We start from the raw sequence: 57,414 nt of genomic DNA on the forward strand, positions 1-57,414 counted from the left end.
CTTGCGCGACTTTCGACATTAACGGTCATGACATGTCGAGATCACCACCGAATCATGAAAGTCATGACCGTTTCCCTCTTCCCCCTGCCCCTTCTCCCGCAAGGGAGAAGGGAGGTTCGTGAGTCGCTTGCGCGACTTTCACATTAAGCCGCCAGTTCGAGAATCGTATCGAACAGGGAAGCGCCAATCTGAAATGCCTTGGCCGATGCCTGGTAGGCCTGCTGATAGCGAATGAGGTTCGCTGCCTCCTCGTCGAGGTTGACCGCCGAAAGCGAGTCGCGACTGGCTTGTGCCTGCGCCAACAAGTTCTGTTGCGCATCGGAGCTGACCTGTAACTGGCGTGTCTTGTTGCCGGTTTCGCTCACCAGGCGCGCGTAAGCGTCCTGATAGGAAGCCGTCTGCCCGGACATCGTGTGCTGCGTTTGCAGCTGCGCAAGGGTCAGCGCGTTGCGCCCATCGGCCGTGGCCCCGCTGTTGATCTCGACCGTGAAGCGGTCGCCATTATTGGGCAAACCGGTTATCACGAAGCTGAAGCCGGTGGGCGGACTGACGCTGGCCGAGCCCACCAGGGTGACCGTTGCACCGCTGCTGTAAGCAATGCCCTGGTCGCTGGCGGTGATGTCCACCGGCGCGGCACCATCGATCGACACCCGCGCACCGACCGGAAAGTTGCGCAGTTCGCCCGCATTGTATTCCAGACTGATCGGCAATCCGGCAACGGCGTCCTGATAGCCGGGGCCGGCCTGGCCCGATGAAATGGTGGCCGTACCGGTATTGGCCGTGCCGACGGCGGCCCGCAGCGGCCCGGCAGCGGCGATCAGACGCGAGTCGGCGATCAACGCTGGATTCACGGCGATGCCGCGAGCCGCTCCCCGCGTCGGCTGAATCAGATAGCTGGAACCCGCCACCAGGGCCCCCGGTGAAGCCAGCTCAAAACCCTGTGGATCGCTGCTCAGCTGTGCATTCACCGCCGCCAGGTCGACCCCCGACCATTGCTTGTTGTCCGTCAGGCGAGTCAGGGTGAGGCCAGCGCCGTCGGCATTGAGTCGGTAGTCACTGTTACCCAGATCGGCGTAGAAATTGCCATTGAACGGCTGCGGACTGACGAAAGCAGCGCTGACCAGGGGGCTATCCGGCGGATTCCGGGTGTTGCCGATCACCACTGGCGGAGAAACCGAAAAGAACTGCGGCGTAAAGCTGGTCGGCGGCGACGAGGCGAGCTGCGACTGACCGAAGAAATCCTGACCGAGCGCGTGTTGCGCATTGAAGGTCAAGGCCAGCGAAGCCGCGTTGCTGCCCAGATCGTTGCTCGCCCTATCCAGCGACTCGCTGCGAAAAGCCAGCAAGCCGCTCAGACTGCCGCCGCTGATCAAGGACGCCGGCATCTCCTGGACCCCGGCCGCGGTTCGCAAACCGACCACCAGCCGGGAGGAATCGGCGCTCGACGCCATGGTCGCCATACCGATCAGCTGTGAGCCGACAACCAGTTGCTGGCCGCTGCCGACGAAGACGTTGTAGCTGCCATCGGTATTGGTCGTCGTTCGCGTACGGATCAATTGGTTCAGTTCGAGCACCATCTGGTCGCGCGTATCGAGCAAGTCGTTCGGCGGCTGGCCGGTCGAAGCTTCGGCAACCGCAATGCGGCCGTTCAGTGAAGCGATCTGTTCGCCGTAGGAATTGACGCTGGCGACGGCAGCCGTGATTCCACTGTTGATGCCATCGTACATCGCGGCCAGTTGATCGCTCAAGGACTGGTAGCGGGCGCTCAGGGACTGCGCCGCCGAGACCATCGCCTGGCGGTTCGGCAACAGCGAAGGATTGGCGGCAAGGTCCTGAACGCTGGCGAAGAACGCCTGCAGCGCTGGCGACAGACCAGTGCCCGGATCGGCGAGCAAATCATCGATCTGGCTGATTTGGGCGTAGTAGGTCTCGAGTTCACTAGCGCTGCTCTGCGAACGCTCCACCTGCTCGGTCAGAAAACGACTGTACATGCGCTCGACCGTTGCCACGTTCGCACCCTGCCCAACATAGCCGGCGCCGGTCAGCAAGCCGGCATTGCTCTCCTGGATGCTCCTCTGCCGCGAGAAGCCAGGGGTATTGACGTTGGCGATATTGTGTTCGGTGGTCAGTAGCCCATACTGAGCCACGTGCAGACCGGTCACTGCGGTATTGATGATTCCTGAGCCCATGCGGTGAACTCCTTTTGATTATTCTGTTAACGGCAGGAGAGCGCGAATGTTTAGGCGATCGTCGACGCGCGCCATCGAGCGCCTAGCCGGACAAGGCCTGGCGCAGGGTGTTGCCGGCAATGATGCGCGCCAGCTTGTCGGCGTACATCGGGTCCGTCGCGTAGCCTGCCTCCTGCAATGAACGCGCGAACTGTACGCCATCCTGCTGGCCAAGCACGCCCGCATAGCGTGGCTTGCTCGAGAGCAGCTCGGCGTAGTCGCGAAACGCCTCGGCGTAGGAGGCATAGGCGCGAAACGTCGCCCGTTCGGACTGCGCCACGCCATTGACAAACTCCGTCGTGTCGACCTCAACCGTCGCCCCCGACCAGTTGCGCCCGGCCTTGATCCCGAAGACGTTGAAACTCGGCGAACCATCGGCACGGCTGATCTCGCGCCGTCCCCAGCCACTCTCCAGCGCCGAGTGGGCGACCAGGAAACGTGCAGGGACACCGGTGGCTGCGGCCGCTGCCTGGGCGTGTGGCCAGACACGATCGACAAAGTCACGTGGCGCCGAAGGCGATTCCGCGGCCAGCGCTGCTGCGCGACTGCTGCCCGCCGCGCTCGCCAGCAACCCCGTCCGGTGGCGAGCGCCACCGAGATAGCCCGCCGCAGTTGCCGGCGAAAGGGCGCTCAAGGACTGCTGCAAGGCGTCGAGAGTTGCGCTGGTTGAATGCGTGGCCTCGGCTTCGCCGCCCTTGGCCGCTCGCCCCGACTGCTGTTGTTCGATCAATTCTGCCAGCCCCATGGGCATTTGGGTGGCCAGGTTCAGGGCCATTTGCTGATCGCCAAGGGCGGTAAAGAAGCTGCCTTGTTGGCTGTCCAGCATGCCGCCACTGGTCGTCGCATCACGCATGCTTTTTAGCAATAACTGCAGGAGCATGCCCTCGAACTGCCGTGCCACCTGCTTCATGCCGCCTTGCGAATCCTGAGCGAGCCGGGCGCGCAGATCGGCGGCCGCTGCGGGGTCGATGGCCAGGCGAGTGTTGGCAGTATCGCTGGCAAGGGTGATTGATTTCATGGGCGGATGGGATGGTGGGATGGGCGTCTTGAAAGAGGACTCAGATGATCTCGAGCTCGGCACGCAAGGCGCCGGCCGCTTTCATGGACTGCAGGATGGAAAGCAGATCCTGTGGTCCGGCACCGAGTGCATTGATCGCCTTGACGACATCAGCGAGATTCACACCCGCCTTCAGCGACATCAAGGATCCGCCCCCCTGCTTGATCTCGATCTCGCTCTGCGTAGTGGTGACCGTCTGCCCCGTCGCCAGCGCATTCGGCTGACTGACTTGCTGTTCGGTATTGATAACCACCGAAAGGTTGCCGTGCGCGACCGCGCAGGATTCGATGGTCACCATCTGGTTCATCACCACCGAGCCGGTGCGCGGGTTGATGATCACCTTGGCGATTCCTTTGCTCGGCCGTACTTCGAGACTCTCCAGGTGCCCCAGGAAAGCCACCCGACTGTTCGCGTCTTCAGGGGCGATCACCTGCACCCGCCGACCATCGAGCGCCTGCGCGGTGCCGGGACCGATGGCGCGGTTGATCACCTCGACCACGCGCTGCGTCGTCCCGAAGTCGGTCGTCCGCATCTCGTAGTGAACGAAGGGGCCCTGCCCCAGGGCCGTCGGCACTTCGCGCTCGACGGTTGCGCCGCCGACGATACGGCCGGCAAGCAGGTGATTGATCGTCACCCGACTGCCCGCGGAGCCCGCGCCAACCCCAGGGACCAGTACATTGCCCTGCGCTTGCGCGTAGATCTGACCATCGGCGCCTTTCAGCGGCGTCATCACCAGCGTCCCACCACGCAAGCTCTTGGCGTTGCCCATCGACGATACGGTAATGTCGATGACCTGCCCGATCCTGGCAAACGATGGTAGATTCGCGGTCACCATGACCGCAGCAACGTTCTTCAGTTGCAGGGATTGCGTCGTCGGCAGGGTGGTGCCCAGCTGCGCCAGCATGTTGATGATGCTCTGGGTGGTAAACGGCGTTTGCGTGGTCTGGTCACCGCTTCCGTCCAGGCCGACGACCAGCCCGTAGCCGACCAACTGGTTGCTACGCACGCCCTGTACCGAGGCCAGATCCTTGATCCGTTCGGCCGCTACCGGAAAACTCAGCAAGGCCAGGGCGAGCAAACCGGCGAGCGCGGCAAAAACGGCCGGACGGCGCTGCATTTTGCCGGTGTGCCTGGCGAAAGTCGGGGCCACTGTGTTCTCCTTAGAATGGCAAGACGGTAAGGAAGAATCGTGCCAGCCAGCCCATCACCTGCGCTTCGCTGATCGCACCGCTCTCCTTGTATTCGATGCGTGCATCGGCAATCTGTGACGAGGGGATGGTATTGGCGGCGTTGACGAAATACGGATTGACGATACCCGAAAGCCGGATGTATTCCTGCCCCTGACCAATCGCCACCTGCTTCTCGCCGGAAACCAGCAGATTGCCGTTCGGCAAGACCTCGATGACGGTCACCGTAATGGTGCCGGTGAACACGTTGTTGGCCGCCGAATCGCCTTTGCCGGCGGCGACATTGCTGCTGCTGGCGTTCAGCTCCCCGGGCCGGAACCAGTTGGCCGGCGAACCGGCGAACGGGCCGGCGGTGGCACTGATGCTACCGGTCTTGCTGACGTTGGTATTCGATTTGGTCGCCGCGTTGTTGTTCTCGCTGATGGTCACCGTGATCGTGTCGCCGACATAACGCGCGCGGCGATCTTCGAACAGGGTTCTCGAGGCCCCCGCCTGATAAATGCTGCCGGTCGCTGCCAGATTGGCCGCCAGCGCATCACTGCGGTACTGCGGGCGCGCAGTCATCGGCTGGTGGATATTGGTGGGCGGCACGGTGGTGCACGCGGCCATCAGCAGTACCACGGGGAGCAGCAACAGCGCTGTCTTGTTCACCCGGCCAGTGCTCATCATCAGGCCCTTACAGCTGCGTCAGACGCGCCAGCATCTGATCGGAGACCGCCACCACTTTCGAATTCAGTTCGTACGCCCTTTGGGTCTGGATCATCAGTACCAACTCCTGCGCGGCATTGACGTTGGAGGCTTCGACGTAGTTCTGTACCACCACCCCCGAGCCATTGTTGCCCGGGGTATTCGGCGTCGGCGTGCCACTCGACGCAGTCTCCAGATAGAGATTGTCGCCAACGCTCTGCAGGCCACCATTGTTGATGAAGGTGGCTACCTGGACGATGCCGATCTGCACCGTGGCTGGAGTCCCCGGCTGGGTGATGCTGACCACGCCATCGGTACCGACGGTCACCGTCAAGGCATTCTCGGGAATGGTGATCGCCGGTTGCAGCGGATTGCCGCTGGTGGTCACGATCTGCCCCTGATTGTCCTTCTGAAACGAACCATCACGCGTGTAGGCGGTGGTCCCGTCGGGCAGCAGGACCTGAAAGAAGCCCGCCCCGTCGATGGCCATGTCGAGACTGTTACCGGTTTGCTGAAGAGCACCCTGGGTGAAAATTCGCCCCGTGGAAACGGGATTTACGCCCAGACCGATCTGCAGCCCGTCCGGAATCTGCGTCGTCTGCGAGGACTGGGCACCTGGCTGACGCAGGGTCTGATAAAGCAGATCGGCAAAAATCCCGCGTGCCTGCTTGAAACCATTGGTGCTGACGTTGGCCAGGTTGTTGGCAATGACGTCAATCTGCACCTGTTGGGCAGTAAGGCCGGTACTGGCGGTCCACAGTGAGCGGATCATGCTTGTCCTGTCCTATCAGCGGTTCATGGAGAGAATCTGGCTGGCCGCCTGCGCATTGCTGTCGGCCGTCTGCAACATCTTGATCTGCATCTCGAACTGGCGAGCGAGGCTGATCATTCTGACCATCGCTTCAACCGAGTTGACGTTGCTCCCCTCGAGCGCCTCGGGCACCAGCTTGACGTCCTCGTCGGCAGGAGCGCCGACGCCGTTGCGCGTCCGGAAGAGGCCGTCATCGCCGCGCACGAGATCGTTTTCCGGTGGATTGACCAGCTTGATCCGGCCCACCACGTTGACACTGTTGACGGCTCCGGCACCCAGGCGCGGAATGCTCGACACCGTTCCGTCAGTAGCGATGACAATATTGTTGTCGGGCGGCAGCGAGATCGGTCCACCTTCACCGACGACATTCAAGCCGGTGCTGGTCTGCAGCATGCCATTGGCGTCGGTCTTGAGATTGCCGGCACGGGTGTAGGCCTCACGACCGTCCGCAGCCTGCACGGCAATCCAGCCATTGCCATCTACCGCCACGTCGAGCGGCCGACCGGTGACCGCGATCGGCCCCTCTTCGAAAACGTCAGCCACCGCGGCGTCGGCGACGAATGCCCGGGTCGGCGCACCTTCGCCCAGCACCGGCACGGCGCGGAAGCGATGCTCCATCGCCCGATAGCCGGTGCTCGTGGCATTGGCGAGATTCTGGGCGACGCCAGCCTGCTGCAGAACGACCTGCTTGGCACCACTCATCGCCGTGTAGATCAGGCGGTCCATGGCTACTCCCCAGTCCTTCGCTCGAGCTCAACAGCCATCAGCGCAGATTGACCAGCGTCTGCATGATCTGATCCTGGGTCTTGATGGTCTGTGCATTGGCCTGGTAGTTGCGCTGAGCGGTGATCATGTCCACCAGTTGCTTGGTCAGATCGACGTTCGAATCTTCGACTGCCGCCGACTGAATCACCCCGCGACTGCCCGAGGCCGGCGCACCAATCAGCTCCGGCCCGGACAGCGAGGTCAGGCTCCACTGGTTGTTGCCCAGGCTCAAGAGCCCGTTCGGATCGGCAAACGAGGCCAGCACCACCTGCCCCATGTTGCGCGTCTGGCCATTGCTGTAACGCCCCTGGACGGTGCCATCGGCGTTCACACCCACCCCGACCAGGCTGCCCGAAGTGAAACCTCCCTGCGTCAGGCGATCGACGTTCGAACCGCTGCCGTACTGGGTGGTACCGGTGAAATCCATTTTCCCCGGCGACCACGGCGATACGGCACCGGTGGTCAGACTCCAGGACGGCAGATCCCGCAACGCCGAGGCCGGGTCGAGCGCACCCGAAGTGTTGAAGATCAGATTCCCGCCCTCCACGACTTTCGGATCCGCGCCATCGAGGGTGGCATGCACGGTCCACTGGCCAGGTGCCGTCGGGCCATTGAGAACGTAGAACGTCGTCATGTTGTGCACCACGCCGAGGGTGTCGAAAACCGTCAATGCGGTGGAAAAATTGTAGGTTTCCGGATCGCTATAGTCGAATGGAGAGATGGCCGGAGCCGAGTCGCGCGAGTCGAGATTGAGCACCGCCCGCAGTTCTCCGGCGAGCGGGTCGCTGCTCGCACGCGGGGCGATCTGGCCTGCCGAAATCTGCAGCTCGATCGGGTTGGAAGGGGTGATTGCACCGTTGGCGGCGACCGGGTAACCGGTCAGGCGAGCGCGCTGGTCGTTGATCACATAACCGTCATTGTCGATGTGAAACTGACCGTTGCGGGTGTAGCTGATGGCACCTTCGTCGCTCAGGCGAAAGAAGCCGCCACCATTGAGCGCCAGATCGAGCGGGTTGTTGGTGGTCGTCAGATTGCCCTGCGTAAACTGCTGCTGAACTGCCCCGATGCCGACGCCGATACCGATCTTGGCACCGGAGACGATGCCCAGCGACGCAGCGTAGATGTCCGAGAAATTCGCGCTGCCGCTCTTGAAACCAACCGTGCTGGAGTTGGAAATATTGTTGCCGATCACGTCCAGCGACGAAGACGCCGCGTTCAGACCGCTCAAACCCTGCTGAAAACTCATCCTTTTCTCCTACGCCTAGAGAATCTGTTGAACCTTGTCGAAAGCGACCCGGCCCAGCCCACCCAGGTCGAGCTGATAGCTGCCTTTTTCTCTAACCAAAGCATTTACCGTGCCAATCTGCAGAGCCTCAGCGGCCACCGTTTCACTACCGCGCACCGCGTTCACCGTGAAACGATAAGCGCCATCTGGCGCTGGGATGCCCTGCGCAGTCATCCCATCCCAGGTGAACGCAAAGCTACCGGCGTCACGGGCGCCGAGGCGCTCGCTCTGAATGACGTTGTCGCCAGCCCCGAAAATCGTCAGCGTCACGTTGTCGGCAGGCGCGGCAAGATTGACCCCGCCATTGGCCTGACCATTGACCAGAGCCAGCCCGGACCCGCCGACCAGGACGTTCTTGCCGATCAGCCCGGCGGCCTGCATGGCCTGTCCCTCGTTGAAGGTACTGAGCAAAGTCTCGAGCGTCGTATTCAGCCGCTCGATGCCGGTCACGGTATTGATCTGCGAAATCTGGGAGGTGACCGCCGCGTTGTCGAGCGGGTTGAGCGGATCCTGGTTCTTCAACTGCGTTACCAGTAGTTTGAGAAAGCGATTCTGGACCTCCTCGGTCGTCGACAGCAGCTGATTGTTGCCGGACTTGGTCTGAGCGTTGAGCGACGCCAGGATGTCACTGCTTGAAGTGCCCGATTGCACGCTTTCCATTGTTTCTTTCTCCAGGGTGTCGTCGTGACTACTGGCCAAGCGCCAGCGTCTTGAGCAGCAATTGTTTGGCGGTATTCATGACTTCGGCGTTGGTCTGGTAGGCGCGCGACGCCGAGATCATGTTGGTCATCTCGTCGACCACGCTCACATTGGGCATGGTCACGTAGCCGCTTTCGTCGGCCGCCGGATTACGCGGGTCATAGAGCAGGCGTCCAGGGCTGCTGTCCTCGACGACCTGCGTCACCCGGACGCCCTGCGCCGCCCCGCTGCCCATCGGCGTCGCCGCGAACACCACCTGCTTGGCGCGATACGGTTTGCCGTCGGAACTGATCACGCTATCCGCATTGGCCAGGTTGCTGGCCACCACGTTGAGGCGCAGCGCCTGCGCGGTCATGGCGCTACCGGCCACTTTGAAGGTGTTGAAAACACTCATCGCTTATTGCCCCTGGATCGCCGTGCGCAAGGTATTGATGCGCCCGGAAAGAAAAGTCAGGCCCGCTTCGTAGAAGAAGGAATTCTCGGCAAACTGCGCCCGCTCGACATCCATGTCCACCGTGTTGCCATCGGCACTGGCCTGCGTCGGCTGCCGATAGAGCAGCTGCAGGGGATCGGCTGCCGCCCTGCCCGGCGAATGCTGCGGGGAAGTGGTGGCCAAGCCCAGGGTCGCCAGACGCAGACCCGCCTGCTCACGACCACTGACCGCCTGCTGCAGGGTGCTTGCGAAATCAAAGTCGCGTGCCTGGTAATGCGGCGTATCGGCGTTGGCAATATTACCGGCCAGCACCTGCTGCCGCTCGGCGCGCAGGGTCAATGCCTGCAGCTGGAAGGAAAGCGAATCCTGGATTTTGCCGACCATCAGCGTGCCCTCCGTGTCCTGTTCTCGTGAACAGTCAACAAGCAATAGCCGTGCCACCTCCTTTGGTGGCGAGCCGGCAAGCATTTGCCAGCGCTCTGCCGCAGCCGCCGACCGGCATTTGCCGGCCCCACGGCAAATTTTGCCGCCTTCCACGCCAGGCATTCATCTTCGGGCCGCTTCGCGGGGCCGCCGGAATCAGGCAGAATGACGCGATGCCTATCTCGAAGCTCGTCACCCATCGCGCCACCCGCCTTGCCAGATCGCTGCTCGTTCTTCTTCTCGCCGCCGCGAGCAGCGGGGTCGGCGCGCAGGAGTCACTGAGTGCCGCTCTCGACAACTATCTGCGCCTTCAGACCCAGGGCTTGCCGGGCAAGGCAAGCTATAGCATCGGTCGTCTCGACCAGCACGCGCAGGAGGCGCCATGTAGCGCTTACGAGCCCTTCCTGCCGCAGGGTAGTCGGCTCTGGGGAAGAACCACCATCGGCGTACGTTGCCTGGCACCCGAGGCATGGACGATCTATGTGCCGGTGCAGATCAGAATCTCCGGAAGCTACCTGGTCACGGCGCGGCAGCTCAATCGTGGCCAGGTAATCAGCGCCGCCGACGTCTTTGCGCAACAGGGCGATCTCGGCAGTCTGCCGGCCAGCATCGTGACCGACCCGGCGCAGGCCATCGGCAAAACGGTCAAGAACGGCGTCGCGGCCGGCCAACCCCTGCGCAACGACCTGCTCACCGCGCCCTTGGCAGTGCAGCAGGGACAAAGCGTAAAGCTGCAGTCGAAAGGCGCGGGTTTCTCGGTCAGCAACGAGGGCAAGGCTCTCAACAACGCCAGCGACGGTGAGATCGTCCGGGTAAGCACCGCTTCCGGGCAGGTCGTCAGCGGAGTCGCACGTCCCGGCGGCATCGTTGAAGTGAGCTATTGAGCTAGCTGCAGGATGTTGCTGAAAATAATGTTAAAGTTTTGCCGTTCTGCGCCGATAGATGAATTGAGAACAACCGCTCAAGGGGCAACACCGTGAAGATCGACAGCACCAGCACGACGGCCAGCGCCACCGTCAGCAGTGACACCCGCACGCGCGGCAACATCAGCAAACCGACCAGCAACGCGGCTGCCGAAGTGCATCTCAGTGAATTGGCAACCCATCTGCATTCGTCGGGGGAGGCCCCGGCCTATGATGCCACCCGCGTTGCCGAGATCAAACAGGCTATCGCCGAGGGTCGCTTCACGATCAACGCCGAAGCCATTGCCGACCGCCTGATCGAGTCGGCCAGCGAACTGATCGGTTCGCAACGGCAGACCTGACGGCCGCCAAGCCAATGGCCGCGAAACCAGAGGGAAGCGAGGTCGGCGAGCGCAGCGCAAGTGCCGACTTCGCGCAGACCGTCGACAGCGAGATCGCCGCAGCGCAGAGCTTTGTCGCCCTGCTCGAGCGCGAACAGCAAATGCTGGTCAAAGGCGAAGTGGACGACCTTCTCGGTCTCGTCCGCCAAAAGAACAATGTCGCCGCCGAACTGGCAAGGCTCGCCGCCCAACGCAAACGCTTGCTGGCCGCCAGCGGCCTGCCCAATGATCGCGCGGGAATAGCCGCCTGGTTTGCTGCGCACCCCGTAGAAAAAAGCGTTCACAGCGCCTGGTCGGTCTTGTTGGCCGTCGCCGCCCAGGCGCGCGAACTGAATCGCGCCAATGGCGAACTGATCCAGGAACGCATGCAGAACAATACGCAGGCGCTCGAAGTGCTCCTGGGAAGCAACGCGGCCAGCAATCTGTATGGCCCGGACGGACAAAGCGCGCCCCCCAGCGGCCGCCGCATCAGCGATAGTGCCTAACGTGCTGGCAGCTGCCGCGGAGCTGCAGTACTTGCCGGTGGTGCCGGCGGTGCCGGTGGCACTGGTGCTTCCGCTGGCGCCGGATCGACGGCCACCGCGGCGCTCTCGCCCTGCCCCTGCAGATCGACCTCGGTGCCTTTTTCCGGGATCGCCGAGTCGATCAGAATCGAGACCCGACGATTGCGCGCTCGCCCGTCCGCCAGTGCATTCGGCTCGACCGGGCGCGTATCGGCATAGCCAATCGCGGTCAGCCGGGGCGCCGCGATACCGGCTGCCGCGAAGAGGCGCAGAACGGTCGTAGCGCGCACCGCCGAGAGCTCCCAGTTGGAAGGGAACTGTGTATTGCTGATCGGCACGTCGTCGGTGTGCCCTTCGATGGTAATCGGGAAATCGGTCCCCACCAGCACCTCGGCCACCGCCTCCATGGCCCGTGCCAGCGGCGGCTGAATCAAGGCCTGCCCTGGCGAGAACAGAATGCTGTCGTTGATTTCTATGGTCACTCCGCGACTGGTTTCAAGGACTCGCACCTTCCCCTGCGCAACCAGAGGCGCCATCACCTCAAGAATGTCCTTGGCAATACTGCGCATACTCTCGCGCTGTTTCTGTTTGACGGCCTCCTGCGTCTTGCTGGTCAGGCTGGGCTTCGTCACCGGCGCCGGTGTCGGCACGATCAGCGCCAGCTGGCCGGCGCTGTTGACCGGAACATTGCGAAAAGCGCTGACCATCGAATCGCTCAGGATTCGGTACTTGCCCTCATTGACTGAGGAAAGGGCGTACATCACAACAAAGAAAGCGAACAGCAGGGTAATGAAGTCCGCGTACGAAACCAGCCAGCGCTCGTGGTTTTCGTGCCCTTCCTCGGCGCGTTTTCGACGTGCCACAGTCTAGAAGATATAGCCGCGCAGGCGGCTTTCAATGATGCGTGGATTATCACCATTGGCGATACCGACCAGTCCGTCGACGATCATTTCGCGCTGTGTGATCATGCGATTGATGTGCGCCTTCAACTTGCCGGCCATCGGTAGATAGACCAGGTTGGCCAGGCCGACGCCGTAGATCGTGGCCACGAAAGCCACGGCGATGCCGGCGCCAAGCTTGGACGGATCGGACAGGTTCTCCATCACGTGAATCAGACCCATCACCGCGCCGAGGATGCCGATCGTCGGCGAGTAACCGCCAGCCGCCTCCCAGATTCTGGCCGAGAGTTTCATTTCCTGGTCGAAGGTGTTTATTTCGACCTCCAGAACCTCACGCAGGCGCTCCGGTTCGGCGCCGTCGACAAGCAGCTGCAATCCCTTGCGGGTGAACTCGTCCGACAGCTCATTGACCAGCGCATCGAGTGCCAGCAAGCCCTCACGCCGCGACACCTGGCTCCAGTTGGCAATTTGCTGGATAAGTTGCTGCGGATCCGAAACTGGCGGGCGAAAAACCCACTTCGCCATGCGGATGCCGCGCACGAAGGTCGCATACGGACTCTGCAACATGACCGCCCCCAGGGTGCCGCCAACGACGATCAGCAGCGCTGTCGGCTGCGACAAGGAGCCAACGTGGCCACCTTCGAGGATTTGCCCGCCGACGATCGCCAGCACGCCGATCAGCAGGCCGAGAACACTGGTCCTATCCATTCTTGTCGATTTTCTTTCGCTTCTTGTCCACGGCGCCAGCCAGGCGCGTACGCAATCGCATCACGGCCTGACTGTGCAGCTGACAAACGCGTGATTCGCTGACGCCCATCACTTCCCCGATTTCACGCAGATTGAGATCCTGCTCATAGTAGAGCGCCATCATCAGCTTTTCCCGCTCGGGCAGATCGGCAATCGCCTTGACCAGCGCCTGACGGGTACTCTCGTCCTCGAAGAGCTGCGCCGGATCGCTATTCTCCTCAACCTGATGACGCTCCAGAAAATCCTCACCCTCTTCGCTGATCAGGTCTTCGAGATAAACCAACTGGTGCCCGCGAGCGCTCTGCAGCATCTTCTGATAGTCGGCCAGCGTCATGTCGAGAGCGTCGGCGAGCTCTTTTTCGGTCGGCGCGCGCCCCGTTTGCTGTTGCAGCTGCGTGATGGTCGCCTCGATGAGGCGACAGCTGCGTCGCAAACTGCGTGGCAACCAATCGTTCTCGCGCAGGCTGTCGAGCATCGCGCCACGAACCCGCTGCACCGCGTAGGCTTCGAACTGTGCTCCCACACCGACCTCGAAACGGCCAATCGCGTCGAGCAGGCCGAGCATCCCGTTCTGCACCAGGTCGTCGAGCAGAACGCTGGCCGGCAGACGCGCCATCAGATGGCAAGCGATGCGCTTGACCATTGGCGCGAAGCGCTCGACCAGCTGCTCCCTGTTGATCTGACCAACGGCGTTATACATGCAGCTACCGTGAAAGTCGCGTCCGCGACTCACGAATCGCCGTTCTCCGTCGTGCGCGAAAAGGAGCGGAGCGTGAGATGAGTGAGATGAGTGAGATGAGGAATTCGAGGAACAGGTTTCCTGCCCGTCGGGCGATTCCGGCGGGCAAGCCGGAGTGCACACTGCAAGTGAGGGAAGTGGTCATGACATTCATCATCAAGGGGAGCTACAAGGCATGACCGTTTGGCAGAGAGCGATCAGGCGTAGATAGCTGTGGGGTCGATACGTTGGCTCAAGTGTAGCAGTTGTTGCACGAAATGTTCCAGGCCGCGGGCATCGGCGTCACCGCCGGGCCAGTTGAGCAGTTCGCTGGCCACATTTTGATAGGCCATTGCTGACGGCGCCTCCGGAAACAGCGCGGCGACCGGTTGGCAGAGCCGGGACGCCTGCCGCAGGGACTCGTCGAGCGGTACGTAACCGGCATAATCAAGACGGGCGAGCTGGCGACTGTGCGCCACCGCGGCAATGTTGTCATGGACCGCCTGCGCATCGCTCGCGTTGCGCGCCTTGTTCACCAGAATGCGAAAGTGCTTGCGCGCATAGCCCAGGCTGACTTTCTTGATCAGCGCGTAGGCGTCGGTAATCGACGCCCCGTTCGGCGAGACGACAATGACCGTATCGTGCGCCGCCAGGCCGAGTGGCGAAAAGCCGAGCGGATGATCAAGCGAGGTATCGACGAGAACGATGTCGGCCGGTCGGTCAATCTGACCAAAACTATCGAGCAGGATGCGCTGCTCGGCAGCACTCAGAGTCGCGAGCCGTTGGACCACCTTCGCCGCCGGCAGAACGCGGACCCCTGGCGCCACCGAAAGAATCACCTCGGACAATGGCTTCTCGCAACGCACCACCTGCTGCAGATCGTGGCGCACGAGGACGCCGTAGTAGGCGGCAACACTGTCGTCGCTGTTCTCGTCGACGACCAGCACTTCCTTGCCCTGACGGGCCAGGCAAGCCGCCAGGTTGGCCACCGAAACGCTCTTGCCAACACCGACGCTGCCGGCGGCGAAACTGACGATACGCAGCCGCGGGCGGCCGAAGAGACGCCTCAGCCCAGCCGCCTGATCGCCGCGCAGATTAAGCACGCTGACCTCCTCCGGCAGAAACGACCTTGGTCGTGTGGGCCGCGTTGGCTGCGGCGCTGGCCATCATCAGGCCTGGCTCGAGGCCAGCAAGACGATGCGGCGAGCTGTCCGGCAAATCCTTGAAAGCACGGTGCACCAGATAAGGGCGATTGGGCAGGTGCAGGTCTTCCGGCACGCGCTGCCCGTTCGAGACGTAGTACAGGCGCAGGCGATGACGGATGATGACATCGAGCGACGACGCCAGACTCGCGGCTTCGTCGACCTTGGTCAGAATGCAACCGGCGAGGTTCTGCAGTCCGTTATACGCCTTGATCACGTCGTCGAGCGTATCGCCACGACTGGTCGCCGACAACAGCAGCAGCGACTTGACGTCGTTATCAGCGAACATCGCCACCTGCTCACTGACCAGCCGATCGCGCTGACTCATGCCCATGGTGTCGATCAGCACCATATGCGTGTGCTGCAGATCCTGCAGCGTCGCACGCAGGTCGGCGGTGTCCCTGGCCAGATGAACCGAAACGCCGAGAATCCGCCCATAAATGCGCAGCTGTTCGTGCGCGCCGATCCGATAACCGTCGGTAGTTACCAGCGCCAGCTTCCTGGCGCCGTGCCGCAGCACGCAGCGGGCGGCGAGTTTGGCGGTGGTGGTGGTCTTGCCGACACCGGTCGGCCCGACCAGTGCGTAGACCCCACCACGGTCGACGATATCGCTCTCGCTGTCGGTGGTCAGCAGGCCTCGATCGGCCCCTCCCTTGACCCAGGCCAGCGACTGTGCGGCATCGAGATCGCGCGGCAGATCGGCAAGCAAGTCGCGGGCGAACTGTGGCGAAAAGCCGGCGTCGAGCAACTGGCGAAGAATCTCGGTCTTCACCGGCTCGGCGCGCGCCGATTCGCCCCAGGCAAAACCGGCCAGGTGCTGCTCGACAATTTTTCGCAAGGAGCGAATCTCGTCGATCACGGCCGCCGGAACGACTTCTGCTTTCACCGGCAGGGCATTCGGCGGCGCTGCTCGTGGCAGATCGACCTGCGGCCTGGCGCGCACCGACAACGGCGGCGACGGCCGCGGCGGCTGCTGTCCAAGGCGTGCCCGCTGCGGGGCACTGGTAGCTGACGCGGCCGACGCCGGCGCCTGTCGCGAGGCCGCGGGGCGCTCGCCGAGCGGCTCGAGCGAAGGACCTGGGGCAAGCTCCTTGCGACGTGGCCCCGGCTCGCGCTCGGCGGTCGGAACGATCATCTCCATGTCGCGGGCGGCAACCGCCATGATCTCGACACCTCCGGGAATCCCACGATTGGAGAGAATGATCGCGTCGGGCCCCAGCGTCTCCTTGACCTTGCGCAATGCGTCACGCGCGGTCGCGGCGATGAATTTCCTGACGTTCATACCTTGCCTCCAATAATCGAGGTAACTTTGATGGTTCTGTTTTCAGGCACTTCGCCGTGCGCCAGCACTTTCAAATGCGGGATGCTCCGACGCAGAAAGCGGGACAGCAGCGTGCGGAGATTTCCGGGAACCAGCAGCACGGTCGGCAAGCCGACCTCTTCCTGCCGCTGCGCCGCCGCGACCGCCTCACGTAGCAGGGTATCAGCCAGACCTGGTTCGATACTGGCACCATCGCCGCCACCGCCAAGCGCCTGGAGAAGAATCCGCTCAAGCTGCGGATCCAGCGACATCACCTGCATTTCAGCCCCTCCCGGGAACAGCTCCTGAGCAATCGAACGACCCAGGGCAATGCGCAGGTGTGCGGTCAGCACCTCCGCGTCCTGCGAGCGCGGCGCCGCTTCGGCCAGGGTTTCGATGATCGTGCGCATGTCGCGCAACGACACCCCCTCTTCGAGGAGGTTGCGCAAGACTTTCTGGAAAACGCCAAGGGTCAGCAGCTTGGGCACCACGTCCTCGACCAGCTTGGGCATCTCCTTGGCCAGGTGATCGAGCAGAGCCTGCGTCTCCTGGCGCCCGAGAAGCTCGGCGGCGTGCGACAGAATCAGCTGATTGAGGTGCGTCGCAGTCACCGTGCTGGCATCGACGACGGTGTATCCATAGGCCTGCGCCTGCTCCCGCAAAGCCATCTCGATCCACACCGCCGGCAGGCCGTAGGCAGGATCCTTGGTCACCGTTCCCGGTACCTCGCCGGCGACGCGACCGGGGTTGATGGCCAGCAAATTCCCGGGGAAAGCTTCGCCGTCGCCGATTTCGACGCCCTTGAGCAAGATCTTGTAGGCATTCGGTTTCAGTTCCAGGTTGTCGCGAATGTGCACCGGGGAAACCAGGAAGCCCACTTCCTGGGCAAATTTCTTGCGAATACCGCGGATGCGGCGCAGCAACTCACCGTCCTGCGCCTTGTCGACCAGCGGAATCAGGCGGTAGCCGACCTCCAGCCCGAGGATGTCGAGCGCCGTGACGTCGGCCCAACTCGCCTCCTGAGTTTCCCGGGCAGCAACTGGTGCGGCGGCAACCGGTAGCGGTGCGGCGACCCGCTCGCCTTTCTCGATCCGCCAGGCGATGGCCCCCAAAACACCGGCCAGGAGCAGAAAAACGAAGTTCGGCATGCCCGGAATCAGGCCCAGCAGACCAATGATCCCGGCGCTCAGAAAGATCAGCCGGGGATTCTTGAAAAGCTGCGCGATGAACTGCTGCGAGACGTCCTGGTCGTCGCCGACGCGGGTCACCACCATGCCGGCGGCGATCGATATGATCAACGCCGGGATCTGCGCCACCAGGCCATCGCCAATGGTCAACAAGGTGTAGGTCTTGGCCGCCGCCGCGATGTCCATGTCGTGCTGCAGGACGCCGACGAAGAGCCCGCCGACGACGTTGATCAACATGATCAGAATGCCGGCGACCGCATCGCCACGGACGAACTTCGAGGCCCCGTCCATGGAACCGAAGAAATCCGCTTCTTCAGCAATCGTTGCGCGGCGCTTGCGCGCCTCGTCCTCACCGATCAGGCCGGCATTGAGATCGGCGTCGATGGCCATCTGCTTGCCGGGCATGGCATCCAGAGTGAAGCGCGCCGCCACTTCCGCGACCCGACCGGCACCCTTGGTGATGACCACGAAGTTGATGATCACCAGAATCGTAAACACCACCAAGCCGACAGCATAGTTGCCACCAACCAGGAAATGCCCGAAGGCTTCGATGACCTGCCCCGCGGCGCCCGGCCCGGTGTGCCCTTCAAGCAGCACGATGCGCGTCGAGGCAACGTTTAGTGACAGGCGCAGGAGGGTGGTAACCAGCAGCACGGTCGGGAAGACGGAGAAATCCAGCGGCTTCATCACGCTCATCGCAACCAGCATGACGATCACCGAAATGGCAATATTGAAAGTAAAAAAGAGATCCAGCACAAACGGTGGCAGAGGCAATACCATCATCGCCAGGATCGCCAGGATCAGCAGCGGACCGGCGAGCTGCCGCTGCCCGAAACGAGCGAAGAGATCCTGCAGCACGATGGCGCCGGCGTTAGCCATGCGCGGCCTCCGGGACGAGTTCGGCCGGAACAGCGATTTCTCGCGGCGGCAGCGGATAGATGCCGCCCACCGCGCGCCAGCTGCTCAGCTGGTAGACATAGGCCAGCACCTCGGCGACCGCCGCGTAAAGGGCGGCAGGTATCTCCTGGTCGAGTTCGCCGTGGCGATAAAGCGCGCGCGCCAGGGGCGCAGCCTCGACAGTCGGAACAGCATTCTCCGCGCCGATCTGGCGAATCTTGAGCGCCACCTCACCCATCCCCTTGGCCAGCAGTTTCGGCGCTCCCATGCCGGTCTTGTAAGCCAGCGCCACCGCGTAATGACTGGGGTTGGTGACGATCACATCGGCCGCCGGCACCGCCGACATCATGCGCTTGCGGGCAGCCTCGCGCTGCAGCTGACGAATGCGGCTCTTGACTTCGGGATTGCCTTCCAGCTCCTTGCCTTCCTTCTTGACTTCCGCACGCGTCATCTTGAGTTTGTCGTGGTATTGCCAGATCTGAAACGGCACGTCGACGGCAACGATCAAGAGCATGGCCGAAACGATGACCAGAAAATTGAAGCTGAGCAAATGGCCCGCGCTGGCCAGAGCAAGCTCGATCGATTGCGCAAACATCGCCAGCAGATCGCCACTCTCGTTCCACAGCACCAGAACGGCGACACCCCCAACCAGCGACGACTTGACCACGGCCTTGACCAGTTCCACCAGGCCGTTCCACGAGATCACGCGCCCCAGACCCTTGAGCAGATTGAGACGGCTCAAGTCAGGCTGCAGTGCTTTCGGCGAAAAGTTCCAGCTACCCAGGAAAAACGGCGACAGTAGCGCGGCAACGATCAGCGCCGCGAACAGCGGTGCGAAAGAAAGCAAGGCGTCGAGCGAAATATCTGCCAGGCGAACCAGCATCAGTGTCGGCTCAGTGGCCAGGTCGTGATCGAGCACCAGACCGCGGCGAAAAAACCCGGACACCCGCTGAACCATCCACGGCCCCATCAGCCAGAACGCCGCCGCGCCAACCATCAGAACGAGGAAGGTGCCAATCTCCCGCGAGCGCGGAACCTGCCCCTCCTCGCGCGCCTGCTCCAAGCGCCTTGACGATGCTGCTTCGGTTTTTTTCGAGGTCGCTTTCCTCAGCCATTTCGAGCTCCCAGTGGTCTCGAGGCTATTATAGGAAAAAACTATATTAAATATGGATGTAAGAGGCTTTATTTAGGCCAATTCTCGAATAGTGGCGCGTCAGCAACACTTGTTGCTGACGCACAAAAAAAATGGGGGCCGTAGCCCCCAAAAAGAAAACACCTGCTGATGCACATGTTTACGCGAAGAATTCGAGCGCTCTGGTCGGTGCGCTGCGCGCCTCGCGGTCGTTGTTGGCCGACAAATCGCTGAGTAATTCCTTCATCTCGAGGATCAGCACGATCTGCCCATTCGACAGCGTCGTCACGCCCGCCACCCCGCGCGGACGAAAGTCGTCAAGTGCCTTTATCACCGCATCGTCACGACCGGCAAAATTGTCGACCGCGAGAATGAAGCTGCGCTCGGCGGTCTGCATCAGGACGCCATACTCGGGGCGCTGCAGCTGCGGCCAGCCGAGCAGGCGCGATAGCGCGATCACCGGCAGGATCTCACCGCGCACGACGACCGTCTCCTTGCCACCCACTTCCTGCATTCGCTCGTGGTCGATCGGCAGAATCTCCCGGACCATGGACAGCGGCAGGGCGAAGGGCTGCTCACCCAGAAGCACCAGGAGCACCGGCAGGATGGCCAGCGTCAAGGGCAGCGAAATACTGAACACCGATCCCTTGCCAGGCTCGGAGCGAATCTCGATCGAGCCGTTGAGCTTCTGGATATTGGTCTTGACCACATCCATTCCGACGCCGCGGCCCGATACCGCCGAGGCCTGCGCCATGGTCGAAAAACCGGGCAGGAAGATCAGGTTCAGGCTCTGCCGATCATCGAGCGTATTGGCTTCTTCTTCACTGATGATGTGTTTTTCAATCGCCTTGGCGCGAATTTTCTCCGGGCTCATGCCACGTCCGTCGTCGGCAATGATCAGCACGATGTGATCCCCCTCCTGACGAGCTTCGAGGCGAACGACGCTCTTCACCGGCTTGCCGGCCGCCTGCCGCTGCGCGGCCGTCTCGACGCCGTGATCGACGGCGTTACGAATCAGGTGGACCAAAGGATCGGCCAGATCCTCGATCATCGTCTTGTCGACTTCGGTCTCTTCTCCCAGCAGTTCCAGCTCGATGTCCTTGCCCAACTGCCGCGCCAGATCGCGGGCAATGCGTGGGTATTTCTGGAACAGGCGGCCAATCGGCTGCATGCGCGTCTTCATCACCGAGTTTTGCAGGTCGGAGACCAGCAGGTCGAGCTGGCTGACCGCCTGATCGAGGGCCTGCAGCGTTTCGGAATCGGTTCTACCGGCGAGAATGTCGGCACGCAGGCTGGTCAGCCGGTTCTTGGTGAGGCCGATCTCTCCCGACAGGTTGAGCACCTGGTCGAGGCGTGCCGTATCGACACGAATGGTGGTTTCGCGAACGGCCGCCTTTTCTTCGCCACGCCGGCCGGCAGGCGCCGCACTGGCGACGGCGCCAGGCTTATCGGTGCTGCGCCGGCCTTCCGGCGGGAAATGTGGCTGCATCCGGGCTGCGTCCACTGCCGTCCTGGTCCGCGGTCGCGGCGCGCTGATGGCCGCCGCGGCAGGCGACGGCGAAACAGCGGCCGACCGTGGCGTCGCGGCCGACGCCATCGCCTGCCGGCCGACCAGAGCCTGGTGCAGTAGCTGCCAGTCGGGGCCGGCGGCAGCACCCTCGGCCGGAGTTGGCGCCGTCGGCGCCTTGCCGGCCATGAGCGCAGGCACGGGGGTGTCGACCGGCGCGGCGACCGGCCCTGCCAGTGCGGCGCGCAAGTGAGCGCTTACTGCGGCGGGCGCCGGGTCAGGTTGCGTCCCCTGCGCGATCTCGCCAAACATGTTGCGAACCCCCTGCGTCGCCGCCATGATGGTGTCCATCAACTCGGGCGTCAGCGTCTCCTCGCCATTTCTGAGTTTGTCGAAAAGGTTTTCGGTCAAGTGGCAAAGCTTCACCAGTTCGCCGGCGTTGAGAAAGCCGGCGCCACCCTTGATGGTGTGAAAGCCACGAAAGATGTCGTTGAGCAAACGACTGTCGTCAGGACGTCTCTCGAGATCGACGAGCTTGTTGTCCACATCCGACAGCAGGTCACCGGCTTCCTGCAGGAAATCCTGCAGCAGGTCTTCCATCCCGGCAAAATCACTCATTTTGCATCTCCTAGAAGCCCAGGCTGCCGAGCAGGTCGTCGACTTGCTGCTGCGTGGCGACGACATCACTGCGCCCTTCGGCGTTGATCACCGGCCCGTTGAGCAGACTCATCACCGATTCGGTGCGCCGCTCGCCAGGCATGGTCTCGATCAGCACGCCCATCAGTTGCGCCTCCAGTTCCTGCGCCACGGCAATGGTCTTCTTGATCACCTGCCCGGTCAGGTCCTGAAAATCCTGCGCCATCATGATCTCGAGCAATTGTGCCTTGGTCGCGCCGGTGTGCTGCGGCAAACCCTGCTTCAGGAAGGCACGCGTGTCGTCGGCCAGTTTCTTGAACTCTTCGACCCCCATCTGGTTGGCATACAGCGCATCCCATTTCGCGGCCAGGGCTGCGGAACTCGCTTCGAGCTGGTCCTGCAGCGGATTGGCGATGTCGGTGGCGTTCAAAACCCGGCAGGCGGCCTTCTCGGTCAAGCTGGCGACATAGTTGAGGCGGTCCCGGGTATCGGGAATGGCGGCAGCGGCCGTGCCGAGAAGCTCGTGATAGCCGAGTTCGCCGAGTGTGTCGTGCAACTGCCGGGCCATTTGACCCACGCGTTGAAACACTTTCTCGTTGCCACTTTCCTGTTCGCCACCTTCGCCGCTCTCCTTAATGTGAAAGTCGCGAATGCGACTCACGAACCTCCCTTCTCCGCCTGCGGGAGAAGGGCCGGGGGAAGAGGAGGGACGGTCATGACTTTCATCATCCGGGGTATCTCGACTGACATGATCGTTAGCCGAGCTCGCAACGGCCGGCGCTTGCGCAGCGAGCACGGCATCGAACAAGGCCTGCAAATCGTCGCTATCGTCCTCCTCGGCTTCCTCGGCTTCGACTTCGCGCAATTGCTGCTGTAGCGACGGTGTGGCTGCTGCGGCCGGCGCGGCGGCGGTGCCGGTCGCGGTGACGGCTGCGGCAATGCTGTCAAACAGGGCTTCGAGCTCTGTCGAATCACCCGCGCTATCGAAGTCGGTCATCTCAGCCACCCATCTTGTCAAAAATTTTCTGCAGCTTCTCGGCGAGGGTTGCGGCGGTGAAAGGCTTGACGATGTAGCCATTGGCCCCCGCCTGCGCCGCGGCGATAATGTTCTCCTTCTTGGCTTCAGCGGTGATCATCATCACCGGCAGATGTTTGAGCGTCGGCGCGCCGCGAATCGCCTTGAGGAGTTGCAGGCCGTCCATGTTCGGCATGTTCCAGTCGGTGACGACGAATTCGACACCGCCGGCATGCAGCTTCTGCAGTGCGATGGCGCCATCCTCGGCCTCGTCGACGTTGGAGAAGCCCAGCTCCTTGAGAAGATTTCTGACGATGCGGCGCATCGTCGAGAAATCGTCCACCACCAGAATTCTCATTTTTGGATCGGCCATTCTCTACTCCTGGTTCTTTCCTGATTCTTCTTTCAAAGGTCATGACCTGTCGAGGCGCCGCAGATCATGAAAGTCATGACCGTTTCCCTCTTTCCCGGCCCTTCTCCCGCGAGGGGAGAAAGGAGATTCGCGAGCCGCTTGCGCGACTTCCATCTTAACGTTCGAGCAAGGGGCGCAAGGTGTCGGCAAGAACCTCCGCGTCGAACTTGGCAACGTAGGCGTCGACGCCCACCGCCTTGCCCATCGCGTGATTGGCCTCGGACGACAGCGACGAGTGCATCACCACCGGAATACCTGCAAAGCGTGCATCACCCTTGATGTTCTTGGTGAGGACATAACCGTCCATCTCCGGCATTTCGGCATCAACCAGGATCAGGCGTATTTCGTCGCGCACGCTGGCCCCGCTCTGGCTGGCCTGCGCGGCGATGGCCTGCAAACGGCCCCACGCTTCCGCACCGTTGGTGGCGTGTTTGTGCTTGACGCCCAGCCTGTCGAGCACCTCGACAATCTTGCGCCGGGCGACGATCGAATCGTCGGCGAAGAACATCCCCACATCATCGGCAACGTTGGCGCGCTGGATATCGACGATCAGCGCCTCGCCAAAGGCATTGGCCAGGATCTGCTCGACGTCGAGAATAGACACCAACTTACCATCGTCGAGTTCGGTGATCGCCGTGATCAAGCCCTGATTGCTCGACAAGACGCTTTCTGGCGCCTTCACTCTTTCCCAGTCGACACGGATGATGCGGTCGACTTCGTGCACCAGGAAGCCCAGGGTCCGCTTCGAATACTCGGCGACCATCATCGTCTTGCCGTGCTCCCGCGGTTGTTCCTTGTGTTCGAGAAAGGAAATCAGAGACAACACCGGAATGACGTTGCCGCGCAGCGAAATCAGGCCTTCGACGCCGCGCGGCATGTTCGGAGTCTTGGTAATGTGCGGCGTTCGCCCGACTTCGCGCACTTTGAAGACATTGATCCCGAACGTCTCGCGCGTTCCCAGGGAGAACAGGAGAATCTCCATCTTGTTGGAGCCCGCCACGCTCGTCCGCGCGTCTATGCCCTCGAGCAGGCCTTTTCGTTCTGCCAAATCCATCATTGATGATCGCTCCAGAGGTCGCGGGATGGGCTCACAACGACGCGCTCAACTGCGCCGCCGGAAGATCACCCAACAGCCTGCGCGTCAGCGTCTCCGACAAGCGCTGCGGTTCGAATTTGGGCACGTACTCGTCGACGCCAACCGACTTCCCGAGTTGCTGGTTCGACATCCCGGAGAGCGACGAATGCATGATCACCGGCACGCCCACGAAGCGCGGGTCCGACTTGATCTTCTTGGTGAGAATGTAGCCATCCATCTCCGGCATCTCGATGTCGGTCAATACCAGACTGATCAGCTCGCTCACTTTCTGACCAGCCGTCTGCGCCGACATGGCCGCTTTCTCCAGCTCGTTCCAGGCTTCTCGACCATTGATCGCAGCGACGTATCTGACACCCATCGCTTCCAGCGTACGTTCGATCTGCTTGCGCGCCACGGCCGAGTCGTCGGCAAAGAAAACCGTCAGCTCGGGATTGTCGAGCGGCTTGATATTGCGATAGACAATCTCGTCATCGTAGCGGGTGGTTTCCGAGAGAATTTTCTCGACGTCCATCAACATCACCAGGCGACCGTCCGGCAACTCGGTGACCGCCGTCACCAGCCCGCCCAGCTCGGCCAGCAGCATCGCCGGCGGCACCCGCATCTGACTCCAGTCAAGACGCAGAATGGTGTCCACCGCCGCGACGAGAAAACCCTGCGTATGGCCGGCATACTCGGTAACGATCATGATCGAGCGCGGCGCTTGCGTATCCACCCGCGCGTAGCGTGCCAGATCGACCACCGGCACCAGTGCCCCGCGCAGACTGACCATGCCCTCGACCGCTGCCGGCATTTCCGGTGCCGCCGTGATCGGCGGCGTACGCATCACCTCGCGAACCTTGAAGACATTGATGCCGAATGTCTCCTGGCGCCCGGTCCGCGCGTCGGTTCCCAGCGAGAACAAGAGAATCTCCAGCTTGTTGGTGCCCGCCAGCTTGGTGCGCGCATCAATGTTCTTCAGTAGATCCGACATGGTTCATTTCCTTCGCATGGCGACAAGCATCTTAAATCAATTGACGCCGTAGCGTCATGCGCGGGCGGCCGCCCGCAGAAGCCGCCAGCCGGCTCAAACTTCGGTCTTGTAACCAATCCGAAAACCGCCCCAATGGCGGCCCTTGACGTAGATCGGCGCCGAGATGTCATGCATCACCTCACCGGTGTCACGACGATAGGTTTGCAGCAGGAAGGCTTGCTCGTGCGCCCCGCAGCGCTTGCCCACCGGGTCATCGAACAGGCGCTTGCTGCGGCTGTTCACGAAATCGATCTTCTCGTTGCCGGTCAGCGGCTGCGCGAATTTCCGGTTGTGCGTCGGCACATAGGCGTTGCGATCAATACTGATCGCGTACACCGCCGCCTTGCATTGCTCGAGCAGGCTCTCCTGCAGGGGCGACAGGTTCTGATCGGTAAAGTCGTCGAAACGCGTCTTGTACTTCTGTGGCCGCGTATTGGCGATCGGCTGGTAGCGGTCGTCAAACAGATCGTCGACCTTGATCCTGCCCGCATCGACCGCCTTGTCGAAGAGCTGCGCAATGCTCAGCGCCGCCTGCCTGACCAGCGCCGGCATGCGGGCGTGCGTGCTCAGCGCCTGCTCGCCGGCCGGACCAAGCTTGAAGACGTTGCTGATTTCGCGGAGATTCTCGGCCAGGCATTCGACATGACCGACGGCCACCAGCGTCTCCGCAGCGACCGCGTTGTTGGTGTCGGCCATGTCCTGGATGCGCCGTACGTGATCGGCAATGCTCTGCCCGGTGTGGCTCTGCCGGGCCACGGCAGCGGCGATCGACTCGACTTTTTCCATCGTTGCCCGCGCGCCGCTGTTGATGCGCTCCAGCGATTGCGCTGCCTGCTGCGCCAGTTGCGCGCCGTTGCGAGCCTGCCCGCTGCCGGCTTCGATGCTGGCGATCGCGCTCTGCGTTTCACCTTGTATGGCCGAAATCATCTGGCTGATTTCGCCGGTGGCTTGTGAGGTCCGTTCGGCGAGCTTGCGTACCTCGTCGGCGACGACCGCGAAACCGCGCCCCTGGTCGCCAGCGCGAGCCGCCTCGATGGCCGCATTGAGCGCCAGCAGATTGGTCTGGTCGGCGATTTCGCGAATCGTCTGAACAATGCCGCTGATCGCCTTCGAGCGCTCGCCGAGAGCGCAAACCACCCGCGCCGACTCGGTGACCGACGCGGCGATCTGCTCCATTTCCGCCGAAGCGCTATGGACGATTCTCATGCCCTCGGTAGACAGCGCGCTCGAGGTTTCCGAAATGTCGGCCGTTTCGCTCGCGCTCTTACTGACCTGGTTCATGTTCTCGGTCAGTTCGCCCATCGCACCCGCCGTGGCCAGAGCCGCGTCACGCTGCTGGTTGGAGCCCGAGGCGACACGATTGGCGTCACCCATCAGTTGTTTGGACGCACTGACCACTTCCACCGAGTTGAACAACACCTTGCCGACGATCGTCGCAAAGCTGCCGATCAGGCGGTTGAAATCGTCCGCCACGGCGGCTATTTCGTCTTTCCCCTGAACCACGGCGCGGCGAGTCAGGTCGCCATCCGCGTACATGCCGGCGATCACCGCACTCAAGGCGTTCAGACGGCTGACCAGGCTTTTCTCAAGGACCACGCCGAGCAGCAGCGCGACCAGCGCCAGAAAGCCGAGAGCCATCAGCCAGGCCTTGAGGTCGCCCCCGAGAACGCTGTTCGCCAGCCACACGGCCAGCGCCGCCGCAGCCACCTGAAGCAGCATTACGGCGCGGATCTTCCAAGCAACTCCAGCCATTCCTTGCTCCTCCTGGTTTTTGGCGATTTTCTAGTTATATGGAGACAGCTACGGCATGAACTAAGCCTTCTTTAGGCTCCTTCGCGAAAAACAGCCAAAGACATCGCCAATCAGCAGGATTCCTTCAGTGGGCAAGCGCTTCGTGGATAGCCAGCGGCGCCTTGCGGCCATGCACGCACACCTCGCCGAGCGGACGGCCGGGCCAGTCGCCAGGCGCCTGACGTGTGGCTTCACCGATGATCACGCCCGCCCGGGAATAGGCCGACAGCCCCTGCAGGTGCGACGCCGGCGCTGACCGGCATGTCGCACGCTCGCGCCGATCAGCGTGCGCGGTAGAGCAGCGTCGGATGAACGTCCTGCAGAAGCTTCTGCATTCCGCGCCGATTGCTCGCGTTGAGGATGATCGGCGAGCGCGTGTTGGCGGCGATCTTCCCGCCTTCCGCCTGGTTACGATAAACAATCAGCGCCACGCTCGCGTCATCGGCGTTTTCGAGACCGAGCAAGGCGCAGTCGGCGTCGGAGAGCTCGATCTGGTATTCAAGATCCAGGCTCTGCGGCGGCACGATCGGGAAACTCAAATCGGCATCGTCGAGCGATTGCAGCCAGAAGACCGTCGCCTTGCCTTCTTCGTGAAAAATCTTGAACTGTCGACAGTCGGGAAAACCGGCCAGCCCCTGGGCAAAAGTGAACACGGTGTCCGGGTCGACGGGCACATCTTTCAGCCCGAAGCGTTCGAGATCGATTTTCATGAGGTCCCCCTGAGCGGCCGCTGCGGCGAGCAGCCAAGAGCCAGCATTTAACCCCATTCGCCGGGCAGCGGCAATTCGTTCAGCGCCAGCCGCCGTCGCCTTAATGTGAAAGTCGCGTATGCGACTCACGAAGCTCCCTTCTCCTTGCGGGAGAAGGGTCAGGGGAAGAGGGGGAACGGTCATGACTTTCATGATCCGGGGTGTCTCGTTTGTCATGACCGTTAGCATCGCCCTCCTTGAGTTCTGGCGCTTGATTCTGCATAGTGCGCGTCTTTTCCGTCAGCCACGCTGCCAACAAATCAACGATGCCATCAACAACCACCGAACAACGTATTGCCGAAAAAATTGCCGAAGAAATCGGCTGCCGCCCAGCGCAGGTCCAGGCCACCGCCGCGCTGCTCGACGAAGGCGCAACCGTGCCCTTCATCGCCCGCTACCGCAAGGAAGTGACCGGAGGTCTCGACGACATCCAGTTGCGCCTGCTCGACGAGCGCCTGATCTATTTGCGCGAGCTGGAAGAGCGACGCAACGCCGTCCTCGCGTCGATCGACGAACAGGGCAAGCTGACTGCCGAATTGAGCGCGGAAATCAGGACTGCCGAAACCAAGCAGCGCCTCGAAGACCTCTATCTGCCCTACAAGCCGAAGCGGCGCAGCAAGGCGCAGATCGCCCGCGAAGCAGGCCTCGAAGCGCTCGCCGATGCCTTGTTTGCCGACCCTATGCTGTCCCCCGCAAGCGAAGCCGAGCGCTACCTCAACGCCGAAGCCGGCTTCGCCGACGTCAGGAGCGTCCTCGACGGCGCCCGCCAGATCCTCATGGAGCGCTTCTCCGAAGACGCCGCGCTACTTGGCAATCTACGCAGTCACCTTGAAGAGCACGGTGTATTGCGCGCCAGCGTGGTCGCCGGCAAGGAGAACGATGCCGCCAAATTCCGCGACTATTTCGCCTACTCGGAAGCGATCCTGGCCATCCCCTCGCACCGCGCGCTGGCGCTGTTGCGCGGCCGCAACGAGGGAATGCTGCAACTGGCGCTGGTCCTCGACAGCGAAGAGCAGGACCAGGCCAGCGGCAGCAACCCCTGCGAAGCACGCATTGCCGGACGCTTCGCCATCGTCGACCGTGGCCGCCCGGCAGACAAGTGGCTCGCCGACACCGTGCGCTGGACCTGGCGGATCAAGGTCTCCCTGCACCTCGAACTGGAACTGATGAACGCCCTGCGCGAGCGCGCCGAAGCCGAGGCGATCCGCGTTTTTGGCGCCAATTTGCACGACCTGCTACTCGCTGCGCCAGCCGGCAAGCACGCCACCATGGGCCTCGATCCCGGTCTGCGCACCGGCGTCAAGGTGGCCGTCGTGGACGCCACCGGCAAGCTCCTCGACACGACCACCATCTACCCGCACGAACCGCGCCGCGACTGGGACGGGGCGCTGCACCAACTGGCCTTGCTGGCTGGCAAACACCAGGTCGACCTGATCAGCATCGGCAACGGCACGGCATCGCGCGAAACCGACCGCCTGGCCGGCGAGCTGATCAGCCGCCATCCCGATCTGCGCCTGCGCAAGATCGTCGTCTCCGAAGCCGGCGCCTCGGTCTATTCGGCGTCCGAATACGCCTCGCGTGAATTCCCGGACGTCGACGTCAGCCTGCGCGGCGCGGTATCTATCGCCCGTCGCCTGCAGGATCCGCTGGCCGAACTGGTCAAGATCGACCCCAAGTCGATAGGCGTCGGCCAGTACCAGCACGACGTCAGCCAGACCCGCCTGGCGAAGGCGCTCAACGCCGTCGTCGAAGACTGCGTCAACGCCGTCGGCGTGGACGTCAACACCGCCTCGGTACCGCTACTGACGCGCGTCTCCGGACTGAGCGCGACCCTGGCCGCGAACATCGTTGCCCACCGCGACCGGCACGGCGCCTTCGCCAACCGGCAAGCGCTCAGAGAAGTGCCGCGCCTCGGCGAGAAAACATTCGAGCTCGCCGCCGGCTTCCTGCGCATCAACGACAGCGACAATCCACTCGACAGTTCGGCGGTACACCCGGAAGCCTATCCGCTCGTCGAGCGCATGCTCGCCGACATCAAAAAGGGAATCCGCGAGTGCATCGGCGACAGCCGCCTGCTCAAGGCGCTGGCTCCGGAGAAATACACCGACGAGAAATTCGGCCTGCCGACCGTCCGCGACATTCTCAAGGAACTCGAAAAACCCGGCCGCGACCCGCGCCCGGAGTTCAAGACCGCGGCTTTCAGGGAAGGCGTCGAGACGGTCAAGGACCTGCAGCCGGGGATGATCCTCGAAGGCGTGGTCACCAACGTCGCCAACTTCGGCGCCTTCGTGGACATCGGCGTCCATCAGGATGGCCTGGTGCATATCTCGGCGATCGCCAACCAGTTTGTCAAGGATCCGCGCAGCGTCGTCAAGGCCGGCGACGTGGTCAAGGTCAAGGTGCTCGAGGTCGACCTGCCGCGCCAGCGCATCGCGCTCAGCATGCGCCTTGCCGATGAGCTGCCGAGCACCGCGAAGGGGAGCACAGGCTCACCCGCGGCGCCGGCGCCAGTCTCCGCGAAGGCTCGGCAACGCCAGCAAAACCAGCCCCAAGCAAGCGGCGCGATGGCCAGCGCGTTTGCCCGACTGAAGCGCTGAACGCGCAACGACAAGCGGCGCCATCCACTCTCGCCAAACATGAACACCATGAAATCTCGGGCTCGCACTCCGAGATTTCATGGCCTCGACGATCGGATCACACCATGTTCCAGGCAATCATTTTCGACCTCGACGGCACGCTGATCGACTCACGCGCCGCCATCCTGGACGCTTTCGGCAAGGCTCTGGCGGAAAAAGGCATCGTGCCGCGGATCGCCCTCGCCGCCGTACGCATCGGCCCGCCGCTTGCCGAGACCTTGCGCGAGCTCAGCGGTAGCGACGACGAGGCCCTCCTCGAATCGCTCGCCGAGCACTTCAAGGCGCACTACGACAGCACTGGCTACCGTGCCAGCGAAGTCTTCGCCGACATCCCTGAGCTGCTCACAGCGCTGACGGCAAGCGGCACGCGCTGCTTCCTGGCCACCAACAAGCGCCTTGCACCGACGCGCCTGATTTTGCAGCACCTGCAGTGGGAGCCGTTCTTCGCCGAGGTGTACGCGCTCGATCGCGAAACGCCGCGCCTGCCCGACAAGAGCACCATGCTCGCCCGCCTCCTCGCCGAGCAGGCGCTGGACGCCCAGAACTGCATCTATGTCGGCGACACGCCGGAGGACGAAGCCGCGGCCCGCGCCAACGGCCTGCGTTTTGCGGCCGTGAGCTGGGGCTACGGCGAGTTCCCGAACGCAGGCAGGCTTTACTTCAGTACGCCGCAGGAACTCTGCGCTTTCCTGCGCTAACGGTCATGACTCGTGAAGACACCCCAAATCATGAAAGTCATGACCGTTTCCCCCTTCCCCACCCCTTCTCCCGCAAGGTGAGAAGGGAGCTTCGTGAGTCGCGCACGCGACTTTCACGGTGAGGAAGGGAAGCTACGAGGATCCACGCCTTCGCCCGCACCCGGAACGCTGCAGCGAGACACTATAATCGTCGGCACCACCCCACCACGGAGCACGCGACGCGCGCTGACACCATGACCAAACCCTCCGGACAGAGCAAGCCCAAAGGCCGCAAGACGACCTCCCGCGGCACCAGCGAACCGCGCCTCTCGCGCCAGCGCAAACCGGCGGACCTGCCGACCGACGCCTGGCAAAGGGGGCTGCGCCGCCAGTTCGGTCGCGAGCAGGCCTTCGCTTTCGAGAATCTGGGCGACGATCCCGTGTTTTCCGATTTCGCCGTCTTCAACCCCGAAAGCCGGCGCCGCTACCGGGTCGTCATCCGCGGCGCGCAGCCTGGCGACAACCGCTGCTCCTGCCCCGATTTCGCGACCAACGATCTCGGCACCTGCAAGCACATCGAATTCACCCTTGCCCGCCTCACCGCCAATGCAGCAGACAAGCACGCACTCGAACAAGGCTTTCGCGAATCGTTCAGCGAGCTGTTTCTCGACTACACCGGCCAGCGACGCGTCCGCCTGCGTCTCGGCAGCGACTTCCCCGCCGAGCTGCAGGCGCAGGCAAACACCCTCTTCGACACCAGCAGCGGCTGGCAACTGACGCCGCAGCGCTTTGCCGACCTCCCCGACTTCATCGACCAGGTACGCAACACGGGGCACGACCTGCGCTGCCAGGACGACGCCCTGGCCTACGTCGCCGAAGTCCGCGATGGCGAAGCGCGTCGCAAGGCACTCGCCCTGATCTATCCGCTCGGCGCCGACACCCCCGCGCTGCAGCAGCTGCTCAAGGTTGGCATGTATCCCTACCAGCGCGAAGGCGCGCTATTCGCCGCGCGCGCCGGGCGCGCCCTGATTGGCGACGAAATGGGCCTCGGCAAAACCGTACAGGCGATCGCGGCGATGGAAATTTTCGCTCGCCACTTCGCCGCCGAACGCGTACTGGTGGTCTGCCCTACTTCGCTCAAGCATCAGTGGGAACGCGAGATCGCGCGCTTCAGCGAACGTCAGGCGACGGTCATCGGCGGTCTGCGTGCGGTCCGCCAGGAGCGCTACGCGCAAGACGATTTCTGCAAGATCACCAACTACGAAACCCTGGGCCGCGACCTCGACCTGATCCAGGCCTGGGCACCGGACCTGGTGATCGTCGACGAAGCGCAGCGCATCAAAAAACTGGAACACCATCGCCGCGCGCGCGCTGAAGCGCGTCGACAGCCCCTACGCCCTGGTACTCACCGGCACGCCGCTGGAAAACCGCCTCGAAGAGCTGATCTCGATCGTCCAGTTCGTCGATCAGCATCGCCTCGGCCCGACCTGGCGCCTGCTCGACGAACACCAGGAGCGCGACGAGCGCGGCCGCGTCATCGGCTACCGCAAGCTGCAGCAGATTGGCGAGACCCTGGCACCGATCATGTTGCGGCGGCGCAAGGCGGCAGTGCTCGAACAACTGCCCGAGCGCGTGGACAACACCCTGTTCGTACCGATGACCCCGCAGCAGGCCGACCATCACGAGGAAAACCGTGCGCAGGTGGCGCGCATCGTGCACCGCTGGCGCCACACAGGCTTTCTCTCCGAGAAAGATCAGCTGCGCATGCGCTGCGCGCTGCAGAACATGCGCATGTCGTGTAACAGCACTTTCCTGATCGACCACGAAACAGACCATGGCTACAAGGCCGACGAGCTGGCCGCGTTGCTCGACGACATCCTCGACGACGCGCAAGCCAAGGTCGTCGTCTTCAGCCAGTGGCTGCGCACACACGAGTTGATCGTCCGCCGCCTCAGCGAGCGCGGTTGGCAACACGTGCTGTTCCACGGCGGCGTCCCCAGCGACAAGCGCGGCGCGCTGATCGACCGCTTCAACAACGACCCCGACTGCCGCGTCTTTCTCAGTACCGACGCCGGCGGCGTCGGCCTCAACCTGCAACACGCCGCGGCGGTGATCGTGAACATGGATCTGCCGTGGAATCCGGCGGTGCTCGAACAACGCATCGGCCGCGTGCATCGCCTCGGCCAGACGCGCGGCGTGCAGGTCATCAACTTCGTCGCCCGCGGCACGATCGAGGAAGGCATGCTCTCGGTACTGGCCTTCAAGCAGTCACTGTTTGCCGGCGTGCTCGACGGCGGCGAAAGCGAAGTCGTCCTGCAAGGGACGCGGCTGTCGAAATTCATGGAAGCGGTCGAAAAAGCCACCAGCGCCGTCGAAGGCCAGGCCGCCAGCGAAGACGCCGGCCTGGACACGCCGCCGCTGGACGCTACCGGCGAGGCGGCAGACGCCGATGCCGACGAGCGCGCGACCGAGGCGATGAGCGCCGCCGCGACACAGCCAGACACCGGGGTGGGTGATGAGGAACCCGGCACCTCGCCCGACACCACTGCGCAAGCAGCTCCAGCCACCGGCGAAACGGCAGCACCGGACGGCGCCGATCCCTGGGCACCGCTGCTGGCAGCCGGCGCCCAGTTGCTCGGCGAACTGGCCGCAGCGTCGCAAGGCGAGCGTCAATCAACCCTGGTGCACACCGACCCGGCGACCGGCCAGCGCTATCTCAGACTGCCGGTACCGGACCCGCAGACCGTGAACAGCCTCGCCGAAGGACTGCTGGCGCTGTTTGCCAAGCCCAAATAGGAGCACCGGCCGCTGTCCGTTCGCTTTGCTCACCCCCTGTCGAAGAACTACAATCGGCGCCATGGTTCACCTTCACGACGCGGGCTACAAATACCTGTTCTCGCACGCCGACCTTGTGCGCGAGCTGCTCGAGGTGTTTGCCCCTCCCGGCCTAAGCGAACTGCTGGACTACGGCACGCTGCGTCCGGAAACCGGCAGCTTCATCACGCCGGCGATGAAAAAAGCGCGAGGACGACGTGGTCTGGTCGATCGAACTAAAAGGCCAACGCATCTACCTCTACCTGCTGCTCGAATTTCAGGCCTCGATCGACAAGGGCATGCCGGTGCGGATGATGCAGTACGTGGCGGCGCTCTACGACCATCTGGTGCGCAGCAAGACCGTCGATCCGGCAGACGGCCTGCCGCCGGTCCTGCCGATCGTGATCTACAACGGCGACGCGCGCTGGAAGCACAGCCCCGAGATCTTCGACCTGATCCAGCCGCACCCGGCGGTGCTGACTGAATTTCAGCCAAAACTGAAATTCTGGTTGCTCGATGAGGGGCGCTTCAGTGCCGAGTACCTCGAAGGCTTGCAACGAGTAATGGCGGCGATATTCCGGATGGAGCACACTCACGACACGGAAGATGCGAAACGGGCAATCCGCTATCTTGGCCAGGCCGTCGCCCAATCGCCATTCAAGCAGACCATAGACCGCGCGGTGATGCAGTGGATGCAGTACCGTCTCAGTCGGAAAATGCCCGGGCTGCCACTGCCGGAACTCGATGACATGCTGAAAGGAACCGAAATGCTGGAAACGAATATTGATCAATGGAAAGCCAAGGCGGTAGCCGAAGGCCTGCAGATTGGCAAACTCGAAGGCGAGGCTCGCGCTCTGCAACGCCTCCTTTCCCAGCGCTTTGGCACGATCCCGATGGCCATTGGCGAGAGAATAGCAGCGGCCGACCTCGCACAGGTCGAAGCCTGGTTCGATGCAGCCCTTACCGCGCCGGATATGGCCTCCGTGTTCGCCCCAACAGCGAACTGATTAGCCTCGGGCACGTGGCGTCCGCATGCGGACTCAGCGGCAGACAAGATGAACAGAAGAGTTGCCACCATGATTCTCGACCTTGACCGCACCTTACCGGACAGCCGGCGCCCCTGTCCGTCGACGCCAATCCTCGCCGCAGGACGCGCGCTGCCCGCGTTCATCGACAACGTCAGCAACCAGTCCGGTTGCGCACGACGCAGGCCGCCACGCGGACCTTGTGGCGCTTCTGAGGCCCTTCCCAAAAAACGACGACGGCGCATGAAAGCCGTCATCCTTGCCGGCGGAACGGGCACGCGCCTAGCCGAAGAGACGATCATAAGACCAAAACCGATGCTTGAAATCGGCGGCAAGCCGATCCTCTGGCACATCATGAAGATCTATGCCGGCCATGGCATCAACGACTTCGTGATTTGCCTGGGCTACAAGGGCTACATGATCAAGGAGTACTTCGCCAACTACTTCCTGCATACTTCGGACGTGACCTTCGACATGGCGAGCAACCAGATGCAAGTGCACGAGCGTCACACAGAGCCATGGCGAGTAACGCTGATCGACACCGGAGAGGCAACGCAAACCGGCGGACGGTTGCGCCGTGTGCGTGCGCATCTCGACAAGGACGAAGCATTCTGTTTCACCTACGGCGATGGCGTCGGGAACATCGACGTCAGTGCAGCGATTGCCTTCCATCGCCAGCGTCAGGTGAGCGCCACGGTCACCGCGGTCACCCCGCCTGGGCGTTTTGGTGCCCTTGAGCTGGCGGATGAGCGTGTCGTCGCCTTTTGCGAGAAGCCGCGCGGCGACGGCGGCTGGATAAACGGCGGCTTCTTCGTTCTCAACCCGAGCGTATTCGACCTGATCGACGGCGATGCCTGCATTTGGGAAGCGGCTCCGGTCGAACGTTTGGCTCAGACCGGCCAACTTGCCGCGTGGCGACACGACGGCTTCTGGCAGGGCATGGACACCCTGCGCGACAAGGACCACCTTGAAAATCTCTGGGCCTCCGGCACGGCCCCTTGGAAAAACTGGTGATTGAGCCCGCGTTCTGGAAAGACAGGCGCGTCCTGGTCACCGGACATACCGGCTTCAAGGGTGGCTGGCTGTGCCTGTGGCTGCAGACGATGGGTGCGGAAGTCACTGGCTATGCGCTACCGCCGGCCACTCAGCCGAACCTGTTCGAGATCGCCACCGTCGGCCAGAAGATGGCGTCGATTCTCGCCGACATCAGGGACCCGGACCAGCTGCGCACAGCCTTTTCCAGGCACCGTCCAGAAATCGTCTTCCATCTCGCGGCGCAGGCCGAGATACTGCCCGCGTATTCCCACCCCGTTGAGACCTACAGCACCAATGTGATGGGCACCGTCCATGTTCTCGAGGCCGTGCGCCAGAGCCAGGGCGTGCGCGCCGTCGTCGTCGTCACCAGCGACAAATGCTATGAGAACCGAGAGTCGGGACAGGCCTACCGCGAGAGCGATTCACTTGGCGGCGCCGATCCCTATAGCAGCAGCAAGGGCTGTGCCGAGCTGGTCGCGGCCGCCTATCGTTCCTCCTTCTTCAACCCTGTCGATCACGCCAGGCACGGCACGGCGATCGCCACCGCCCGTGCCGGCAACGCCATCGGTGGTGGTGACTGGTCGGCGAACCGTTTGATTCCCGATGCCATTCGCGCTTTTGTCGACAAGCAGCCGCTGCAGGTACGCCATCCCGCGGCGATTCGCCCGTGGCAGCACGTTCTCGAACCCCTGGCCGGCTACCTGATGCTCGCCGAGCAACTGGTCCAACAGGGCGCAAGCTTCGCCGACGCATGGAACTTCGGCCCGGCCAACGAAAACGCGCCCAGTGTCGAACAGCTACTCGATGCGCTGGTTAGCCTCTGGGGTGACGGTACTACCTGGAAGCGCGACCACAAGCCGCATCCGCATGAAGCGCAGCAGCTTCGACTCGATGCTTCGAAAGCAATCTCGATGCTGCGCTGGCAGCCGCGCTGGTCGCTCGGTTCCGCCCTGCGGATGACCGTAGCCTGGCACCGCGCGCATTTGCGCGGCGAAGATATGGCCGCCGTTTCCAGACAACAGATCGACAGCTACTGCCGAGCCACTTCCAGCGCAGGTATGGCATGAACGCCGACCCGCTGAGAGAACAGATCCTCGATCTCGTCGAGCGTCACGCCCGCGAGACGCAGCGCAGCACCACATTCCGGGCGGGTGCCAGCGCCGTACCGGCGGCCGGCAAGGTGATTGGCGCCGGCGAGCTTCGAAACATGGTCGACGCCGTGCTCGACGGCTGGCTGACCAGCGGCCGCTTCAACACCGGGTTCGAGCAGCGGCTGGGGCAGTTCCTTGCTGTCGAGCACGTGCTGACGACCAACTCGGGCTCCTCGGCGAACCTGCTGGCATTCAGTGCGCTCTGCTCGCCGAGCCTTGGCGAGCGCGCCATCAAGATCGGTGACGAAGTAATCACGGTTGCCGCCGGCTTTCCGACCACCATCAATCCAATCCTCCAGAATGGCTGTGTGCCGGTTTTCGTCGACGTCACCCTGCCGACCTACAACATCGACGTGGCCCAGATTGAGAAAGCGATCTCCAGCCGCACGCGAGCGATCATGCTCGCGCACACGCTGGGCAACCCCTTTGACCTCGCTGAAGTCTGTCGCATCGCCAGGAAGCACGACCTGTGGCTGATCGAAGACTGCTGCGACGCGCTCGGCTCACGCTATCAGGGCCGCTCCGTTGGCACTTTCGGCGATATCGGCACGCTCAGCTTCTACCCCGCCCACCACATCACCATGGGCGAAGGCGGCGCCGTGTTCACGCGCGACCCGCAGCTGAAGCGGATCCTTGAATCACTGCGCGACTGGGGTCGCGACTGTTATTGCGCAACAGGCTGCGACAATACCTGCGGCGAGCGCTTCGCGCAGCAGCACGGTGACCTCCCGTTCGGCTATGACCACAAGTACACCTACTCGCAGCTCGGCTACAACCTGAAAATAACCGACGTACAGGCGGCCTGCGCGCTGGCGCAACTCGACCGCCTACCCGATTTCATTGCCGCGCGAAAAAGGAACTTCGCCTGGCTGACGCAGCGTCTGGCGCCCCTTGCCGATTTTTTGCTCCTGCCGGAAGCAACGCCGGGCAGCGATCCCTCGTGGTTCGGTTTTCCACTAACACTCAAGCCGGAAGCTGCCTGCGACCGCGTCGACCTGCTCAGGTACCTGGACGAACAGCGCATCGGGACGCGCCTGCTCTTTGCTGGTAACGTGACGCGCCAGCCGTACATGAGCGGGCGAAATTTCCGCGTTGCCGGGTCACTGGACAATACTGACCGAGTGATGAATGATACTTTCTGGATCGGGCTTTGGCCGGGGCTGAGCGAGGAGACGCTCGATTATGTTACCGACAAGATTGGCGAATTTTTGGGAATCGAGCCATAGCCGCCGCGACGACCAACGACCATCCTCTTGCTGCCGACCTCGACGCCATCATCGACCGTGCCGAGAGTCTGTTCCTGCGACTGGCCGGCGAACGGCTATTCGTCACAGGTGGCACCGGCTTCTTTGGTCGCTGGCTACTCGAAGCCCTGACCCGCGCCAACGATCGCCTACACCTACACCTGCATATTACCGTCCTCAGCCGCAGCCCCGAAGCCTTCTCCGCGCGCGCACCAGCGCTGGCAAGACATCCGGCGCTCAGCTGGTGGCGGGGCGACGTGCGCGACTTCGCGTGGCCCCCCGGCTCCTTTCCACTGGTGATCCACGCAGCCACCGCCGCCAGTGAACGGCTCAACCGGGCGCACCCTCGAGAAATGTTCGACATTATCGTGGCGGGAACACGTCGGATACTCGAATTTGCAGACGATGCGGGTACTCACGCGCTGCTGTTGACCAGTTCCGGTGCGGTCTATGGGCGCCAGCCGCCAGACCTCGCCCATGTGGCTGAGAATTATTGCGGCGCGCCAGACCAGCTCAGCACGGATTCAGCCTACGGCGAGGGGAAGCGTGCTGCCGAATTCCTCGCCGCGACGTCCGGTCTGCCAGTAAAAATCGCGCGCGGCTTCTCGTTCGTCGGACCGTTCCTTCCACTCGACGCGCATTTCGCTGCTGGCAACTTCATCCGCGACGCGCTCGCCGGGGGGCCCATCGTTGTCCGCGGCGATGGGACAACTCTGCGCAGCTATCTCTACGCCGGAGATCTTGTCGTGTGGCTACTCAAGATTCTGCTCGACGCAGCCAAGCTCCGGCCCTACAACGTCGGCTCCGACCAGGCCATCGACATTGCTACAGTTGCCTTCGAGGTCGCCGATACGGCCGGTGGTCTCAGCGTCGAAATACTGCACCAGCCAGACGGCACGCCACCAGCACGCTACGTGCCAGACATCTCCCGCGCCCGCGCCGAACTCGGCCTCGACGTGTGGACCGACCGCGCTGGAGCCCTCCACCGTAGCTTGAATTTTTCCCGTAGGTCCGAGCCCGCCGTAAGGAACCGCGGCAGTATGCGAGAATGACAAGCCGTCGATAACATCTATCTGGCCGGAGCTAGGACAAACGCCGACGGCAGCTGAAGCCCGACCGATACCTGCAATTCCTCCTGCCCAACGGTAACGCAGGTCGTTACGCTTAACCACCCATCACATGCCCAGCCTCTCCATAGCCACGAATCGCTTCCGCTCGCTCGCCCACCTCGCTACACATCGCTACTTGGTTGGCCAACTGGTCAGGCGTGAAGTGCTGGTAAAGTACCGCGGTTCACTACTCGGCGTCGGCTGGTCCTTCCTCTACCCGCTACTGCTGCTGCTCGCATTCACGCTGGTCTTCGGTGGCGTCTTCGGCGGTCGCTGGGGTAACACCGAATCCACTCGCAGCGGTGTCGAGATGGCGCTGTTCATCTACTGTGGGCTGACAGTGTTCACGCCCTTCGCTGAAGTGATTACCAGCAGCCCGCGCCTTCTGAGTGCCAACCAGAATTTCATAAAGAAAGTCATCTTCCCGGTGGAAATCCTGCCGCTGGTCGCCGTGCTGGCAGCCTTGATCCACGGAACCACGCACTTGCTGTTGCTCACCTTGGCCGCCCTGCTCGTCGGTAACGGTAGCGTCACGATGCTGCTGACCCCGCTCGTGATGCTACCGGTCTGGCTCTTCACGCTTGGCGTTGCCTGGTTCCTCGCTGCTGCTGGCGCCTACGTCCGCGATCTGGCGCATGGCATGCCGGTGCTGGCGCAGTTCCTGATGTTCATGCTACCGGTGTTCTATCCGGCAACCGCTGCGCCAGGTGTATTGCGCGTTCTCAATACCGTCAATCCACTGGCGCTCACGATTGATGATCTCCGCTTGACGTTGTTGCAGGGAAAGCCACCTGCTTGGGGACCATGGTGGGCAATGCTACTGCTCGGCGGCATTACGCTAATTTCCGGTTACGCCTTCTTCATGCGCTGCCGTGAGGAATTCGCCGATGTCATCTGAGCCGGTAATAGCCGTGCGCGGAGTGAGCAAGAGCTACCGGGTCTACAACCACCCGCTGCAGCGCCTTCTATCGCGCTTCACCGGCAGCTGCATTGGTCGTCACAAGGAGTTTCATGCGCTCCGCGACGTCAGTTTTGACGTCCACAAAGGTGAGACGGTAGGCATTCTCGGCCGCAATGGGTCTGGCAAGAGCACCCTTCTCCAGATCATATGCGGCATACGCCAGCCGACAACCGGAACCGTGAGCGTAAAGGGGCGTGTATCTGCGCTGCTAGAGTTGGGCTCTGGATTTCATCCGGAGTACACCGGGCGCGAAAACATTTTCCTTCAGGGGTCCGTGGTCGGGCTGGATCGTGCGGAGATTATCGCTCGTTTCGACGACATCGCTGCGTTTGCCGACATTGGTGAGTACATCGATCAGCCGGTCCACACCTATTCCAGCGGGATGTTCTTGCGCTTGGCCTTCGCTGTGGGCATCGCTGTGGAACCGGACATTCTGATACTTGACGAAGCGCTAGCTGTCGGGGATGCCGCGTTCCAGGCGAAGTGTTTCAGAAAGATCGGCATGCTCAAGGAAGGCGGAGTAGCCATACTGTTTGTGTCGCATTCAACAGAGCAAATTTCCCGGCTATGCGATTCGGCAATACTCCTGGACGACGGCGCGCTCATCTGCCGTGGCGACACTGACAAGACAATACGAGAATACCTGCCCCGCCTTTTCGAAGTAGCCGATTCACGATCACGCCAACCAGACCCTTCCGACGTGGCCAGCTGCTATCGCTACGACCTTGGCGCGGCCGAAGCTTTTTGCCACCGGCCAGGCTACTGCCCTACGGAACACCGTTGGGGAACACACGACGCCCGCATTGTCGACTTCAGTATCACGCTCACTTCTGAGGATGCCGCCAGCCAAGAACCAAGACTCAAGCAAATGCGAGTCGAACTCGTCATCAGATTCTTCCGTGAGGTGCTATACCCGATATACGGCATTACCTTAAAGACCAAGGACGGGATCGCTCTGTTCGGTACGAATTCGACGGAAATTGGGCAAAAAAATTCGGTTCCTGTCAGATCTCAATCTCCGGGAACAGAAGTGCGAATCTGCTTTGGGCTTTCGCTCCCTCTCTGCGCAGGAGCCTATCTGCTGTCGGTAGGTGTAGTAGATGCTTCATGCGAAGGTCTTGTGCCGCTAGACCGGCGCTATGACTCCATCCTGATCGAAGTTGCTTACCCGCCTGCTTTACAGGGGATGGTTGATATGAATCCCAGCTTTTCCTACATCGCTCATTAATATGCCAAGCCTGTAAAACCAGCTGGCCGCGATGCTCGATTCGTGCACCGCGGCGATATTATAATCATTAACCACTCTCGATGAGGCTCAGTTGATAACCAACCAAAGGAATATCATATGACACGACCTTCTAGCAATCTTTTGCGCCAGATAACTATTACCAACGACATCCATGTCGTCGAATTCTGCGGTTTAAGGAGCGTCACTAATGTGATCTACGTAGAACGCAGTGAATCACCGTGCAGGTCCTGCATAACTCGATGATAGAAGCCCCGTATTTCAAAGACCCGGATCACGGCACGTGGCGCCGCAAAGACTTCGCCGGTATACCCTACTCCGACGGCCTCGCAGCGGAGTCGGCAATTCTCGATATTGTTCGCTCCTGTTCGGACCTTAGCGTTGGCTCCAAGGAACTCGCACGGCATATTTGCGATTGGCCGACAGAGTATCACTTCAGCGCGACCAGGGCAAACCTGCTGCGCCCTTTTTGTATCGACAAGGACAAACACGTCCTGGAATTGGGTTGTGGGTGCGGAGCCCTCACCCGCTACCTGGGAGAATCCGGCGCCACGGTCACCGCTGTCGAGGGCAGCCTTGTACGTGCAAGCATCACCGCAGCGCGCTGCCGAGATCTTCCGAACGTACACATCGTGGCGGACAGCATCCAATTGTTCAAGCCGTGCATGCAGTTCGACATCGTCACCCTGATTGGTGTCCTGGAATACGCCCCTATTTTCATCGGCGGTGAGAATCCCGCCCTGCAATGTCTTGACATCGCGCGTCGATTCCTGGCCCCTGGTGGAACCCTCCTGCTGGCCATCGAAAATCAGCTTGGGCTTAAATACTTCAACGGCTGCACCGAGGACCACGTCGGCGAGCTATTTTTCGGTCTTCAGGATCAGTACGGTGCCGCCACGCCTGTCACCTTCGGGCGCGCGGAACTGCAGCGCCTGCTGAACAAAGCAGGATTTTCTGCGACGCGGTTCCTGCTGCCGTTTCCGGATTACAAGCTTCCGGAGATCCTGATTGCAGAAGATGCCAGCGCCGTTCCGGACCTTGCCCTGCATAACCTGCTTGCCCGGAGCCAAGACCGGGACTACTCTGGCCGCCGCTTGCGCATCTTTGATGAACACCTTGCGTGGCGCCCCCTTGCACGCAATGGTCTGCTCGGCGATCTTGCGAATTCCTTTCTCGTTATTGCCGAAGCCGAAAGTTCGTCTGCGCCCCCACAACTGACAACGCCTTGGCTGGCAAAAATATATTCGATGTCTAGGAGACCCACCTGGGTAACTGAGACGACCATCCGCCTAGAACCCTCGGGCCTGCGCGTTAGCAAGCTCTCCCCTAGGAAAGCGGACGAGGAAGAAGAGGTTCGGATCGGCCCGTTCACCTTGCTGCATCAACCGTCGCCTGACGAAGCGTACATTGCAGGAGACCTGCTACTCCACAAACTCCAACGACTGGCACGGGAAAGCAAGCTTGTCGAAATGGCCGAGCTCGGTCGTCAATGGCTAGGCCTTCTTTTCCAGGGCCCGCCCCCGACCACGTTCGGACTCGCAAATCAGCAGGTGCCCGGGTCTTTTATTGACTGCATTCCTGCAAACCTGATTTCCGCCGAAACCGGCGAGTTGATAATGATTGATAAGGAGTGGCAGTTACGTGAGCCAATCCCTATGGCCTGGGTCATATTGCGAGGTCTGGTCAACACTCTATATCAATGCAAGTTCCCTCATGACTTCGGCCAAAGGACCTGCAGCGCAGTAATTTCCGAACTACTCGCGTTGATGGGCACCACAGTATCGGCTTCCTTGTACGAAGAGATATCGGTTCTGGAAAACATCTTCCAGGACGCCTGCCATGATGGCCGAGCGCCTAAACCGACCTTCCTAACGGCACTGGAAAATTGCGTACCTCGCTTGCCAGCAGTCGAAAGAATCTCTGAGATCGAAGATCTGTTGGCAGAAAACAGATCATACAAAAAAGCCTTATCTTGCATCGAAAACTCGATGTCCTGGCACATTACAAAACCATTGCGCTTTCTCGCCCGCGTGTTCATGAGGCACTGAATGGAAGATGCCAGCGTTGCTATTCTCAGAGCCCCGAAAAACATATCTTGAAAAAAAGACTATGAATAGACTATTCACAAAAATTCATGCCCTAGCTTTCCAACTGCGGATGTTTCTGAGAAACGGGTCTGTGCACCGCTACGAGTACGCGGTGGAAATGAGCAGCGACACAGCGGCCGCCAATGTTGTGCGGATGGTCGGCACAGGACGCAAAGTCCTGGAAATCGGCGCAGGGCCGGGATCCATTACTCGCTTGCTCAGCCGGCAGAATCAGTGCGAGGTGACGGCGATAGAACTGGACGATAGCGCGATCGAAAAACTCGGAGAATTCTGCAAACGTATCATCAAGATTGATCTAAACACGGCGGACTGGCGTGACGCACTATCTGACGACGGACCATTCGAGTCAATTGTCATCGCTGACGTTCTGGAACATCTCGTTGATCCGTGGCAGGCCCTTGCCGCGGCAAGAAGCCTGTTGGCGCGGGATGGAGAACTGATCGTCTCGCTGCCCCACGTGGGCCACAACGCGATTGTCGCGTGCCTACTCAATGCGGATTTCGAGTATCGTGACTTTGGTCTGCTCGACCGCACCCACATCCGTTTCTTTGGGATTAAGAATATTCAGCGCTTGTTCCAAGATGCCAATCTCAAGATCGTCGAGGCGCGCTTCGTTATTCGTACTCCAGAGCGGACCGAACTTGCCGCACAGTGGAACATGCTTTCTGACGATGATCTGCGAACCATTCTTGCGCGTAATCCCTATGGCAATATCTATCAGGTAGTGGTCAAGGTCGTCGCAGCAGATGGTATCGACTCAGGTCTGGACCTTACGCGTTTGACTGCAATCAACAAACCTTCGTCATAGACAAGCACCGGTCGCCATATTTTCTATTATGCACATCTCTGACCAAGGCGGTATTTCCGCGGAGCGTAGCGACACGGCGCACAGTATCCGGGTAATTGCTTTCTTCCTGCCACAGTTTCACCCGATCCCGGAAAACGATGCATGGTGGGGCAAGGGCTTCACCGAGTGGACCAACGTCACCAAGGCAACTGCCCTTTTTGCCGGCCATTACCAGCCGCACCTACCGTCCGACCTGGGCTACTATGATTTGCGCCTGAAGGAAACGCGGCACCAGCAGATAGCGCTGGCACGCAAATATGGCATTGGGGGTTTTTGTTACCACTACTATTGGTTTTCAGGAAAGCGACTGTTGAATCGTCCGGTAGATGAAATGCTCGCGGATTCAGACAGTCACATGCCGTTCTGCCTTTGCTGGGCAAATGAAAACTGGACACGGCGCTGGGATGCAGCCGAACACGAGATTCTCATCGCGCAACGCTACTTGCCTGAGGACGACCTGAATTTCATCCGGGATCTGAGCCCCTTTCTAATGGATTCACGCTACCTACGAATCGACGGAGCCCCGATCCTGATCGTCTACCGACCTCAGCATCTGCGAGATGCCAAAACAACCGTGCGCATCTGGCGTGACTATTGCCACGCCATCGGCATCGGAGAAATCCATCTTTGTGCTGCGCTGACACATGGCAACACAGATTATGCGCAGTTTGGATTCGATAGCGGCGTAGAATTCCCGCCCCACAACCTCACCGTCGGAAGCCACGATGATGGAGTGGCTTTCTACAAGCCATTCCAGGGGCACACATTCCTCTTCCACGAGATTGCCGATGCCTATCTGAACAAGAACTATCAATCCGCCAACGTTTTTTCGCTGTGTTTTTCCCTCGTGGGACAACACGGCCCGTACCGAAAATCGCGCGCTGATCGTCCTGAACGGCACACCCAAGAACTATGAGTACTGGTTGAGCGAGGCAATCCGCCGCACGACCGGCGATTTTCCGGGAGAGAAGCGCCTAGTGTTTATCAACGCTTGGAACGAGTGGGCAGAAGGCTGCCACCTGGAACCGGACAGAAAGCATGCCCTGGGATTTCTCGATGCCACTCGACGTGCGATTTCCGGCCAGTCGCGTCTGACGAGTTTCCTTGACGTGACCATGCCTGATGACAATGCCAGCAAACACCCGTCCTTCCTTCTGGACCTGGCGATCCTGGTCAAGCACCACCTGTACCGCTACAAACGGAGCGTGCATCTACTGCTTGACCGGATGCCACGCGCCAGGCGGGCTATCCGACGCCTCCTGCGCCGATAGGCAGGCAAGCGATGTCGCCACGCCTTTGTGCCGTGATAGTCACTTACGGTCAGCGCTACACTCTTCTCAATCAGGTGATCCAACGCCTGGAAGATGCGCGGGTCACATCCATTGTCGTGGTCTTCAACGGCAATCATGCACCAGAACATATCAGCCTCCGATCGACGGTCGTGCCCGTGCTCCTGCCCATTAACCTCGGCAGCGCCGGCGGCTACCTTGCCGGCATAGAGGCAGCGCTACTGCTCGACGCGACCCATTTCCTGCTGCTCGATGACGATAACCTACCCGAGCCGACCTGCGTGGACCGGCTGTTCCAGGCGCACGCCAAACTTGGCGGCGGATCCCTGTTGGCGCTGCAGGCCTTCCGACCGTCGCAGCCTTGGCAACGTGTCGTCGTCCGCGAAGGCGTGGTACCTGTCGGTCGGCCAAACAGCTACGGCTGGTTCCATTTCGCCAACGAACGGCACTTGCTACGACGGCAGCTTGGTGCGGGCGAAGCGGGGTGCGATGTCGACCGTGTGCCGGAGAATGCCTGCCCGCGAATTGACGTAGCTGCCTATGGCGGCCTGTTCCTCCGTCGCGAAGCCCTGCAACTGTCCGAACGGCCCGATCCGCGTTACTTCTGTTATTACGACGACTTCGACTTCACCGACCGCCTGGTACACCGCGGCATGACGATTCATCTCTGCGCCGATGCGGTGATTGACGACATAGAGACCTCGTGGCACGCCCCTAACGAGCGGGTGCATCCGACCTTCTCACCGCACACCGAAGAAGAGCGCATCTATCTCGACCTGCGCAACGCTTTCATCTTTTATCGCTCGCGAATCACCAACCGCCCTCTCTACTGGCTCAACGCTGTCGGATTCTGGCTGGGCATCGCCTACCTTGCGCTGTTTCGCTCCACCGACATTGGCACCACGAAACGCCGCCTGACGCTCATCCGCCGTGCCGTGCGGTTTGGCTCACGCGGGGAGTTCGCGCCCTCCGACGACTGACAATCCACCCGACAGACAGGCCCAGACTGATTCTCTTGTTCTTGACACCCATGAGCAGCACGCCGAAATCATACAAATTGACGATCAGATCTTCATTCTGTATAAACACAGCATGATCCCTCGCACGCTCGCCGCAACCCTGCACCGCCTTTGCCAAAGCTTCCCCGTCATCGCCATCACCGGGCCACGGCAATCGGGCAAGACGACGCTGGCGCGCGCAGTTTTCGCCAACAAGGCTTATGTATCGCTGGAAGATCCGATCGAGCGCGCTTTTGCCATGGACGACCCGCGCGGCTTTCTTGCCCGCTTCGCAAAGGGCGCAGTGTTTGACGAGGCGCAGCGCTGGCCGGATCTGTTTTCCCACCTGCAGGGGATGGTCGATGCCGAGCGCACGCCGGGCCGCTTCGTGCTCACCGGGTCGCAACAGTTCGGGCTTCTCGCGGGCGTGACCCAGTCCCTGGCCGGTCGCGTTGGACTGACACGGCTACTGCCGCTCGCATTTGCGGAAATGGCGGCCACTTCGCGCCAGCTGAGCGTGGACGCGATGCTGCTGCTGGGCGGCTACCCCCTTCTCCACACTCAACCGAGCATGGCAACTGACTGGTTCTCCAATTACGTCGCCACTTACATAGAGCGCGACGTGCGCCAGGTACTCAACGTGCAGGACATGGGCACGTTTCAGCGCTTCCTGCGTTTGTGCGCGGGCCGCAGTGGGCAATTGCTGAATCTGAGTGCGCTGGCGGGCGAGGCCGGGATTTCGCACAGCACGGCACGTGCCTGGCTGTCGGTCCTCGAATCGAGCGACCTGATCTTCCTGCTGCCTCCCTACCACCGCAACTTCGGGAAGAGGCTCGTCAAGATGCCCAAGGTGTATTTCCTTGACAGCGGCCTTGCCTGCTGGCTACTCGGCATTCGCTCGCCAGAAGTGCTGGCCCTGCATCCGAGTCGTGGCGCCTTGTTCGAAACCTGGGTCGTTGGCGAGTTCGTCAAGGGCCGCTTCAACCTTGGCCTGCCTGCCGACCTGTACTTCTGGCGCGACAACAACGGGCTCGAAGCCGACCTGGTTTTTGAAGTCGGTACGCACATTCAGCCAGTAGAGATCAAGTCCGGGCAGACGCTCACCCGCGATTACCTGCACGCCGGCCAGGCTTCGGGACGCTTTGCCGGCAGCGAAGCGCTACCACCATGGCTCATTTATGGCGGTAGCGATTCCTATGAGCGCAGCGGGGTACGAGTCATCGGCTGGCGTGACCTCGCGCTCGCGGACGGCTCGCCGCCGCAGCCTTCGCAATGATCACCGTCGCAAGTTACCTCGCCAACCGATTCGCCGAACATGGCCATCGCCACGTCTTCCTGGTCACCGGCGGCGGTGCGATGTTCCTCAACGACGCCCTATGTCATCACCCCGACATCGCGCCTGTGTTCTTCCATCACGAGCAGGCCGCAGCCATGGCTGCCGAGGCCTACGCCCGCATCGCCGGGCAGCCGCCGATCCTGAACGTCACCACCGGGCCGGGCGGTATCAATGCCCTGAACGGCGTTTTCGGCGCCTGGACCGATTCGGTGCCGATGATCGTCATTTCTGGCCAGGTCAAACGGGCCACCTGCCTGGCGACAACGCCGCTTGCCGGGCTGCGGCAACTGGGCGACCAGGAGTGCGGGATCGTTCCCATGGTCCGCGGCATTACCAAGTATGCGGCGCTCGTGGAACGACCCGAGGACATCGCCTGGCATCTCGATCAGGCGCTGCTCCTGACGACTTCTGGCCGGCCGGGGCCGGTGTGGCTGGACATCCCCATCGACGTGCAAAGCGCGACCGTCGACCCACGGCAACTTCGCCGCTTCGAGCCTGCGTGCGCAACCGGCGACACGACATCCATCCCGGACATCGAGCGCATTGTCGAGCGCCTGCGCAGCGCCAACCGACCGGTGATTCTCGCCGGCAGTGGTGTGCGCGCGGCCCACGCCACTGCCGAGTTCGATGCCGTAATTCGGCGCCTCGGAATTCCGGTCACCACCGCCTGGACGCACGACTTGATCGCTTCGGACGACCCGCTGTTCTGTGGTCGGCCCGGAACGATAGGTACGCGCGCCGGCAACTTCACCGTCCAGAACGCGGATCTATTGCTGATTCTCGGGAGTCGGCTCAACGTCCGGCAGGTCAGTTACAACTGGCAGGCCTTCGCGCCGCAGGCATTCAAGATTCAGGTCGATATCGACCAGGCCGAGCTGAACAAGCCCACCGTGAAGCCCGATCTGCCAATTGTTGCCGATCTCAAACACTTTCTCACGGCGTTCGCGAAGACCTTGGACGACTGGCGTCCAACCGCGACTCACCAGGCCTGGCTGGCGTGGTGCAAACAGCGCCTGCTCGACTATCCGAACGTGCGCCCCGAACAGCGCGTAACGGCCGGCGCTACGATCAACCCCTACCACTTCATCGAAACACTCTTCGAGCAACTAGCAAGCGACGACATCGTCGCCTGCGGCAACGCCACGGCGACCATCGTTCCCTTTCAGGCGGCAGCGATCAAGCGCGGCATGCGCATGTTTTCGAACTCGGGCAGTGCGTCGATGGGCTACGACCTGCCTGCTGCGATTGGTGCGTATTTCGGTGCGCTCGCTGGCCGTAATCAGCAGCGGCGCGTCGTTTGCCTGGCCGGAGACGGCAGCATCATGATGAACATTCAGGAGTTGCAGACCGCTGCCCAGCACCGGCTGCCACTGAAGATCTTCGTGCTCGACAACTGCGGCTACCTGTCGATCCGCAGCTCGCAAAGCAACTTCTTCGGCCGCCTGGCTGGCGCCGGTCCCGAGTCCGGCGTAGCGCTGCCCGATTTCGTCGCCATTGCCAAGGCCTTCGGCATTCCGGCGTCGCGCCTCGATGCTGCCGACTTCGCCGAACGCCTTCAGGACATTCTCGACGCCCCTGGTCCGCAGCTGTGTCAGGTGATGCTTGACGAGAAGCAGTCATTCGAACCCCGCACGAGTTCGCGCCAGCTCGACGACGGCCGCATCGTCTCGGCGCCATTGGAGGACATGTACCCCTTCCTCGACAGAGAGGAACTCGCGCGCAACCTGTGGCCGCCGAACGATGCCGACCCGCCTGCCTGAAATCGTCGACTACTGTTGGCAGTCTGCTGTACGTCGAAGTTCCGGCAGAGGCTTGGCGGCCAGCGCCTGGTTCCAGAAAACTGCGCGCTGCCTGCCTGCGTCTGCTGCTGCGCAATCGGCCGTTGCTGATTGCCGCCGATGTGCTGTGCACGGCCAGCCGCATCAAGCTCGGGCGGCTCCCGCCGCTAGGCTTCGTCGCCATGCGCGAGCATCTCAACTACTTCACCACCGAGTCGGTCCAAGCCCTGCTGCGCAACTGCGGCTTCGTCATCGACGCTTCAGGCATCAACAGTACCGGGCAGATCTTTGCGCTCGCCCGGAAAGCGATCACGAACGATGATCCGCTCGGCGAGGGAGACGATGTCGGACGACATCTCGTCGATGATCCGTCCGGAAAGCAGGCGCTCGGACGGCCAGGCGCGACGCTGCGCGTTCAATCCGTATAGAATTCACGTGACTCAAGATCAGCACTCGGACACCCATAACCACCTGTGCCACCCCGGTGGCTAGACCACCACACCGCCAAGCCCATGAGCCATTCGCAAACGTCGCCCGGCGCCGAGATTTTTGAACATCTGTTCGTCCTCGAACTGGCGAACAATCACCAGGGACGCCTGGAGCGCGGACTGCGGATCATCCGGGACTTCTCGCGGATCGTGCGCTTCAACAACGTCAAGGCGGCGATCAAGCTGCAGTTTCGCGACGTCGATGCTTTCATTCATCGCGACTTTCGTGAGCGCGCAGACATCCGCTACATCAAGCGTACCCTTGACACCCGGCTCTCAAAGCTCGAATACGCGACGCTGATCAACGCCATCCGACAAGCAGGCTGCATCCCCATGGCGACGCCGTTCGATGAAGTCTCGGTGGAGCTTTGCGTCGAGCTTGGCGTCGAGCTCGTCAAGATCGCCAGTTCGGACATCAACGACTGGATCCTGATCGAGAAGATTGCGACCACCAAAAAGCCGGTCATCGTCTCCACCGGTGGCTCGTCGCTGAAGGATATCGACGACCTGGTCAAGTTCTTCAATCGCCGCGGCATTCCGCTGGCGATCAACCACTGCGTCTCGCTCTACCCGTCCGAAGACCACGAAATCGAGCTCAACCAGATCGATTTCCTGCGCCGACGCTATCCGCACAATGTCATCGGTTTCTCGACGCACGAACAGCGCGACTGGCAGACATCGATCGCCATCGCCTACGCCAAAGGCGCGCGCACGTTTGAACGACACATCGACATCGCCGCTGACGGCCTGCCGGTCGCGGAGTATTGCAGCCTGCCACATCAGATTGACCAGTGGTTCAAGGCGCACAAAAAAGGCTGCAGAAATGTGCGGCGCACCGGGCACCCAGAAGCGCATCTCGCCGAGCCGGGAAAATCAGTACCTCGATGCGCTGGTCCGCGGCGTCTACGCCCGCCACGCGCTCGGCAAGGGGCACGCGCTTTGCGACGAGGACATCTACCTGGCCATCCCGCTGCAGAAAGGCCAGATTTCCTGCCGCGAGCTGATGCGCGGCGAGTTGCTGCTCTGTGACGTCGCCGCTGACGGCCCGATCATGATCGACATGATCGACAGCCCTTACGCCGAGAACGAGCAACTCAAGGCACTCATTTATCAACGCGGCCTGTGATCGGATAGCTTCATGTTTTGCGCAATCTTCCCCGCACTCGACGGCACGCCGCACTCTCGCACGCTTTCGTCATGACACATCCGACGCCATGAAGCTGATCAGCGTCGTCACCGGCTGCTTCAACGAAGAGGACAACGTCGACGCGCTCTACGCGCGCATCCGCGAGCAGTTCGAACGCCTCCCCGCTTACGACTACGAGCACATCTTTATCGACAACGCGTCGACCGATAGCACCGTCGCCCGCATCAAGGCCATCGCCGCAGACGACAAGCGCGTCAAGCTGATCGTCAACACCCGCAACTTCGGCCACATCCGCTCACCGACCCACGCCCTGCTGCAGGCGCGCGGCGAAGCAGTCATCGCCATGGCCTCGGACCTGCAGGAACCGCCCGAACTGATTCCGGAATTCATCGCGCGCTGGGAGCAAGGTTATCGCGTCGTCGCCGGAGTGAAGCCGAGTAGCGCCCACACCACCGCGATGACCTTCGTTCGCCGCTTTTTCTACGCTACGATCGGGCGCATTTCGGATACCCGACTGATCCCCAACTTCACCGGCTTCGGCCTGTATGACCGGGAGGTCATCGAAATCATTCGCCAAATGGACGACCCCTACCCGTATTTCCGCGGGCTGATCGCCGACATCGGCTTTGCGCACGCGGAAGTCCCGTTCGTCCAGCCACGGCGAAGCCGCGGCATCAGCAAGAACAACTTCTACACCCTGTACGACATGGCGATCCTGGGCATCACCAGTCATTCGAAAGTGCCGATCCGCCTGGCCACGATGGCCGGATTCGCCCTTTCAGCGCTCAGCCTGCTGGTGGCAATCGCCTACCTGATCTACAAACTGGTCAGTTGGGAACAGTTTTCAGTGGGCATCGCTCCAGTGGTCATCGGCTTCTTCTTCTTTGCTTCGGTGCAGCTGTTTTTCATCGGCATTCTCGGCGAATACATTGCGGCGATTCACACGCAGGTCCTGAAACGACCGCTGGTGGTGGAGAAGGAGCGCGTCAATTTTTCGCCGGTTGATGAATGATGCCGCTTGAAGGCGGCCCGGCGGACGACGCAGCGCTAGAGCCAGGTGCTCGGCAAACGCAGCAGCGCCAACAGGCGGATGCCCTGGTCGGCGCGCCTGCCGGCGTCGACGGACTGACCGCCCTCGCTCTGGCCTATCTGGCGTTACCGAACCTGATTTTCTTGTTTGGCTGGTTGCGCCTGCCAATCGCCCTGCTGCTGTGCAGCGCGATGATCTATTTCATCGCCCGGGTGTTCCGCCCGTGGCCCGCCGTATGGCGTTCCCAACATGCGCGGTCGGCGGTCGTATTGCTGGTCCTGACGAGCTGCGCCTGGGCAGCCTTCGGCGGTGGCAGCCACTTCATGCACGCCAACGCCGACTGGTACATTCGCGACGCCGTTCTCGGTGACCTCGTAAACGCCGAGTGGCCAGTCCACTACCTGGCGGCCGACGGGACAGCACTGATTCTTCGCTCGGCAATTGGCTACTTTCTGCCGCTTGCGGTGTTTGGCAAGCTCTTCGGGCTTGCTCATCTCGACCTCGCGGTCTACGCCTGGACCACTTTCGGTGTGCTGATCTTCCTGCTGATGCTACCGCTACCTGGAAGAGCCGGTTGGCGACTCGCTGTGGCGCTACTACTGGTGGTCTTCTTCAGCGGAATGGACTTTCTTGGCCAGATCATCGCCACAGAGTCAATGCCGCTCTTTCCGTTACGGCTCGAATGGTGGGTTCCCATGAGTTACCCCTCGCTCACCAATCAGCTGCTCTGGGCACCCAATCACTGCCTGCCGATCTGGATCGCAACAGTGGTCTTCTTGCGCCACCTGAACGGGGCTGAACTATTCCGGGTCACCGTCGCCTTGCTGCCCTTAACCCTGATCTGGACCCCTTTCGCAGCAATGGGATTGCTACCGTTCGCGGTGCTTGGAGCAGCGAAATACCAACGCCGGTTTGGCGGGCAGAGCCTGCCGTGGAGCAGCATCGTTGCGGCAGCCGCGTTTTCTCTGCCGATTGCCCTTTTCCTCCTGCTCGACACCGGGAACATCGAGTCCACGCTGGCGACGGTGCCGCCCGCTGCTCCGGTAAACTACCCTTTACAGGCAGCTTCCCTCCACTTGTACGCTCTCTTCGTCAGTTGCGAATTTCTGTTCTTGACCCTCGTGCTCGCTCCACACGTTCGCGACAGCCGCGCGGAGTTCTGGCTCGCAGTGATCGTACTGCTGGCTCTGCCGCTAATCCGTTTCGGACCCTCGAACGATCTCGGCCTGCGGCTCAGCACGACACCGCTGCTGGTCTTGCTGGTGATCTGCGTGCAAACGCTTCTGGCACCTGGCCGGCTCGCTGCGCCGTCCAGCCTCTGGGTGGCCTGCCTGTTTCTTCTCGCCGGCGCGCACACGGCTTTCAACGAGTTCTGGCGCGCCGCCACCTTTCATCGAAGCCCCGCGGACTACCACTACACGCTGGCGGATCGCCAGGGTGGCCAAGCCGCCGCGCACTACGTCGGACGTCTCGGCACTGCCACGCTACCGAATTGGATGAAGCCACTTCCGGCACCCTACTCGCGAGAAAAATAGTCCTCAGCCACACGCAGCTTTGACACCCCGCTTGTGGCGCCTACGTTTCTATCGGCACATCGCTTCACTTGACGGCGCCGAATCGATAAAGCGGAAAAACGCGTCCTCCAGGGTGAGGGCGGGGCGGATGTCGAGCACCGTATGCTGCGCCGCACGCAAGGCATCGAGCGACTGCCAGAGCTGGTCACGGCGGACATCCGCACGCCATCGTCCATTCGTTTCGGCAACAAATCCGCTCACCGGCCCGGCCCCTGCTGAGCGCACGGTCACTTTTTGTTCATCATGGAGCAGCTCGCCAGGCGCTTGCACCGTCACCAGCTCGCCGCGATTGATCAGCCCGAAGCGGTCGGCGAGGCGCTCGACGTCGTGCAACACGTGTGAGGTGAGCAGAATCGTTCCGCCAGAGCTGCGATAGTCGCTGAGGACGTCCACAACGTCCTTGCGCCCCACCGGGTCAAGCCCGGACAGTGGCTCGTCGAGAATCAGCAGGCGTGGCCGTATCGCCATCGCATGTGCCAGCGCGACGCGCTGCGTCATACCCTTCGAGAAGCTGCGGACGCGCTTGTCGGCCACGTGCGAGAGCGCAAACCTGTCCAGCCACTGCATGCAGTGCTGGCGCGCATCCGGCAGCTTGACACGATGGATCGCCAAACCCATCGTCAGGATTTCGAGCGGCGTCAGATAGTCGTAGAGACTCGGGTTCTCCGGCACGTAGCCAAGGCCGCGCCTGGCCTCGGGTAATGACACATCTTTGCCGAATAATTCTGCACGCCCCTTGCTGGGTTGCAATACGCCAGTCAGCACCTTGATCGTCGTACTCTTGCCCGCACCATTGGGGCCGATGAAGCCGAAGACTTCACCTTCGCTGATGGTCAAGGACAGTCCGCGCACGGCCTCGAATGCCGGTGTCCGCCAGGAGCGTGGGTAGGTCTTGCACAAGGCATCAATGAAAATTGCGGGACTCATTTTTTCAGGCTACTCGCGAAGACCGGAAGACCATCGGCGTCAATGGCAAAACCGGAGCCAAAGGAATCGACAGGCAGGCTATCGATCAACCCGGCACTCAGCAGGTCCTGAAGCGATTCGGGCGGTTTACCACGCCTCTCTGAATAGACGGTCGCCGCACGCCGCAAGGCAGCGAGATCGCGTAGGCGCTGACTACGCTGATGCAGGTAAGCGGCAAAATCCTTGCGCTTGGCCTGGGCGGCCATCGCGTCGACGATTCGGGCGGCCATGTCAAGATCCTGGCTGCGATCCAGCCAGCTGGCGGCAAGATCTTGCATCGTTAGCCGTTCATCCGGGTCCGGCAGTTCCTCTGCGGCTCGCCGCAACCACTCCGACGCGCCCTGCACGTCACCCATGAAGTGAAACAGGTTGAAGGCGTAGTAGAACGGTGGCTGATAGTCAAAAAACCGCGCCACCGTGGCTCGACGCAAGATGACCTGCGTGGGCTCTACCTGCCCCTCCCAGGGCAGTATCGCCGTGGCAATGTAGTAGTTGTCTTCGTGCGCAGGGTTCAGCCAGGACGCATCTTTCTGAACCTGGCCAAGCACCGCGTATTCCTCGGGTGCCATACGGCTGGTCTCGGTGACCAATGCGCGTATGACCGACCAGTTGGCCGCCAGGTAGCGGTCACCACCGGCCAGCGCGACCTGCACGAAAATCGGCAGCGCGACCTCTATCTCCGCATTCGGCCGTGATCGCTTGACGCCTTTCAGGCCGCTCTGCCCCAGCCAGAAAACAAGCCCCCCAGCAATCACGACCAGCAGCGGCAGTAACGACAAACGATGACCCATGCCGGCCTTCAAAAGAACTCGCGCCGGCCGAAAGTAATCACCGCCATGGCCAGCAGCACGAGCACATAGCCGGCGCCCATCAGCAATCCGTACGAAACAGCCGCGTCACTCAGGGGGACGCCATACATCGGCCACGTCCGCCAGTCGAGGCGAGACAGGTCGGGAAGCAGGTACTGGATGGTCTCCAGCAAGGACCCGTAGCGACCGATCAACTCCTGATCGCCATCGGCACCACGTTCAAGGTAGTCAAGCACCGCACCCAAGCTCTTTCCAGCCACCGCGAACAGCGCGCCCAAGGCAACCGGGAGCATCTGCACGGTTGACAGGCTGGCTATCCACAACGCAAACGCCGCAACCACCGCAGCGTCAGCCCACAGACCGCCAATGGTCAGCCAGTAGGGCCAGCCGGTCTGGACGGCATAGCTCTGAGTATATTCACTACCGGAGACGATCACCGATAGCCACAACAGCCCGCCCAGCGCCACAGCGGCGACGGCCAGCAGAGCCAGTACACCAAAGAAACGGCCCAGCAAATAGGCCCCACGGGAAACCGGATAGGCCAATGCATACAGCACCGTCCGCTTTTCCACCTCGCGGCCGACAAGTTCCTGCACCCAAAAAAGGGCGAACAACACCAGGCTGAAGCGGATTCCGGAAAACCCGACGTCCATGGTCACGGTCTGCGGCTGTCGCGGAGAAAAGGAGGCCGCCAGAAAGGCAACGCCGACCAGCAGCGTCCCCAAGACAAGGATCAGCAGCACCGCCCGGCTACGGAAGCCGGAACGGAGCGCACTAAGACAGAATGACCACATGCAACGGAAAAAAACGCGCCGAGGCGCGTTCTTCTTCCTTCAGGGTGACCCATCAACTCGAGTCGCGTGCGGTAGCCGCAGTAGTAGCGGTCACTTTGGCCGCGCAACCGGTCGAACTGTCGCACGATTCCATGGGCTTGATACCACCGCCGCCCGTACCACCGCCAAAAGTGTTCTTCCCTTTCGATGATCCAGCAACGACCCCAAACGACAGGTTGGTGTCAGCGTAGTGACTAAACACGTTCGCCGAGCACTTAGCCTCGAACGTTCGTTTGGTGTACTCGCCAACAGCAACAGTCTTGGATACACCATCACCAACACAAATCGCCGCCCCACCCGCGTATGCGACGGAACTTAAGACTGACGTCAGCAGGCCAGCCAGCAATAGAGTTTTCTTCATCATATTCTCCAGGATCTAGATAGCGAGATTATTCTTGGGTACTGGCAACAACGGCTGCCGTGAGAATGTTCTTGGCGTCCGACTGCGCAGCCTTGTCTTCACCCTTCTTGGTGTACTCGGAGAACTGCGGGATGGCGATGGCGGCGAGAATACCGATGATCGCGACGACGATCATCAGCTCGATCAGGGTAAAGCCTTTTTGCAGCTTCTTCATGTTTTGGACTCCTTCCAGTAGGTGCAACGGACAATCCGTTGATTTAACCAGTATCAAGTT

Annotated in this window: 53 protein-coding genes and 4 pseudogenes; 28 read left to right on the forward strand and 29 right to left on the reverse strand. The window is 61.6% G+C overall.

From position 1 onward, the window contains the following. Window positions 1-143 precede the first annotated feature (143 nt). The 10 genes from flgK to flgB all read right to left on the reverse strand — a co-directional run bounded on the left by flgK (window position 144) and on the right by flgB (window position 9,536). The gene (gene flgK, locus E4Q23_RS12580) at window positions 144-2,189 is read right to left on the reverse strand and encodes a flagellar hook-associated protein FlgK (RefSeq protein WP_169066952.1); all 2,046 of its coding nucleotides are present in this window, start codon (window positions 2,187-2,189) and stop codon (window positions 144-146) included. Window positions 2,190-2,271: 82 nt separating this feature from the next. Beyond that, on the reverse strand, window positions 2,272-3,246 hold the full coding sequence (gene flgJ, locus E4Q23_RS12585) for a flagellar assembly peptidoglycan hydrolase FlgJ (RefSeq protein ID WP_169066953.1): 975 nt from the start codon (window positions 3,244-3,246) through the stop codon (window positions 2,272-2,274). A 40-nt stretch (window positions 3,247-3,286) separates the two neighbouring features. Beyond that, window positions 3,287-4,402: a flagellar basal body P-ring protein FlgI gene (locus tag E4Q23_RS12590; RefSeq protein WP_169066996.1), complete on the reverse strand. Its 1,116-nt coding sequence runs from the start codon at window positions 4,400-4,402 to the stop codon at window positions 3,287-3,289. A gap of 43 nt (window positions 4,403-4,445) precedes the next feature. Further along, on the reverse strand, window positions 4,446-5,081 hold the full coding sequence (locus E4Q23_RS12595) for a flagellar basal body L-ring protein FlgH (protein WP_248595421.1): 636 nt from the start codon (window positions 5,079-5,081) through the stop codon (window positions 4,446-4,448). Between the two features lie 67 nt (window positions 5,082-5,148). After that, the gene (gene flgG, locus E4Q23_RS12600) at window positions 5,149-5,931 is read right to left on the reverse strand and encodes a flagellar basal-body rod protein FlgG (protein ID WP_169066954.1); all 783 of its coding nucleotides are present in this window, start codon (window positions 5,929-5,931) and stop codon (window positions 5,149-5,151) included. Between the two features lie 15 nt (window positions 5,932-5,946). Beyond that, on the reverse strand, window positions 5,947-6,696 hold the full coding sequence (locus E4Q23_RS12605) for a flagellar basal body rod protein FlgF (protein ID WP_169066955.1): 750 nt from the start codon (window positions 6,694-6,696) through the stop codon (window positions 5,947-5,949). A gap of 37 nt (window positions 6,697-6,733) precedes the next feature. Further along, window positions 6,734-7,981, reverse strand: coding sequence for a flagellar hook protein FlgE (gene flgE / locus E4Q23_RS12610; RefSeq protein WP_169066956.1), 1,248 nt, complete (start codon window positions 7,979-7,981; stop codon window positions 6,734-6,736). Window positions 7,982-7,996: 15 nt separating this feature from the next. Beyond that, entirely contained in the window at window positions 7,997-8,680 is a 684-nt protein-coding gene (locus tag E4Q23_RS12615; protein WP_169066957.1) for a flagellar hook assembly protein FlgD, read from the reverse strand. Between the two features lie 28 nt (window positions 8,681-8,708). Further along, window positions 8,709-9,113, reverse strand: coding sequence for a flagellar basal body rod protein FlgC (gene flgC, locus E4Q23_RS12620; protein WP_169066958.1), 405 nt, complete (start codon window positions 9,111-9,113; stop codon window positions 8,709-8,711). 3 nt (window positions 9,114-9,116) lie between these two features. Next, window positions 9,117-9,536, reverse strand: a complete 420-nt coding sequence (flgB, locus tag E4Q23_RS12625; protein WP_169066959.1) for a flagellar basal body rod protein FlgB — start codon at window positions 9,534-9,536, stop codon at window positions 9,117-9,119. Between the two features lie 212 nt (window positions 9,537-9,748). On the opposite strand from flgB, the gene flgA reads away from it, so the two are divergent. The 3 genes from flgA (at window position 9,749) to E4Q23_RS12640 (ending at window position 11,363) form a co-directional block, all read left to right on the forward strand. Then, window positions 9,749-10,459, forward strand: coding sequence for a flagellar basal body P-ring formation chaperone FlgA (gene flgA, locus E4Q23_RS12630; RefSeq protein ID WP_169066960.1), 711 nt, complete (start codon window positions 9,749-9,751; stop codon window positions 10,457-10,459). A gap of 92 nt (window positions 10,460-10,551) precedes the next feature. Further along, window positions 10,552-10,839: a flagellar biosynthesis anti-sigma factor FlgM gene (gene flgM, locus E4Q23_RS12635; protein ID WP_169066961.1), complete on the forward strand. Its 288-nt coding sequence runs from the start codon at window positions 10,552-10,554 to the stop codon at window positions 10,837-10,839. A gap of 14 nt (window positions 10,840-10,853) precedes the next feature. After that, window positions 10,854-11,363: a flagella synthesis protein FlgN gene (locus tag E4Q23_RS12640; protein WP_169066962.1), complete on the forward strand. Its 510-nt coding sequence runs from the start codon at window positions 10,854-10,856 to the stop codon at window positions 11,361-11,363. Here the strand turns inward: E4Q23_RS12640 and motD are convergent. From motD to fliW, 14 genes are all read right to left on the reverse strand, one after another. Next, window positions 11,360-12,244, reverse strand: a complete 885-nt coding sequence (gene motD / locus E4Q23_RS12645; protein WP_169066963.1) for a flagellar motor protein MotD — start codon at window positions 12,242-12,244, stop codon at window positions 11,360-11,362. The two genes, E4Q23_RS12640 and motD, sit on opposite strands and share 4 nt — an antisense overlap. A gap of 3 nt (window positions 12,245-12,247) precedes the next feature. Further along, window positions 12,248-12,988, reverse strand: a complete 741-nt coding sequence (locus tag E4Q23_RS12650; protein WP_169066964.1) for a flagellar motor protein — start codon at window positions 12,986-12,988, stop codon at window positions 12,248-12,250. Beyond that, on the reverse strand, window positions 12,981-13,727 hold the full coding sequence (locus E4Q23_RS12655) for an RNA polymerase sigma factor FliA (RefSeq protein WP_169066998.1): 747 nt from the start codon (window positions 13,725-13,727) through the stop codon (window positions 12,981-12,983). Before E4Q23_RS12655 ends, E4Q23_RS12650 begins: the two co-directional genes overlap by 8 nt. A 236-nt stretch (window positions 13,728-13,963) precedes the next feature. Further along, window positions 13,964-14,848, reverse strand: a complete 885-nt coding sequence (locus tag E4Q23_RS12660; RefSeq protein WP_169066965.1) for an AAA family ATPase — start codon at window positions 14,846-14,848, stop codon at window positions 13,964-13,966. After that, the gene (gene flhF, locus E4Q23_RS12665; protein ID WP_169066966.1) at window positions 14,841-16,229 is read right to left on the reverse strand and encodes a flagellar biosynthesis protein FlhF; all 1,389 of its coding nucleotides are present in this window, start codon (window positions 16,227-16,229) and stop codon (window positions 14,841-14,843) included. The genes E4Q23_RS12660 and flhF overlap by 8 nt, the downstream gene beginning before the upstream one ends. Beyond that, window positions 16,226-18,313: a flagellar biosynthesis protein FlhA gene (flhA, locus tag E4Q23_RS12670; RefSeq protein ID WP_169066967.1), complete on the reverse strand. Its 2,088-nt coding sequence runs from the start codon at window positions 18,311-18,313 to the stop codon at window positions 16,226-16,228. The genes flhF and flhA overlap by 4 nt, the downstream gene beginning before the upstream one ends. Continuing rightward, window positions 18,306-19,394 carry a flagellar biosynthesis protein FlhB gene (gene flhB, locus E4Q23_RS12675; protein WP_336511680.1) on the reverse strand — a complete coding sequence of 363 codons (1,089 nt, stop codon included), beginning with the start codon at window positions 19,392-19,394 and terminating at the stop codon, window positions 18,306-18,308. The genes flhA and flhB overlap by 8 nt, the downstream gene beginning before the upstream one ends. A gap of 229 nt (window positions 19,395-19,623) precedes the next feature. After that, on the reverse strand, window positions 19,624-21,588 hold the full coding sequence (locus E4Q23_RS12680; protein WP_211203742.1) for a chemotaxis protein CheA: 1,965 nt from the start codon (window positions 21,586-21,588) through the stop codon (window positions 19,624-19,626). Between the two features lie 10 nt (window positions 21,589-21,598). Beyond that, window positions 21,599-22,603 carry a protein phosphatase CheZ gene (cheZ, locus tag E4Q23_RS12685; protein WP_211203743.1) on the reverse strand — a complete coding sequence of 335 codons (1,005 nt, stop codon included), beginning with the start codon at window positions 22,601-22,603 and terminating at the stop codon, window positions 21,599-21,601. A 1-nt stretch (window position 22,604) separates the two neighbouring features. Then, a complete protein-coding gene (gene cheY / locus E4Q23_RS12690; protein ID WP_169066968.1) occupies window positions 22,605-22,994 on the reverse strand; it encodes a chemotaxis response regulator CheY in 390 nt (129 codons plus the stop codon). Window positions 22,995-23,148: 154 nt separating this feature from the next. Beyond that, window positions 23,149-24,087, reverse strand: coding sequence for a chemotaxis protein (locus E4Q23_RS12695; protein ID WP_169067001.1), 939 nt, complete (start codon window positions 24,085-24,087; stop codon window positions 23,149-23,151). Window positions 24,088-24,121: 34 nt separating this feature from the next. Next, window positions 24,122-25,099 carry a chemotaxis protein gene (locus E4Q23_RS12700; protein ID WP_169066969.1) on the reverse strand — a complete coding sequence of 326 codons (978 nt, stop codon included), beginning with the start codon at window positions 25,097-25,099 and terminating at the stop codon, window positions 24,122-24,124. 93 nt (window positions 25,100-25,192) lie between these two features. Then, window positions 25,193-26,890, reverse strand: coding sequence for a methyl-accepting chemotaxis protein (locus E4Q23_RS12705; protein WP_169066970.1), 1,698 nt, complete (start codon window positions 26,888-26,890; stop codon window positions 25,193-25,195). Window positions 26,891-27,210: 320 nt separating this feature from the next. After that, complete coding sequence (fliW, locus tag E4Q23_RS12710) at window positions 27,211-27,639, reverse strand: flagellar assembly protein FliW (RefSeq protein WP_169066971.1); 429 nt, start codon at window positions 27,637-27,639, stop codon at window positions 27,211-27,213. A gap of 305 nt (window positions 27,640-27,944) precedes the next feature. Between fliW and E4Q23_RS12715 the strand changes: the two genes are divergently transcribed. The 25 genes and pseudogenes from E4Q23_RS12715 (at window position 27,945) to E4Q23_RS12815 (ending at window position 54,132) form a co-directional block, all read left to right on the forward strand. Continuing rightward, window positions 27,945-30,275 carry a Tex family protein gene (locus E4Q23_RS12715; RefSeq protein WP_169066972.1) on the forward strand — a complete coding sequence of 777 codons (2,331 nt, stop codon included), beginning with the start codon at window positions 27,945-27,947 and terminating at the stop codon, window positions 30,273-30,275. 104 nt (window positions 30,276-30,379) lie between these two features. Continuing rightward, on the forward strand, window positions 30,380-31,012 hold the full coding sequence (locus tag E4Q23_RS12720) for an HAD family hydrolase (protein WP_169066973.1): 633 nt from the start codon (window positions 30,380-30,382) through the stop codon (window positions 31,010-31,012). A 1,019-nt stretch (window positions 31,013-32,031) separates the two neighbouring features. Continuing rightward, window positions 32,032-32,295 (forward strand): annotated as a pseudogene (locus E4Q23_RS24850) (SNF2-related protein); the annotation flags it as partial. 94 nt (window positions 32,296-32,389) lie between these two features. Next, a pseudogene (locus E4Q23_RS24855) lies at window positions 32,390-32,632 on the forward strand (SNF2-related protein); the annotation flags it as partial. A gap of 150 nt (window positions 32,633-32,782) precedes the next feature. Continuing rightward, window positions 32,783-33,787, forward strand: a complete 1,005-nt coding sequence (locus E4Q23_RS24860; protein WP_336511681.1) for a C-terminal helicase domain-containing protein — start codon at window positions 32,783-32,785, stop codon at window positions 33,785-33,787. A 61-nt stretch (window positions 33,788-33,848) separates the two neighbouring features. After that, window positions 33,849-33,995 (forward strand): annotated as a pseudogene (locus tag E4Q23_RS25230) (Rpn family recombination-promoting nuclease/putative transposase); the annotation flags it as partial. Between the two features lie 25 nt (window positions 33,996-34,020). Beyond that, window positions 34,021-34,812: pseudogene (locus tag E4Q23_RS12730) on the forward strand (Rpn family recombination-promoting nuclease/putative transposase); the annotation flags it as partial. Window positions 34,813-35,073: 261 nt separating this feature from the next. After that, window positions 35,074-35,844, forward strand: a complete 771-nt coding sequence (rfbF, locus tag E4Q23_RS12735; protein WP_169066975.1) for a glucose-1-phosphate cytidylyltransferase — start codon at window positions 35,074-35,076, stop codon at window positions 35,842-35,844. Further along, a complete protein-coding gene (rfbG, locus tag E4Q23_RS12740; protein ID WP_169066976.1) occupies window positions 35,841-36,932 on the forward strand; it encodes a CDP-glucose 4,6-dehydratase in 1,092 nt (363 codons plus the stop codon). The genes rfbF and rfbG overlap by 4 nt, the downstream gene beginning before the upstream one ends. Next, window positions 36,929-38,242 (forward strand): lipopolysaccharide biosynthesis protein RfbH, encoded by a 1,314-nt coding sequence (rfbH, locus tag E4Q23_RS12745; protein WP_169066977.1) that lies wholly within the window; start codon window positions 36,929-36,931, stop codon window positions 38,240-38,242. Before rfbG ends, rfbH begins: the two co-directional genes overlap by 4 nt. After that, a complete protein-coding gene (locus tag E4Q23_RS12750; protein ID WP_169066978.1) occupies window positions 38,167-39,312 on the forward strand; it encodes an NAD-dependent epimerase/dehydratase family protein in 1,146 nt (381 codons plus the stop codon). Before rfbH ends, E4Q23_RS12750 begins: the two co-directional genes overlap by 76 nt. A gap of 127 nt (window positions 39,313-39,439) precedes the next feature. Beyond that, window positions 39,440-40,267, forward strand: a complete 828-nt coding sequence (locus E4Q23_RS12755) for an ABC transporter permease (RefSeq protein ID WP_169066979.1) — start codon at window positions 39,440-39,442, stop codon at window positions 40,265-40,267. After that, window positions 40,257-41,558, forward strand: coding sequence for an ABC transporter ATP-binding protein (locus E4Q23_RS12760; protein WP_169066980.1), 1,302 nt, complete (start codon window positions 40,257-40,259; stop codon window positions 41,556-41,558). Before E4Q23_RS12755 ends, E4Q23_RS12760 begins: the two co-directional genes overlap by 11 nt. 239 nt (window positions 41,559-41,797) lie before the next feature. Continuing rightward, complete coding sequence (locus E4Q23_RS12765; protein ID WP_169066981.1) at window positions 41,798-43,624, forward strand: methyltransferase; 1,827 nt, start codon at window positions 41,798-41,800, stop codon at window positions 43,622-43,624. A 130-nt stretch (window positions 43,625-43,754) separates the two neighbouring features. Then, the gene (locus tag E4Q23_RS12770; RefSeq protein ID WP_211203744.1) at window positions 43,755-44,492 is read left to right on the forward strand and encodes a class I SAM-dependent methyltransferase; all 738 of its coding nucleotides are present in this window, start codon (window positions 43,755-43,757) and stop codon (window positions 44,490-44,492) included. A gap of 28 nt (window positions 44,493-44,520) precedes the next feature. Continuing rightward, the gene (locus tag E4Q23_RS12775; RefSeq protein WP_169066983.1) at window positions 44,521-45,447 is read left to right on the forward strand and encodes a glycoside hydrolase family 99-like domain-containing protein; all 927 of its coding nucleotides are present in this window, start codon (window positions 44,521-44,523) and stop codon (window positions 45,445-45,447) included. Then, window positions 45,341-45,802, forward strand: coding sequence for a glycoside hydrolase family 99-like domain-containing protein (locus tag E4Q23_RS24600; RefSeq protein ID WP_169067002.1), 462 nt, complete (start codon window positions 45,341-45,343; stop codon window positions 45,800-45,802). Before E4Q23_RS12775 ends, E4Q23_RS24600 begins: the two co-directional genes overlap by 107 nt. Window positions 45,803-45,813: 11 nt before the next feature. Next, window positions 45,814-46,800 carry a glycosyltransferase family 2 protein gene (locus tag E4Q23_RS12785; RefSeq protein WP_169066984.1) on the forward strand — a complete coding sequence of 329 codons (987 nt, stop codon included), beginning with the start codon at window positions 45,814-45,816 and terminating at the stop codon, window positions 46,798-46,800. 112 nt (window positions 46,801-46,912) lie between these two features. Beyond that, complete coding sequence (locus E4Q23_RS12790) at window positions 46,913-48,094, forward strand: ATP-binding protein (RefSeq protein ID WP_169066985.1); 1,182 nt, start codon at window positions 46,913-46,915, stop codon at window positions 48,092-48,094. After that, window positions 48,091-49,914 carry a thiamine pyrophosphate-binding protein gene (locus E4Q23_RS12795; protein ID WP_169066986.1) on the forward strand — a complete coding sequence of 608 codons (1,824 nt, stop codon included), beginning with the start codon at window positions 48,091-48,093 and terminating at the stop codon, window positions 49,912-49,914. The genes E4Q23_RS12790 and E4Q23_RS12795 overlap by 4 nt, the downstream gene beginning before the upstream one ends. Before the next feature lie 122 nt (window positions 49,915-50,036). Beyond that, window positions 50,037-50,360, forward strand: a complete 324-nt coding sequence (locus tag E4Q23_RS12800) for a hypothetical protein (RefSeq protein ID WP_169066987.1) — start codon at window positions 50,037-50,039, stop codon at window positions 50,358-50,360. An 84-nt stretch (window positions 50,361-50,444) separates the two neighbouring features. Further along, on the forward strand, window positions 50,445-51,449 hold the full coding sequence (locus E4Q23_RS12805; protein WP_336511682.1) for an N-acetylneuraminate synthase family protein: 1,005 nt from the start codon (window positions 50,445-50,447) through the stop codon (window positions 51,447-51,449). After that, complete coding sequence (locus E4Q23_RS24865; protein WP_336511683.1) at window positions 51,424-51,546, forward strand: hypothetical protein; 123 nt, start codon at window positions 51,424-51,426, stop codon at window positions 51,544-51,546. Before E4Q23_RS12805 ends, E4Q23_RS24865 begins: the two co-directional genes overlap by 26 nt. Before the next feature lie 88 nt (window positions 51,547-51,634). After that, complete coding sequence (locus E4Q23_RS12810; RefSeq protein WP_169066988.1) at window positions 51,635-52,579, forward strand: glycosyltransferase family 2 protein; 945 nt, start codon at window positions 51,635-51,637, stop codon at window positions 52,577-52,579. Then, window positions 52,576-54,132: a hypothetical protein gene (locus E4Q23_RS12815; protein ID WP_169066989.1), complete on the forward strand. Its 1,557-nt coding sequence runs from the start codon at window positions 52,576-52,578 to the stop codon at window positions 54,130-54,132. The genes E4Q23_RS12810 and E4Q23_RS12815 overlap by 4 nt, the downstream gene beginning before the upstream one ends. A 48-nt stretch (window positions 54,133-54,180) precedes the next feature. Here the strand turns inward: E4Q23_RS12815 and E4Q23_RS12820 are convergent, their stop codons facing one another. From E4Q23_RS12820 to E4Q23_RS24605, 5 genes are read right to left on the reverse strand one after another with little or no spacing between them, the layout of a single operon-like run. Beyond that, window positions 54,181-55,098, reverse strand: a complete 918-nt coding sequence (locus tag E4Q23_RS12820) for an ABC transporter ATP-binding protein (RefSeq protein WP_169066990.1) — start codon at window positions 55,096-55,098, stop codon at window positions 54,181-54,183. Continuing rightward, complete coding sequence (locus E4Q23_RS12825) at window positions 55,095-55,928, reverse strand: hypothetical protein (protein WP_169066991.1); 834 nt, start codon at window positions 55,926-55,928, stop codon at window positions 55,095-55,097. The genes E4Q23_RS12820 and E4Q23_RS12825 overlap by 4 nt, the downstream gene beginning before the upstream one ends. Before the next feature lie 8 nt (window positions 55,929-55,936). Continuing rightward, on the reverse strand, window positions 55,937-56,740 hold the full coding sequence (locus tag E4Q23_RS12830; RefSeq protein ID WP_336511684.1) for an ABC transporter permease subunit: 804 nt from the start codon (window positions 56,738-56,740) through the stop codon (window positions 55,937-55,939). A 52-nt stretch (window positions 56,741-56,792) separates the two neighbouring features. Next, complete coding sequence (locus E4Q23_RS12835) at window positions 56,793-57,140, reverse strand: hypothetical protein (RefSeq protein ID WP_169066993.1); 348 nt, start codon at window positions 57,138-57,140, stop codon at window positions 56,793-56,795. Window positions 57,141-57,168: 28 nt separating this feature from the next. Next, entirely contained in the window at window positions 57,169-57,354 is a 186-nt protein-coding gene (locus E4Q23_RS24605; protein ID WP_169066994.1) for a prepilin-type N-terminal cleavage/methylation domain-containing protein, read from the reverse strand. Between the last annotated feature and the right edge of the window lie 60 nt (window positions 57,355-57,414).

The organism is Candidatus Accumulibacter phosphatis, assembly GCF_012939955.1.
Taxonomy (GTDB): domain Bacteria; phylum Pseudomonadota; class Gammaproteobacteria; order Burkholderiales; family Rhodocyclaceae; genus Accumulibacter; species Accumulibacter delftensis.

Excerpts from the sequence above, each read along its gene's own strand:
- flgK (WP_169066952.1), bottom strand. The coding sequence starts at position 2,189 with ATGGGCTCAGGAATCATCAATACCGCAGTGACCGGTCTGCACGTGGCT.
- flgJ (WP_169066953.1), bottom strand. The coding sequence starts at position 3,246 with ATGAAATCAATCACCCTTGCCAGCGATACTGCCAACACTCGCCTGGCC.
- E4Q23_RS12590 (WP_169066996.1), bottom strand. The coding sequence starts at position 4,402 with ATGCAGCGCCGTCCGGCCGTTTTTGCCGCGCTCGCCGGTTTGCTCGCC.
- E4Q23_RS12595 (WP_248595421.1), bottom strand. The coding sequence starts at position 5,081 with ATGGCCGCGTGCACCACCGTGCCGCCCACCAATATCCACCAGCCGATG.
- flgG (WP_169066954.1), bottom strand. The coding sequence starts at position 5,931 with ATGATCCGCTCACTGTGGACCGCCAGTACCGGCCTTACTGCCCAACAG.
- E4Q23_RS12605 (WP_169066955.1), bottom strand. The coding sequence starts at position 6,696 with ATGGACCGCCTGATCTACACGGCGATGAGTGGTGCCAAGCAGGTCGTT.
- flgE (WP_169066956.1), bottom strand. The coding sequence starts at position 7,981 with ATGAGTTTTCAGCAGGGTTTGAGCGGTCTGAACGCGGCGTCTTCGTCG.
- E4Q23_RS12615 (WP_169066957.1), bottom strand. The coding sequence starts at position 8,680 with ATGGAAAGCGTGCAATCGGGCACTTCAAGCAGTGACATCCTGGCGTCG.
- flgC (WP_169066958.1), bottom strand. The coding sequence starts at position 9,113 with ATGAGTGTTTTCAACACCTTCAAAGTGGCCGGTAGCGCCATGACCGCG.
- flgB (WP_169066959.1), bottom strand. The coding sequence starts at position 9,536 with ATGGTCGGCAAAATCCAGGATTCGCTTTCCTTCCAGCTGCAGGCATTG.
- flgA (WP_169066960.1), top strand. The coding sequence starts at position 9,749 with ATGCCTATCTCGAAGCTCGTCACCCATCGCGCCACCCGCCTTGCCAGA.
- E4Q23_RS12640 (WP_169066962.1), top strand. The coding sequence starts at position 10,854 with ATGGCCGCGAAACCAGAGGGAAGCGAGGTCGGCGAGCGCAGCGCAAGT.
- E4Q23_RS12650 (WP_169066964.1), bottom strand. The coding sequence starts at position 12,988 with ATGGATAGGACCAGTGTTCTCGGCCTGCTGATCGGCGTGCTGGCGATC.
- E4Q23_RS12655 (WP_169066998.1), bottom strand. The coding sequence starts at position 13,727 with ATGTATAACGCCGTTGGTCAGATCAACAGGGAGCAGCTGGTCGAGCGC.
- flhF (WP_169066966.1), bottom strand. The coding sequence starts at position 16,229 with ATGAACGTCAGGAAATTCATCGCCGCGACCGCGCGTGACGCATTGCGC.
- flhA (WP_169066967.1), bottom strand. The coding sequence starts at position 18,313 with ATGGCTAACGCCGGCGCCATCGTGCTGCAGGATCTCTTCGCTCGTTTC.
- E4Q23_RS12680 (WP_211203742.1), bottom strand. The coding sequence starts at position 21,588 with ATGAGTGATTTTGCCGGGATGGAAGACCTGCTGCAGGATTTCCTGCAG.
- cheZ (WP_211203743.1), bottom strand. The coding sequence starts at position 22,603 with ATGACCGACTTCGATAGCGCGGGTGATTCGACAGAGCTCGAAGCCCTG.
- cheY (WP_169066968.1), bottom strand. The coding sequence starts at position 22,994 with ATGGCCGATCCAAAAATGAGAATTCTGGTGGTGGACGATTTCTCGACG.
- E4Q23_RS12695 (WP_169067001.1), bottom strand. The coding sequence starts at position 24,087 with ATGGATTTGGCAGAACGAAAAGGCCTGCTCGAGGGCATAGACGCGCGG.
- E4Q23_RS12700 (WP_169066969.1), bottom strand. The coding sequence starts at position 25,099 with ATGTCGGATCTACTGAAGAACATTGATGCGCGCACCAAGCTGGCGGGC.
- E4Q23_RS12705 (WP_169066970.1), bottom strand. The coding sequence starts at position 26,890 with ATGGCTGGAGTTGCTTGGAAGATCCGCGCCGTAATGCTGCTTCAGGTG.
- fliW (WP_169066971.1), bottom strand. The coding sequence starts at position 27,639 with ATGAAAATCGATCTCGAACGCTTCGGGCTGAAAGATGTGCCCGTCGAC.
- E4Q23_RS12715 (WP_169066972.1), top strand. The coding sequence starts at position 27,945 with ATGCCATCAACAACCACCGAACAACGTATTGCCGAAAAAATTGCCGAA.
- E4Q23_RS12720 (WP_169066973.1), top strand. The coding sequence starts at position 30,380 with ATGTTCCAGGCAATCATTTTCGACCTCGACGGCACGCTGATCGACTCA.
- E4Q23_RS24860 (WP_336511681.1), top strand. The coding sequence starts at position 32,783 with ATGTCGTGTAACAGCACTTTCCTGATCGACCACGAAACAGACCATGGC.
- rfbF (WP_169066975.1), top strand. The coding sequence starts at position 35,074 with ATGAAAGCCGTCATCCTTGCCGGCGGAACGGGCACGCGCCTAGCCGAA.
- rfbH (WP_169066977.1), top strand. The coding sequence starts at position 36,929 with ATGAACGCCGACCCGCTGAGAGAACAGATCCTCGATCTCGTCGAGCGT.
- E4Q23_RS12755 (WP_169066979.1), top strand. The coding sequence starts at position 39,440 with ATGCCCAGCCTCTCCATAGCCACGAATCGCTTCCGCTCGCTCGCCCAC.
- E4Q23_RS12760 (WP_169066980.1), top strand. The coding sequence starts at position 40,257 with ATGTCATCTGAGCCGGTAATAGCCGTGCGCGGAGTGAGCAAGAGCTAC.
- E4Q23_RS12775 (WP_169066983.1), top strand. The coding sequence starts at position 44,521 with ATGCACATCTCTGACCAAGGCGGTATTTCCGCGGAGCGTAGCGACACG.
- E4Q23_RS12785 (WP_169066984.1), top strand. The coding sequence starts at position 45,814 with ATGTCGCCACGCCTTTGTGCCGTGATAGTCACTTACGGTCAGCGCTAC.
- E4Q23_RS12790 (WP_169066985.1), top strand. The coding sequence starts at position 46,913 with ATGATCCCTCGCACGCTCGCCGCAACCCTGCACCGCCTTTGCCAAAGC.
- E4Q23_RS12795 (WP_169066986.1), top strand. The coding sequence starts at position 48,091 with ATGATCACCGTCGCAAGTTACCTCGCCAACCGATTCGCCGAACATGGC.
- E4Q23_RS12805 (WP_336511682.1), top strand. The coding sequence starts at position 50,445 with ATGAGCCATTCGCAAACGTCGCCCGGCGCCGAGATTTTTGAACATCTG.
- E4Q23_RS24865 (WP_336511683.1), top strand. The coding sequence starts at position 51,424 with ATGCGCGGCGAGTTGCTGCTCTGTGACGTCGCCGCTGACGGCCCGATC.
- E4Q23_RS12810 (WP_169066988.1), top strand. The coding sequence starts at position 51,635 with ATGAAGCTGATCAGCGTCGTCACCGGCTGCTTCAACGAAGAGGACAAC.
- E4Q23_RS12815 (WP_169066989.1), top strand. The coding sequence starts at position 52,576 with ATGATGCCGCTTGAAGGCGGCCCGGCGGACGACGCAGCGCTAGAGCCA.
- E4Q23_RS12820 (WP_169066990.1), bottom strand. The coding sequence starts at position 55,098 with ATGAGTCCCGCAATTTTCATTGATGCCTTGTGCAAGACCTACCCACGC.
- E4Q23_RS12825 (WP_169066991.1), bottom strand. The coding sequence starts at position 55,928 with ATGGGTCATCGTTTGTCGTTACTGCCGCTGCTGGTCGTGATTGCTGGG.
- E4Q23_RS12830 (WP_336511684.1), bottom strand. The coding sequence starts at position 56,740 with ATGTGGTCATTCTGTCTTAGTGCGCTCCGTTCCGGCTTCCGTAGCCGG.
- E4Q23_RS12835 (WP_169066993.1), bottom strand. The coding sequence starts at position 57,140 with ATGAAGAAAACTCTATTGCTGGCTGGCCTGCTGACGTCAGTCTTAAGT.
- E4Q23_RS24605 (WP_169066994.1), bottom strand. The coding sequence starts at position 57,354 with ATGAAGAAGCTGCAAAAAGGCTTTACCCTGATCGAGCTGATGATCGTC.